52 protein-coding genes and 2 rRNA genes (2 of these 54 cut by a window edge) are annotated in these 57671 nt (G+C 70.9%); 14 read left to right on the top strand and 40 right to left on the bottom strand.

What is annotated here, in order from left to right:
• The 6 genes from FHU34_RS08130 to FHU34_RS08105 form a co-directional block, all read right to left on the bottom strand.
• Positions 1-756 carry the 5' portion of a carbohydrate ABC transporter permease gene (locus FHU34_RS08130; protein ID WP_145779403.1) on the bottom strand. The gene continues 231 nt to the left of window position 1, outside the view, so only the first 756 of its 987 coding nucleotides appear in the window; it begins with the start codon at positions 754-756; its stop codon lies beyond the left edge, outside the window.
• Positions 753-2039, bottom strand: coding sequence for a sugar ABC transporter substrate-binding protein (locus FHU34_RS08125; protein ID WP_145779402.1), 1287 nt, complete (start codon positions 2037-2039; stop codon positions 753-755). Before FHU34_RS08125 ends, FHU34_RS08130 begins: the two co-directional genes overlap by 4 nt.
• Before the next feature lie 247 nt (positions 2040-2286).
• The gene (locus FHU34_RS08120; RefSeq protein WP_145779401.1) at positions 2287-2571 is read right to left on the bottom strand and encodes a GlsB/YeaQ/YmgE family stress response membrane protein; all 285 of its coding nucleotides are present in this window, start codon (positions 2569-2571) and stop codon (positions 2287-2289) included.
• Positions 2572-3127: 556 nt separating this feature from the next.
• On the bottom strand, positions 3128-3412 hold the full coding sequence (locus FHU34_RS08115; protein WP_145779401.1) for a GlsB/YeaQ/YmgE family stress response membrane protein: 285 nt from the start codon (positions 3410-3412) through the stop codon (positions 3128-3130).
• Positions 3413-3768: 356 nt separating this feature from the next.
• Positions 3769-5643, bottom strand: a complete 1875-nt coding sequence (gene lepA, locus FHU34_RS08110; protein ID WP_145779400.1) for a translation elongation factor 4 — start codon at positions 5641-5643, stop codon at positions 3769-3771.
• Positions 5644-5759: 116 nt separating this feature from the next.
• Entirely contained in the window at positions 5760-6296 is a 537-nt protein-coding gene (locus FHU34_RS08105; protein ID WP_145779399.1) for a DUF4240 domain-containing protein, read from the bottom strand.
• 61 nt (positions 6297-6357) lie between these two features.
• On the opposite strand from FHU34_RS08105, the gene FHU34_RS08100 reads away from it, so the two are divergent.
• Both FHU34_RS08100 and rpsT read left to right on the top strand, forming a co-directional pair.
• A complete protein-coding gene (locus FHU34_RS08100) occupies positions 6358-7344 on the top strand; it encodes an aminoglycoside phosphotransferase family protein (RefSeq protein ID WP_145779398.1) in 987 nt (328 codons plus the stop codon).
• A 335-nt stretch (positions 7345-7679) separates the two neighbouring features.
• On the top strand, positions 7680-7946 hold the full coding sequence (gene rpsT, locus FHU34_RS08095; protein ID WP_030491765.1) for a 30S ribosomal protein S20: 267 nt from the start codon (positions 7680-7682) through the stop codon (positions 7944-7946).
• Between the two features lie 114 nt (positions 7947-8060).
• Here the strand turns inward: rpsT and FHU34_RS08090 are convergent, their stop codons facing one another.
• The 9 genes from FHU34_RS08090 to nadD form a co-directional block, all read right to left on the bottom strand.
• Positions 8061-8483, bottom strand: a complete 423-nt coding sequence (locus tag FHU34_RS08090) for a hypothetical protein (protein WP_145779397.1) — start codon at positions 8481-8483, stop codon at positions 8061-8063.
• Positions 8480-9460 carry a DNA polymerase III subunit delta gene (gene holA / locus FHU34_RS08085; RefSeq protein WP_145785486.1) on the bottom strand — a complete coding sequence of 327 codons (981 nt, stop codon included), beginning with the start codon at positions 9458-9460 and terminating at the stop codon, positions 8480-8482. Before holA ends, FHU34_RS08090 begins: the two co-directional genes overlap by 4 nt.
• Positions 9461-9607: 147 nt before the next feature.
• Positions 9608-12016 carry a ComEC/Rec2 family competence protein gene (locus tag FHU34_RS08080; protein WP_425280567.1) on the bottom strand — a complete coding sequence of 803 codons (2409 nt, stop codon included), beginning with the start codon at positions 12014-12016 and terminating at the stop codon, positions 9608-9610.
• 26 nt (positions 12017-12042) lie between these two features.
• Complete coding sequence (locus tag FHU34_RS08075; RefSeq protein WP_145779396.1) at positions 12043-12849, bottom strand: ComEA family DNA-binding protein; 807 nt, start codon at positions 12847-12849, stop codon at positions 12043-12045.
• A 206-nt stretch (positions 12850-13055) separates the two neighbouring features.
• Complete coding sequence (locus FHU34_RS08070) at positions 13056-13430, bottom strand: VOC family protein (protein ID WP_145779395.1); 375 nt, start codon at positions 13428-13430, stop codon at positions 13056-13058.
• A 223-nt stretch (positions 13431-13653) separates the two neighbouring features.
• Complete coding sequence (locus FHU34_RS08065) at positions 13654-14508, bottom strand: DegV family protein (protein ID WP_145779394.1); 855 nt, start codon at positions 14506-14508, stop codon at positions 13654-13656.
• A 72-nt stretch (positions 14509-14580) separates the two neighbouring features.
• On the bottom strand, positions 14581-15210 hold the full coding sequence (locus tag FHU34_RS08060; protein ID WP_145779393.1) for a histidine phosphatase family protein: 630 nt from the start codon (positions 15208-15210) through the stop codon (positions 14581-14583).
• Positions 15207-15614, bottom strand: a complete 408-nt coding sequence (gene rsfS / locus FHU34_RS08055; RefSeq protein WP_145779392.1) for a ribosome silencing factor — start codon at positions 15612-15614, stop codon at positions 15207-15209. The genes FHU34_RS08060 and rsfS overlap by 4 nt, the downstream gene beginning before the upstream one ends.
• Before the next feature lie 110 nt (positions 15615-15724).
• A complete protein-coding gene (gene nadD / locus FHU34_RS08050) occupies positions 15725-16321 on the bottom strand; it encodes a nicotinate-nucleotide adenylyltransferase (RefSeq protein WP_145779391.1) in 597 nt (198 codons plus the stop codon).
• Positions 16322-16433: 112 nt separating this feature from the next.
• On the opposite strand from nadD, the gene FHU34_RS08045 reads away from it, so the two are divergent.
• Both FHU34_RS08045 and FHU34_RS08040 read left to right on the top strand, forming a co-directional pair.
• Positions 16434-17123 carry a PadR family transcriptional regulator gene (locus tag FHU34_RS08045; RefSeq protein WP_145779390.1) on the top strand — a complete coding sequence of 230 codons (690 nt, stop codon included), beginning with the start codon at positions 16434-16436 and terminating at the stop codon, positions 17121-17123.
• 158 nt (positions 17124-17281) lie between these two features.
• A complete protein-coding gene (locus FHU34_RS08040; protein ID WP_145779389.1) occupies positions 17282-18496 on the top strand; it encodes an FAD-dependent monooxygenase in 1215 nt (404 codons plus the stop codon).
• 47 nt (positions 18497-18543) lie between these two features.
• On the opposite strand, the gene pepN is transcribed toward FHU34_RS08040, so the two are convergent.
• Positions 18544-21066 (bottom strand): aminopeptidase N, encoded by a 2523-nt coding sequence (gene pepN, locus FHU34_RS08035; protein WP_145779388.1) that lies wholly within the window; start codon positions 21064-21066, stop codon positions 18544-18546.
• A 69-nt stretch (positions 21067-21135) separates the two neighbouring features.
• On the opposite strand from pepN, the gene FHU34_RS08030 reads away from it, so the two are divergent.
• On the top strand, positions 21136-21354 hold the full coding sequence (locus tag FHU34_RS08030) for a DUF397 domain-containing protein (RefSeq protein ID WP_030491749.1): 219 nt from the start codon (positions 21136-21138) through the stop codon (positions 21352-21354).
• A 96-nt stretch (positions 21355-21450) separates the two neighbouring features.
• Here FHU34_RS08030 and FHU34_RS08025 read toward each other — a convergent pair whose 3' ends face one another.
• The gene (locus FHU34_RS08025) at positions 21451-21858 is read right to left on the bottom strand and encodes a hypothetical protein (RefSeq protein WP_145779387.1); all 408 of its coding nucleotides are present in this window, start codon (positions 21856-21858) and stop codon (positions 21451-21453) included.
• Positions 21859-22002: 144 nt separating this feature from the next.
• Here FHU34_RS08025 and FHU34_RS08020 point away from each other — a divergent pair, with 144 nt between their 5' ends.
• Positions 22003-23250 (top strand): cytochrome P450, encoded by a 1248-nt coding sequence (locus FHU34_RS08020; RefSeq protein ID WP_145779386.1) that lies wholly within the window; start codon positions 22003-22005, stop codon positions 23248-23250.
• 76 nt (positions 23251-23326) lie between these two features.
• Positions 23327-24292 (top strand): glycosyltransferase family 2 protein, encoded by a 966-nt coding sequence (locus FHU34_RS08015; RefSeq protein ID WP_244311581.1) that lies wholly within the window; start codon positions 23327-23329, stop codon positions 24290-24292.
• A gap of 62 nt (positions 24293-24354) precedes the next feature.
• Here FHU34_RS08015 and FHU34_RS08010 read toward each other — a convergent pair whose 3' ends face one another.
• From FHU34_RS08010 to FHU34_RS08000, 3 genes are read right to left on the bottom strand one after another with little or no spacing between them, the layout of a single operon-like run.
• A complete protein-coding gene (locus tag FHU34_RS08010; protein ID WP_145779384.1) occupies positions 24355-25005 on the bottom strand; it encodes a DUF3618 domain-containing protein in 651 nt (216 codons plus the stop codon).
• On the bottom strand, positions 25002-25469 hold the full coding sequence (locus FHU34_RS08005; protein ID WP_145779383.1) for a phage holin family protein: 468 nt from the start codon (positions 25467-25469) through the stop codon (positions 25002-25004). Before FHU34_RS08005 ends, FHU34_RS08010 begins: the two co-directional genes overlap by 4 nt.
• A 31-nt stretch (positions 25470-25500) precedes the next feature.
• Entirely contained in the window at positions 25501-26322 is an 822-nt protein-coding gene (locus FHU34_RS08000; protein WP_145779382.1) for a hypothetical protein, read from the bottom strand.
• A gap of 231 nt (positions 26323-26553) precedes the next feature.
• On the opposite strand from FHU34_RS08000, the gene FHU34_RS07995 reads away from it, so the two are divergent.
• Complete coding sequence (locus FHU34_RS07995; RefSeq protein ID WP_145779381.1) at positions 26554-27045, top strand: DUF4383 domain-containing protein; 492 nt, start codon at positions 26554-26556, stop codon at positions 27043-27045.
• Positions 27046-27114: 69 nt separating this feature from the next.
• On the opposite strand, the gene FHU34_RS07990 is transcribed toward FHU34_RS07995, so the two are convergent.
• The 11 genes from FHU34_RS07990 to FHU34_RS07940 all read right to left on the bottom strand — a co-directional run bounded on the left by FHU34_RS07990 (position 27115) and on the right by FHU34_RS07940 (position 40245).
• Positions 27115-27564 carry a GNAT family N-acetyltransferase gene (locus tag FHU34_RS07990; RefSeq protein ID WP_145779380.1) on the bottom strand — a complete coding sequence of 150 codons (450 nt, stop codon included), beginning with the start codon at positions 27562-27564 and terminating at the stop codon, positions 27115-27117.
• Between the two features lie 70 nt (positions 27565-27634).
• Positions 27635-29095, bottom strand: coding sequence for a GTPase ObgE (gene obgE, locus FHU34_RS07985; protein WP_145779379.1), 1461 nt, complete (start codon positions 29093-29095; stop codon positions 27635-27637).
• Between the two features lie 93 nt (positions 29096-29188).
• Positions 29189-29443, bottom strand: coding sequence for a 50S ribosomal protein L27 (gene rpmA / locus FHU34_RS07980; RefSeq protein ID WP_007464062.1), 255 nt, complete (start codon positions 29441-29443; stop codon positions 29189-29191).
• An 11-nt stretch (positions 29444-29454) separates the two neighbouring features.
• Positions 29455-29769: a 50S ribosomal protein L21 gene (rplU, locus tag FHU34_RS07975; protein WP_007464063.1), complete on the bottom strand. Its 315-nt coding sequence runs from the start codon at positions 29767-29769 to the stop codon at positions 29455-29457.
• A 166-nt stretch (positions 29770-29935) separates the two neighbouring features.
• Complete coding sequence (locus FHU34_RS07970; protein WP_145779378.1) at positions 29936-30415, bottom strand: hypothetical protein; 480 nt, start codon at positions 30413-30415, stop codon at positions 29936-29938.
• A gap of 117 nt (positions 30416-30532) precedes the next feature.
• Positions 30533-33601, bottom strand: coding sequence for an Rne/Rng family ribonuclease (locus FHU34_RS07965; protein ID WP_145779377.1), 3069 nt, complete (start codon positions 33599-33601; stop codon positions 30533-30535).
• A gap of 131 nt (positions 33602-33732) precedes the next feature.
• The gene (locus tag FHU34_RS07960; protein ID WP_145779376.1) at positions 33733-34545 is read right to left on the bottom strand and encodes a TIGR03936 family radical SAM-associated protein; all 813 of its coding nucleotides are present in this window, start codon (positions 34543-34545) and stop codon (positions 33733-33735) included.
• Between the two features lie 156 nt (positions 34546-34701).
• The gene (mycP, locus tag FHU34_RS07955) at positions 34702-36072 is read right to left on the bottom strand and encodes a type VII secretion-associated serine protease mycosin (RefSeq protein ID WP_145779375.1); all 1371 of its coding nucleotides are present in this window, start codon (positions 36070-36072) and stop codon (positions 34702-34704) included.
• A gap of 10 nt (positions 36073-36082) precedes the next feature.
• Positions 36083-37552, bottom strand: a complete 1470-nt coding sequence (locus FHU34_RS07950) for a hypothetical protein (RefSeq protein ID WP_145779374.1) — start codon at positions 37550-37552, stop codon at positions 36083-36085.
• Positions 37553-37563: 11 nt separating this feature from the next.
• On the bottom strand, positions 37564-38004 hold the full coding sequence (locus FHU34_RS07945) for a hypothetical protein (RefSeq protein ID WP_145779373.1): 441 nt from the start codon (positions 38002-38004) through the stop codon (positions 37564-37566).
• A gap of 246 nt (positions 38005-38250) precedes the next feature.
• A complete protein-coding gene (locus FHU34_RS07940) occupies positions 38251-40245 on the bottom strand; it encodes a TIGR03960 family B12-binding radical SAM protein (RefSeq protein ID WP_145779372.1) in 1995 nt (664 codons plus the stop codon).
• Between the two features lie 78 nt (positions 40246-40323).
• Here FHU34_RS07940 and FHU34_RS33560 point away from each other — a divergent pair, with 78 nt between their 5' ends.
• The gene (locus FHU34_RS33560; protein ID WP_280116474.1) at positions 40324-41562 is read left to right on the top strand and encodes a hypothetical protein; all 1239 of its coding nucleotides are present in this window, start codon (positions 40324-40326) and stop codon (positions 41560-41562) included.
• 23 nt (positions 41563-41585) lie between these two features.
• Here the strand turns inward: FHU34_RS33560 and FHU34_RS07930 are convergent, their stop codons facing one another.
• Together FHU34_RS07930 and ileS are read right to left on the bottom strand one after the other, a co-directional pair.
• Positions 41586-42275, bottom strand: a complete 690-nt coding sequence (locus FHU34_RS07930) for a lysophospholipid acyltransferase family protein (RefSeq protein ID WP_145779371.1) — start codon at positions 42273-42275, stop codon at positions 41586-41588.
• Between the two features lie 97 nt (positions 42276-42372).
• On the bottom strand, positions 42373-45519 hold the full coding sequence (gene ileS, locus FHU34_RS07925) for an isoleucine--tRNA ligase (RefSeq protein ID WP_145779370.1): 3147 nt from the start codon (positions 45517-45519) through the stop codon (positions 42373-42375).
• A 341-nt stretch (positions 45520-45860) separates the two neighbouring features.
• Between ileS and FHU34_RS07915 the strand changes: the two genes are divergently transcribed.
• From FHU34_RS07915 to sigJ, 3 genes are all read left to right on the top strand, one after another.
• A complete protein-coding gene (locus FHU34_RS07915; protein ID WP_167524770.1) occupies positions 45861-47024 on the top strand; it encodes an acyltransferase family protein in 1164 nt (387 codons plus the stop codon).
• Between the two features lie 104 nt (positions 47025-47128).
• A complete protein-coding gene (locus FHU34_RS07910) occupies positions 47129-47569 on the top strand; it encodes a carboxymuconolactone decarboxylase family protein (protein ID WP_145779368.1) in 441 nt (146 codons plus the stop codon).
• Positions 47518-48441 (top strand): RNA polymerase sigma factor SigJ, encoded by a 924-nt coding sequence (gene sigJ, locus FHU34_RS07905; protein ID WP_244311580.1) that lies wholly within the window; start codon positions 47518-47520, stop codon positions 48439-48441. The genes FHU34_RS07910 and sigJ overlap by 52 nt, the downstream gene beginning before the upstream one ends.
• A 35-nt stretch (positions 48442-48476) precedes the next feature.
• On the opposite strand, the gene ndk is transcribed toward sigJ, so the two are convergent.
• On the bottom strand, positions 48477-48902 hold the full coding sequence (gene ndk / locus FHU34_RS07900; RefSeq protein WP_088949743.1) for a nucleoside-diphosphate kinase: 426 nt from the start codon (positions 48900-48902) through the stop codon (positions 48477-48479).
• Positions 48903-49044: 142 nt separating this feature from the next.
• Here ndk and FHU34_RS07895 point away from each other — a divergent pair, with 142 nt between their 5' ends.
• Positions 49045-50523: a VOC family protein gene (locus FHU34_RS07895; RefSeq protein ID WP_145779367.1), complete on the top strand. Its 1479-nt coding sequence runs from the start codon at positions 49045-49047 to the stop codon at positions 50521-50523.
• A 10-nt stretch (positions 50524-50533) separates the two neighbouring features.
• On the opposite strand, the gene FHU34_RS07890 is transcribed toward FHU34_RS07895, so the two are convergent.
• Genes FHU34_RS07890 through FHU34_RS07880 form a run of 3 tightly spaced genes read right to left on the bottom strand, consistent with a single transcriptional unit; the run spans position 50534 to position 54926 of the window.
• A complete protein-coding gene (locus tag FHU34_RS07890; RefSeq protein ID WP_145779366.1) occupies positions 50534-50980 on the bottom strand; it encodes a DUF4233 domain-containing protein in 447 nt (148 codons plus the stop codon).
• On the bottom strand, positions 50977-52311 hold the full coding sequence (locus tag FHU34_RS07885) for a bifunctional folylpolyglutamate synthase/dihydrofolate synthase (protein ID WP_145779365.1): 1335 nt from the start codon (positions 52309-52311) through the stop codon (positions 50977-50979). Before FHU34_RS07885 ends, FHU34_RS07890 begins: the two co-directional genes overlap by 4 nt.
• Positions 52308-54926 (bottom strand): valine--tRNA ligase, encoded by a 2619-nt coding sequence (locus FHU34_RS07880; protein ID WP_145779364.1) that lies wholly within the window; start codon positions 54924-54926, stop codon positions 52308-52310. Before FHU34_RS07880 ends, FHU34_RS07885 begins: the two co-directional genes overlap by 4 nt.
• Before the next feature lie 69 nt (positions 54927-54995).
• On the opposite strand from FHU34_RS07880, the gene FHU34_RS07875 reads away from it, so the two are divergent.
• A complete protein-coding gene (locus tag FHU34_RS07875; protein WP_145779363.1) occupies positions 54996-55682 on the top strand; it encodes a hypothetical protein in 687 nt (228 codons plus the stop codon).
• Positions 55683-55705: 23 nt separating this feature from the next.
• Here FHU34_RS07875 and FHU34_RS07870 read toward each other — a convergent pair whose 3' ends face one another.
• The 3 genes from FHU34_RS07870 to FHU34_RS07860 all read right to left on the bottom strand — a co-directional run.
• A complete protein-coding gene (locus FHU34_RS07870) occupies positions 55706-55945 on the bottom strand; it encodes a hypothetical protein (RefSeq protein ID WP_145779362.1) in 240 nt (79 codons plus the stop codon).
• Positions 55946-56085: 140 nt separating this feature from the next.
• A 5S ribosomal RNA gene (rrf, locus tag FHU34_RS07865) occupies positions 56086-56202 on the bottom strand.
• A gap of 86 nt (positions 56203-56288) precedes the next feature.
• Positions 56289-57671, bottom strand: a 23S ribosomal RNA gene (locus FHU34_RS07860) (it continues 1726 nt past the right edge of the window).

Genomic DNA, 57671 nt, shown 5'->3' with positions numbered 1-57671 from the left:
GATCAGGATCCCGAAGACCGGGCGCAGCAACGGGAAGGTGATCTTCCAGAAGACCCGCCACGGGCTCGCGCCGTCCACCCGGGCCGCCTCGTGCAGCTCGCTCGGCACGCTCTTCAGACCGGCCAGCACACTCACCGCGATGAACGGGAACGAGTGCCAGACCACCACCAGGGTGAGGATGGCGAAGAAGAGCAGCGGCGAGTTGAACCAGCCGTAGCCGGTCCAGTCGCTCCGACCGAACAGAGCGTTCGAGAGCCCGTCCGGCAGGGCGTTGAACAGCCACGTGGCGAGGCCGCTCGTGTCGTCGAAGATCCACTTCCAGACGATGGTGCCGGTCAGCGCCGGGGTGGCCCAGGCAAGCATCACGCAACTGGCCACGAAGGTCGCCATCTTGCGACCGAGCCGGTTGAGCAGGAGGCCGACCAGGGTGCCGAGGACCATGGTGAGCAGCACGTTGGCCGCGGCAAACAGGACCGTGTTGCGCAGCACGGTCAGAAAGAACGGGTCGGTGAGGATGTCGGCGTAGTTGCCCAGCCCCACCCAGGGCCACTCGCGGTCGCCGCGCAGCTGCCGGACGTTGTTCAGCCGGTAGAAGGACATCACCACCACCTGGCCGAGCGGCCAGAGCAGCAACACCCCGATGATCACCAGCGCGGGCAGGAGCAGCAGGTAGGGCAGGCGGTCCACCCGGCGACGCCGCCGCGCGGGGGTCTCCCGCGCGGCGGCCGTCTCCGGGTTTTTTGTCTGTGAGCTCACTTGCTGTTCAAAATGCCTTCCATCTCGGCGGCCGCATCGGCGGTGGCCTTCTCGACCGTCTTCTGACCCTTCATGACCGAGCTGTTCATCGCCTGGGTCACCGTCTTGGTCCGGCTGACCTCCACCCACTTCGGGGTGAGCGGCGTGAGCTTGGTGTTCTGCATGGTGGTGGCGAACGCCGCCATGACCTTGTCATTGGCGTAGGTGTCACCCGCGACCAGATCCTGGTAGACCGGGAAGAACCCGAGGCTGCTCGCGAAGCTCTGCGCGTTCTTCTTGTTCAGCAGCACGGTCAGGTAGTCCCAGGCCAGGTCCTGCCGCTCGCTGTCCTTCCAGATCGCCACGTCCGAGCCACCGGCGAAACCGGGTGCCGCCTTGCCGTCCGGGCCGGGGATCGGGAACGTACCCCAGACCTTCTCGATCTCGGGGTTGTCCTTCTTGATGGCGCCCTGCTGCCAGCTTCCGGCGAAGGCCATCGCCGCCTTGCCGGTGGCGAACTGGGTCCGCGCGTCGATCTCGTTCCAGCCGGCCGCTGCGGGCGGGGCGACCTTGTGCACGGTGACCAGGTCGGTCCAGTACTTGACGGCCTTCTGCGCCTCCGGCGTGGTGTAGCCGGACTTCCAGGTGCCGCCCTGGTTGTTGGCGATCTCGCCGCCGGCACCCCAGAGGAAGGAGTAGAAGGGCAGCTCGGAGTTGCCGGGAAGGGCGATGCCGTAGGTGCCCTTCTTCTTCGCCTGCACGGTCTTGGCCACGGTGACCAGGTCGTCCCAGGTCTTCGGGGGCTGCACGCCGGCCTCGGCGAACCAGTCGGTGCGGTAGTAGATCGCGCGCACCCCGGCGTACCAGGGGACGCCGTACTGCTTGCCGTCGAGCTGCGCGTTACGGACCAGGTCGGGCAGCAGGTCCTTGCCGTCGGCCCAGCCGCCCATCCGACCACTCACGTCGGCGAGCGCCTCCTGGGCCGCCCAGCCCTGGGTCTCGGTGTTGCCCAGCTCGGTGATGTCCGGGCCCTCACCGCCGGCGAGCGCCGCCTGGAACTTCTTGGGCGCCTCCAGCCAGGGGATGTACTGCACCACCACGTCGGTGTCGGGGTGCTTCTGGCGGAACTCCGTCTCGACGGAGTCGAGGAAGGTGTTCTGCGCCTCGCCGCCCTCGCCCATCATCCAGACCGTGAGCTTGCTGTCGTCGGCAGCGTCCTCGCCGGAGCCCCCACAGCCGGTCAGCACCATCGCGGCCGAGGCCACCATGGCGGTGACCGGGGCCAGCCGCTTCCACCTGTTCACGCCACTTCTCCCCTCGCGCCGCTTGGAACTAACCTTCTCCGCCGCACCCTAGTACGGAGAATTCCTTTACGACAGTGGGCGGGACTGGCCGAAGCGTGGCGACCGTACCGCAGCGGCCCGACCAACGCCCCTGCGGCACCGGGTCGAAGTCGGGCACATCCGCACGAAAGAGCGCCCGGCCGAGGCCGGGCGCTCTTTCGATTGGTGCTGTCTTGTCAGTGCTGTCCTGCCAGGTGATGCAGGGTCGTTATCGCGTGACGCGGCGACGCCCACCGACACCGGCCACCAGCGCGACCGCGATCGCCGCGACGACCACCTGAACCAGCAGCTCCGTCCAGTCCACACCAGCGGTCTCCGTCGCGATACCCATCGCCCGCGCCAGCACCGTACCCAGCAGCGCCGCACCCACACCGATCAACAGGTGCAGCCAGATCGGCATGTTCTGCCGACCCGGAACCACCAGGCGGCCGAGCGCGCCGACGATGAGACCAACAACGATCGCAGTGATGATGCCCCACACGGTGAGCTCCACGGCCACCCTCCCTCAAAGAATGTCTGACACACGATGTGTGTGCTTTCTGTCGTGACCCCTAAGTTCCCGACCCGCCGAAAATCCAAACCGACTTCGCCCACCAAACGATCACGAGGTGGCCGAGCAGGACACGTTCCACCAAGCTGGCTGGACGGTTAGGACCCCACTGCCACCACGACCAACCCGGCCGGGCCGCGCTGGGCCGGCCGGGCCGCGCTGGGCCGCGCTCCGTGCGCGCGATTGATCGACTCCACCTCGGCGATGTTGCGGTATCCGGTCAGCCAGAGGCCGCCAGATCGGCGATACGGAGTCGATCACCACCTCGGGATCGGCATCGGCACGCATGATCGACACGAGGTCACTGAAACGGGGGTATCCGCAGCACCGGGACAACCCGACTTCACTGAACCCGAGTCGATCACGGCTGCTGTCGGCGGATCGGGCCGACGAACTGGGCCCGAGCGCCACCACGCCCAGGAGGAGAAACGCCGAGGGGCGCCCAGCCTGTCGGCTGGGCGCCCCTCGGAAGTATCGCGGTGTTACAGCAGTGCTGGTGTCATCGGGTGACGCGGCGACGCCCACCGACACCGGCCACCAGCGCGACCGCGATCGCCGCGACGACCACCTGAACCAGCAGCTCCGTCCAGTCCACACCAGCGGTCTCCGTCGCGATACCCATCGCCCGCGCCAGCACCGTACCCAGCAGCGCCGCACCCACACCGATCAACAGGTGCAGCCAGATCGGCATGTTCTGCCGACCCGGAACCACCAGGCGGCCGAGCGCGCCGACGATGAGACCAACAACGATCGCAGTGATGATGCCCCACACGGTGAGCTCCACGGCCACCCTCCCTCAAAGAATGTCTGACACACGATCTGTGTGCTTCCTGTCGTGACGGTTAGATGCCCGAGCCAACGAAAATCCAAACCGACTCAGTCACAAACAAGTTGCCAGCATCGATGCCGAGAGGCTGCGTCGATTGGGTCGGGCTCGCGTCCACACAGGTCAGGCATCATGTTGCCCAGGGCGACTACCGGACACAGAGCAGCAAAAAAACCTGCCCACACCCCCACGCCCGCACCCCGATGATCAAGAGGTTTGCGTCAGAATCCGGGGCTCGGATGACGCAAACCTCTTGATCACCGCGAACAGCGGCGGGCAGCGGCGGGCAGCGGCGGGCAGACAGCGGCCGGGGGTTACTTCTTGGGGGCCTTGTTGTCGCCGGAGTCGGAGGAGAGGGCGGCGATGAAGGCCTCCTGCGGCACCTCGACCCGGCCGACCATCTTCATCCGCTTCTTGCCTTCCTTCTGCTTCTCCAGCAGCTTGCGCTTACGGCTGATATCACCGCCGTAGCACTTGGCGAGCACGTCCTTGCGGATGGCACGGATGGTCTCCCGGGCGATGACCCGGCTGCCGATGGCCGCCTGGATCGGCACCTCGAACTGCTGGCGCGGGATCAGCGTACGAAGCTTGGCGGCGATGGTGACGCCGTAGTTGTACGCCTTGTCCTTGTGCACGATCGCGCTGAACGCGTCCACCGGCTCGCCGTGCAGCAGGATGTCCACCTTCACCAGGTCGGACGCCTGCTCGCCGGAGGGCTCGTAGTCGAGCGACGCGTAGCCCTTAGTGCGGCTCTTCAACTGGTCGAAGAAGTCGTAGATGATCTCCGCGAGGGGCAGCGTGTAGCGCAGCTCCACCCGGTCGGCGGAGAGGTAGTCCATGCCGAGCAGGGTGCCGCGCCGGCCCTGGCAGAGCTCCATCACCGCGCCCACGTAGTCGTTCGGCGTCAGCACGGTGGCCCGGACCACTGGCTCGTACACCTCGGCGATCTTGCCGGTGGGGTACTCGCTCGGGTTGGTCACGACGATCTCCGCGCCATCGTCCGTGATCGCCCGGTAGACGACGTTCGGGGCGGTGGAGATCAGGTCGAGGTTGTACTCGCGCTCCAACCGCTCCCGGATGATCTCCAGGTGGAGCAGGCCGAGGAAGCCGCAGCGGAAGCCGAACCCGAGGGCACCGGACGTCTCCGGCTCGTAGTCCAGGGCGGCGTCGTTGAGCTTGAGCTTGTCCAGGGCCTCGCGCAGGTTCGGGTAGTCGGACCCGTCGATCGGGTAGAGGCCGGAGTAGACCATCGGCTTCGGGTCCTTGTAGCCACCGAGCGGCTCGGCCGCCGGCCGGCTGTTGATGGTGACAGTGTCACCGACCCGGGACTGCCGGACGTCCTTCACGCCGGTGATCAGGTAGCCGACCTCGCCGACGCCGAGCGCCTCGGCCTTGACCATCTCGGGCGAGATGACGCCGATCTCCAGCAGCTCGTGCACGGCGCCGGTGGACATCATCTTGATCCGGTCGCGTGCGCTGATCCGGCCGTCGATGACCCGGACGTACGTGACGACACCGCGGTACACGTCGTACACCGAATCGAAGATCATCGCGCGGGCGGGCGACTCGGCCTCACCGACCGGCGGAACGAACTGCCTGACGATCTCGTCGAGCAGGTGCGGGACGCCCTCGCCGGTCTTGCCGGAGACCCGGATGCAGTCGGCGGGATCACCGCCGATGAGGTGGGCCAACTCCTCGGCGTACTTCTCCGGCTGGGCGGCCGGCAGGTCGATCTTGTTGAGCACCGGGATGATGCGCAGGTCGTTCTCGAGCGCCAGGTAGAGGTTCGCCAGGGTCTGCGCCTCGATGCCCTGCGCGGCGTCGACCAGCAGCACGGCGCCTTCGCAGGCGGCCAGCGACCGGGACACCTCGTAGGTGAAGTCGACGTGCCCCGGGGTGTCGATCATGTTGAGCACCGCGTGCTCGCCGGCCCGCTCACCCTCACGGATGGTCCAGGGCATGCGGACGGCCTGGCTCTTGATGGTGATGCCGCGCTCGCGCTCGATGTCCATCCGGTCCAGGTACTGCGCGCGCATCTGCCGGGGATCGACCACGCCGGTGAGCTGCAGCATCCGGTCGGCCAGGGTCGACTTCCCGTGGTCGATGTGGGCGATGATGCCGAAGTTCCGGATGCGACCGGGGTCGGTGGAACCAGGGGCGTTCGCGCCGGGATCGAGCTTCGGTGGCACAGCGGTCCGTTCTGGTCGGCTGACGTGAACAGGCCGGCGCGCCGCCGACCCCCTCTATGTTCCCACGCCGCCGGGGTGCGCCCACTGCGCGGGCGATGCATCGGTCCGCGGACACCTCACTCCAGGGGCGGCTCGACGAAGAGCGCGGCCAACCGGGGCAACCGCCGACGCGCCTCTTCTTCGTCGTCGAAGTCCCAGAAGTCGTTCAGGTCCGGCGTCCGCACCGGGTCACGGTCCGCGGGTAGTTCGGTGGCGGTGGCCTTGCGGTACGCGTCCCAGGGCACCGACAGCATCCGCTCGGCGGAGAACTCCTCACCACTGAGCGAGGCCGCCCGCACCTGCGGCAGTTCGGCCAGCGAGTCCGGTTCGGTGACCGCGCGGGCGAAGACCGCCCGCCCCTGGGTCATCAGCCAGCCCCGGAAGTGCTCGAAGCCGTCGGCCGAGGCGCCACCGTTGATCAGGTACGCCGCGCCCCACAGGTCCGCCTTGTGCGAGGCCGCCAGCACCCGCGTCTGGTGCCGGGCGTACCCGACGATGTCCTCCGGATCGCGCTCGGCGAGCAGGGCGACGGCCCGCGCGGCGACCGGCCCGGGCTCTCCCCCGCCGCCGGCCCGAGCCTCGTCGATCAGCTGCCAGAAGTCCTCGGTCCTCATGGCTTGGCAGTCTGGCAGTGTCGCCGCGCGTCGCGCACGCACCCCGGGGCAGCATGGTGCGGTGTCCTCTCCCTCGTTGCCGCCGGTGCCCTACCACGCGAGCGCCCAGCGGCCGTCGTGGTCGACGTTGCCGGCGACGCTGCGGGCCGCAGTCGCCGACCGGCTCGGCACGCCGGTGGTCACCGCCCGGGTCGCGGGCGCGGGCTTCACCCGCGGCTTCGCCGCGGTGCTCCACACCGCCGCCGGCGGCCGGGCCTTCGTGAAGGCGGCACCCGCCGCCGAGCAACCGCACCTGGTCGAGTGGTACGCCCGGGAAGCAGCGATCCTGGACCGGCTGCCGGCCGACCTACCGGCGCCCCGGCCCCGGTGGACGCTGTACGAGGCCGGCTGGTTCGTGCTCTGCACCGACGCCGTCGACGGCCACACCCCACGCCTGCCGTGGGTGCCCGCCGAGCTGGACGCCACCCTCGCCGGGTACGCGGAGGTCGCCGCCGCCCTGGCCGAGCCACCGGCCGAGCTGACCGCCCTCGGCCTGCCACACCTGGCCGACCTGGCCCGCTCGGACATCCTCTGGTGGGAGGAGGTCGCCGCCGGTCGGGAACCCCCGCCCCCGCTGCCCTCGTCGACCCTGGATCGGGTGCCCGACCTGGTCGCGTTGGAGTCCCTCCTCCCCCGGTACGCCGCCGAGGCGACCGGGCTGATCCACGGCGACCTGCGAGTCGACAACGTGCTGATCGGCGCGGACGGCCGAGCCTGGTTCTGCGACTGGACCTGGGTATGTTCCGGGCCGGCCTGGTTCGACCTGGCCGGTCTGCTCCTCACCGCGTACGCCAGTGGACTCGACGCCGACCGGCTTTTCGCCACCCACCCGGCGACCGCCGGCGCACCGCCCGACGCGTTGGACGCGACCCTGGCCGCGTTGGCCGGCTATTACCTCACGGGCGCGGCGGCGGCACCGGCGACGGCTTCGCCGCACCTGCCCGCCCACCAGCGGTGGAGCGGGGAACAATCGCTCGACTGGCTGGCCCGCCGTCAGGGCTGGCGCTGACAGCGGCCCGCCTGCGACTCCGGTGGCCCGGCGGCCCCGACACCCGGCGGGCCCGGCGGCCTCGGCACCCCCGGCGGCCCCGGCCCGTGATCGACTCGGGTTCCTTGAAGTCGGTCTGTCAGCCACGGTCGGATGGCGCGGTTTCCAGGAAGCCGAGTGAATCAAGCGTTCGAGCGTTCGGATAGGCTCTCGACCCAGGACGGGCCCCGTTCGGGCCGAGCCGTTTTGGCTCGTCCCGGGCGACCTGGTAACCTGGCTCTTCGCGCGGCGGTGACGCATGTTCGTCATCCAGCGCACAAGCTGACCAACCCGAGCTATCAAGACGAGGCTGTCGCGTGGCGAACATCAAGTCCCAGATCAAGCGCAACCGGCAGAACGAAAAGGCCCGGCTGCGCAACAAGTCGGTCAAGTCGTCGCTGAAGACCGCCGTCCGGAAGTTCCACGAGGCTGCCGAGGCCGGTGACGTCGAGAAGGCGACCGCGCTCATGCTGGACGCCTCGCGCAAGCTGGACAAGGCCGTCAGCAAGGGCGTGATCCACTCCAACCAGGCCGCGAACCGCAAGTCCGCGATCGCGAAGCGCGTGGTGTCGCTCTCCGCCTGACGACTTCACCGTCAGACTGATTCGGAAAGCCCCGGGCCCAGGCCCGGGGCTTCCGTGTGTCCGCAGTCGGGCTAGCCAGGCTGGGCCTGATTGGTCGTTTCCCGGCGGCCGGGCTCAGTCTGACGGGTGGGCGCGGCGAGGGGGTGGCACCGAATCTGCGGTGATCACCACGCCGGTCACACTCTGCGAGATCCACTCCACCTGGGCTCGCCCGACCGCCGGTTCCATCTGGCGGCGGAATCGGTCCCGTTCCTGCTCGGGCACGAGCGCTGCGGAGCGGACCACGATCGCGGCCACCATGTCGTTGAGCTTGACCATCGCCGCCACCACGACGGGCAGCACCAGCACCGCCCACCAGGTGACAAGTTCGGCGAGGGCGAGCAGCACCGCCAGGGCGATGGTGCCCTCGAAGAAGAGGAAGCACAGCACGCCGCCGGGGTTGACGAACCGCAGGCCGAGGATCCGGGCGTAGAGCGGCCGGTACCGCTCCTCGTCCACTCCGATGGTGGCCCACGCCGGGCGGTTCGCCCCCGTCACCTGGTGCTGCCCTGCCGGGCCGCCGCGACGGAGAAGACCGCCCGTTCCAGTGCGTACGCCCGGTCGTCTGAGCCGCCCTTGACGGCCGCGTTGCACTCGGCGGCGACCTGCATGGCCCGGACCAGGCCCTCCGGGGTCCAACCGCGCCCCTGTCGCTGCGCCCGTTCGATCTTCCACGCGGGCATGCCGAGGCTGCTGGCCAGCTGGTACGGGTTGCCCCGCCCGGCCGACGCCACCCTGGCAACCGTGCGCACTCCGTCGGCCAGGGCGTCGGCGATGGGCACCGGGTCGACCCCGACGTGCAGGGCCCAGCGCAGCGCCTCCAACGCCGCCGGCACGTCGCCGACCATGGTGGCGTCCGCCACCGTGAAGCCGGTCACCTCGACCCGACCCCGGTAGTAGCGGGCGACAGTTTCGGCGCTGATCCGCCCGTCGGTGTCGGCGATCAGCTGGGAGCACGCGGCGGCCAGTTCGCGGAGGTCGTTGCCAACGGCCGCGATGAGCGCCTCCGCGGCGTCGTCGGTGCACTTGCCTCCGGCTCGGCGGATCTCGTCCCGGACGAAGGCCACCCGGTCGCGGTGCCCCTTGAGCTTGACCGCCGGCACGACGGTCGCGCCGGCTGCCCGCAGCCCGTCGGCGAACGCCTTGCCCTTGGCGGCACCCAGGTGCAGCACCAGCAGTTGGACGTCCGGGTCGGGATTCTTCGCGTACGCCAGCAGCGCGGCGACCAGGTCCTTGCGCGCGTCCTGACCGGAACGCAGGATCAGCAGCCGCCGCCCACCGAACAGCGACGGGCTGAGCATCTCGGCGATCTCGCCGACGGTGAGCGCTCCGGCCTGGTACTCGCGGACGTCCACCTCGGGGTCGACGCTGCGAACCTTCGCGACAGCTTCGGTGACCGCGCGCGTGGCGAGCAGCTCCTCGTCACCGAGGACGAGCAGAATGGGGGCGAGGCTGGCGGGGGTCACGCCGCCCATATTCGCACGCCCCAGCGTGGGATCGTGCCTGCTCATCAGCTGCTCGGTCGGCGCAGCCCGCACACAACGCAAATCCCGACATCTATCTCAATTGCCAATTAATGCGCAATTCGGGCGCGGTCCGTCCACTCCTAAACCCGCCCGGTCTCAGGGCTGCCGGCCCGGTGGCACCCCTCGGCGGGCCACCGCCAGGCCGTTCCTCGTCCGAACCGCTGCCAGGTCGCCGTCGGTGTCGGTGCGCAGCACCCGGGCACCACCCCTGCCCAACCGACTGAGCAGCCCGGGGCTCGGATGCCCGTAGGTGTTGCCGGTGCCGACCGGCACGAGCGCGACGGCAGGCCGCACCGCGTCGAGGAACCCGAGATCCTGGTACGCCGAACCGTGGTGGGCGACTTTCAGCACGTCCGCCCGCAACTGGCCGGGCGTCGCCCTCGCCAGCATCGCGTGCTGCTCCTCGGTCTCTGCGTCGCCGGGCAGCAGGATCCGCACCCCGGCCACCGTGGCGCGCAGCACCACCGAGTTGTTGTTCGGGTCGGACCTGGTGCCGGCCAGCGGGTACGGCGGGCCGAGCACCAGCAGGTCCACCCCGCCCACGGGGTGTCGAGCGCCCGCCACGGTGGTCAGCAACGCGGCCCGCCCGCCGATCGCCGCCGCCCGGACGAGGTCCCGGCCGCTCTCCGGGTCAGTCGACGAGGGCGTCAGCACGGCACCGACCCGCCGTCCCCGGAACACCCCGGCCACCCCACCCACGTGGTCGGCGTGGAAGTGACTGATCACCAGCAGTGGCACCTCCCGTACGCCGAGCCGTCGCAGGCAGCCGTCCACCGCACCCGGCTCCGGCCCGGCGTCCACCACGACCGCCCGGCCGGGTGCGACCGGCAGCACCACGGCGTCGCCCTGACCCACGGCGCAGACCACCACCACCCAACCCGGCGGCGGCCAGCCGGCGAAGACCAGCCGCACCGGAAGCGCACCCAGCACCGTGGCCACGCCGACGACCGCCACCAGCCGCCGTACGAGTGGTCGGCGCACCGCGACCAGCAGCGCGACGGTCAGTGCGGACAACAGCAGAGCGCCGGGCAGCCCGCCCAGCCACGGCACGGTGCCGCCCGGCAGCCGGGCGCCCTGCCGGGCGATGACCACCAACCACCAGGCCGGCCAGCTCGCCAGCCAGGCGAGGAACTCGGCGCCACCCGGCCAGACCGGCGACACCATGGCCGCCAACACGCCCAGCACTGTCGCCGGCGCGATGGCCGGCACCGCCAGCAGGTTGGCCGGCACGGCCACCAGGCTGACCGTGCCGGAGATTCCGGCGACGACCGGGCCACAGGCCAATTGCGCCGCCGCCGGCACGGCCAGCGCCTCCGCCAGCCCGGGCGGTACTCCCCGCCGTCGTAGCCCGTCCCGCCAGCGTGGCGCGAGCAGCAACAGGCCGCCGGTGGCCAGCACCGAGAGCGCGAACCCGGGATCACCGGCCAACTCGGGGTCGACCAGCACCAGCACGGTGACGGCGGCGGCAAGCGCGGGCAGCGCGGCTCGGGGCCGGCCGGCCGCCAGCGCGGCGAGACCGATCGCTCCCATCGTCGCCGCCCGTACGACGCTCGGTGACGGACGGACCAGGATGACGAAGCCCACCAGTGCGACCCCGCAGAGCCCGACGGCGAGCCACGGCCCGGCCCGTGACCATCGGGCCAGCAGCAACACGGCGCCTACGACAATCGCGACGTTGCTCCCCGAAACAGCGTTGAGGTGTGTCATTCCGGTTGCTTGGAAGTCCGCCTCGACGGCGGGCGGCAGCCGGCTGGTGTCCCCCACCACCAGCCCGGGGAGCAGCCCACCCGGATCGTCGGGCAGCGGGGCGCAGGCTCGTTGCAGGCCGGCTCGCAGCGACCCGGCAGCGCGCTGCGCCCAGGACGACACACCGTGCCGCTCCGGCGGGCCGTCGGCGCTGAGCACGGCTGCGGTGAGGTCGCCACCACGCGGAACGCCGAGCCGGCCGTCGGCGCTGAGGCGCTGCCCAGGCAGCAGGCCCCGCCAGGTGGGGTCGGTCGTCAGGACGAGCAGCCGCACCGACGCGTGGATCCGCCGGCCATCCGGGCCGGTGAGCCGGACCGACTCCGTCGACACCAGCAGCATGCCCGGCCGCCCGGCGCTGCGGATCGGACGCGGATCGTCCCTCACCACCAGATCAACTGTGACCAGAGCACGCTGCTCGGCCAGGGCACGGATCGCCGGTGCGTCGCGAACTGCCAGGCGCGCTCCGGTGGCAGCACCACCGGCAACCACGCCGAGACCGACCGCCACGGCGATCCACCCGTAGCGCCGCGCCACGGCCCGGGGACGGCCGAGGCGGCCGAGCAGATGCAGAGCACCGGCCGCTGTCACACCGGCCGCCGCGCTGGCGCCCAGCAGGACGGCCAGGCCGCCCAGGTGCAGGCCAGCGAGCGCGGTGAGCCAGGCCGCCACGGCGAGCCCAGCCAGTCGCAGATCCGGCGGTTGGGCGGGGGCTTGATCGGCCGGCGGCGATTGCGGCGCGCCACCGGCCACGGGGGTCAGCCGCAGACCAGCGGCGGTGGACTCCCTCACACCGTCACCAGATCCTTGAGCTGCTCGTACCGTGCGTCGCCGATCCCGTCGACCTGACGCAGGTCGCCGACAGCCTTGAACCCGCCGTGCTGGTCCCGGTGGCTGAGGATCCGCTGGGCGAGCACCGGCCCGACCCCGGGCAGCGCGTCGAGTTGGGCCAGGGTGGCTGTGTTGAGGTTCAGCGGGCCGGCGGCCGTTGCCGCCCCACCTCCCGCCGGGCCGACCGGTGCCGGCGGAGGCGTCACACCGACCACGATCAGCTCCCCGTCGGTGACCTTGCGGGCGGGGTTGAGCAGCGCCAGGTCGACACCGGGCAGTGGACCACCGGCCGCCTGGACCGCATCGGCGAGCCGGGAGCCGGCAGGCAGCCGTACCAAACCGGGCTTGCGGACCTTGCCCGCGACCGCCACCACCAGCTCGCCGGGGCCGGGCCCGCTGGGGTCACCCGTCGAGGCGGCCGACGGGGCCTCGCTGACCAGCGGTGCGACCGCCTCCGACTGGGGCCGGGACCGCCAGGCCCAGGCTGCCGCCCCCAACACCACCACCACGGCGACGACAGCCAAGGCCCGCACCCCGCGTCGCCCTGGATCGAACGCCCCCGGACCGGCCAGTCGCGACTCGGGCTCGCTCGCGAGGCCGCCGGGGGCCGGCTCCGCGAGCGGCGCGGCAACCCGGGACGGCAGCACGCCACCCACGGTTACGCCCACGGGCGCCCCCGCTGGCCGGGGTGGCACCGGTGCGGCGACCGCCTCCGTCAGCCGCCGCAGGCGCTGGCGTACCTCTGTCTCCTCGTCGTGCGACACAGGGCGACGCTATGGCGGCGGACGCTGCGGCGGGACTCCTCGGCATCGGCCTGTGGACAGGCGACACCATTGTGGACAACGCCCTGATCATGCCCGCGATCTGCTATGGCCGCACGGGCCAGGCCGTCGTCGAGTGTTCCTCGACAGGCGTCGCCGGAACCGATGCCCGTCCTCGCCCGACGGCCCGACCGCCGTCGAATCGACAGCTACAGGTACGGCCGGGTGATGATCTCGATCATGTGGCCCGACGGGTCCATGAAGTAGAAGCCCCGCCCACCGTGCTCGGTGTTGGTCTCCCCCTCCCGTTCCAGCTTCGGGTCGGCCCAGTACGTGATGCCACGCCCCTCGATGAACCTCAGGCACCTGACGAACAACTCGTCGTCGACGAGGAACGCGTAGTGCTGTATCTGGATGTCCACCGGCGGCTCGGCGAACTGGAGCAGCACGCCCTCGTCCAGCTGGACGTTGGTGAACGGCCCCCACGACGGCGCTTCCGGCAACTCGAACAGCTCCCGGTAGAACGCCGCCGAGGCGTTCCTGTCCTTGCTGACGACGATGGTGTGGTTGAACGTGACTGTCATCGGTACCGTCTTCTTCCCGGTAGATCCGTAGACCCGACCGGAAGCCCACAGCCCCCACCCAGCCACACCGATGACAAAACCCCGAGGGCGCCGACGCCCCGGATCCCGCACGAGAGACGCGTGCATGGCGTCAATCTCGGCGTGGTGGCTGAAGTAGCCAGAACCTCCGGGGGGTAGGCCCATCTGGGGCGCGCACGGAGGCTAACACAGCGGGGCGAGGCGGTCAGTCGGCCGGACGGCGGTGGACGACCACACAGGCCAGACCCGGGCCGGCGTGGGCGGCGACGACCGCGCCGGCCTCGGAGACGTACGTGTCGTGCAGCCGGTCACCGAACCGCCCGGTCAGCGCGACGAGCAACGCCTCGGCTCGCTGCGGCGCGGCCAGGTGGTGCACCCCGAGATCGACGTCGTCGTCCCCGGCCGCCTCGACGGCCAGGTCGACGAGCCGGGCCACTCCGCGGCTGGCGGTGCGGACCTTCTCCCGCAGCACGATCGTCCCGTTCGGCATGTGCATGATCGGCTTGACGGAGAGGGCGGTCCCGAGCAGCGCCTCGGCGGCGTTGATCCGACCGCCTCGGCGGAGGAACTCGAGCGTGTCGACGTAGAACCAGACGGTGGTGCGGGCGACGGCGGCGAGCGCGGCGTCGCGTACACCGGCGAGGTCGACGCCGGCCTCGGCGGCGGTGGCGGCCGCGATGGCCGGAAAGCCGAGACCCATGCCGGTCGAGCGACTGTCCACGACCTCGACGCGCCCGTCGAAGTCGGCGGCGGCCAGGCGGGCGGCCTCGACGGTGCCGGACAGGGCGGCGGAGATGTGCACCGAGACGATCCCGTCGGCGCCGTCGTCCAACAGTCGGCGGTACGTGCGGGCGAACTGTTCCGGTGCCGGCCGGGAGGTGGTCGCGGTGACCCGGCGGGCGCTCAGCGCCAGTGTGGCGTCGGCCGGCTGGGTCTCCACCCCCTCCAACCCCTCCGCGCCGTTGAGGACGACTGTCAACGGCACGACGGTCAGCCGGTGCGCGTGCACCAGCTCGGGCGGGAGGTAGGCGGTGGAGTCGATGACGACCGCGACGGGCATGCCCGGCACGCTAGCCGATCGGGACGCCGAACGACGAAGCGCGATGACGCCCAGCCGGGGCGAGGATCGTGCTCAGACCGCGTCGACGGCGACCGGGGCGGTGATCAGGCCGACGTTGTGCGCCCGCAACTGCCAACCCCGGACGTCGTCATGGCGCAGCTCGGTCCAGTGGCAGTTGGCGAGCGAACCGACGGCGCGCAGCACCGACGCGTCCCAGCCGAGCAGGTGACCGACGCCCTGCCGGGAGGCGCCGCCGTGGGTGGCGATCACCACGGTGCCGCCCGGTGCCGCGTGGGCGGCCTCCAGCAGCGCGGCGGCGACCCGCTCACCGAGGTCGTGCAACGGTTCCACGTCGACCCCGGGAGCGGGGTCGCCGGCCTGCCAGCGGGCGTACTCCTCGGGGAAGCGCTCGGCGACCTCGGTGAGGTGCAGGCCCTGCCACTGGCCGAAGTGCCGCTCGCGCAGCCGTGCGTCGGTGCGGACCGGCAGGCCGGTCAACGCGACCAGTGCGGCGGCGGTCTCCGCGGCGCGGCCCAGGTCACTGGACACGATGGCGTCGGGCCGCAGCGCCGCGAGCAGCGGCGCGGCGGCGCGGGCCTGGTCGCGGCCAAGCTCGTTCAGGGGTACGTCGGTCTGCCCCTGGACCCGGTTGGCGGCGTTCCAGTCGGTGTTGCCGTGCCGCCAGACGATCAGCTTGGTCATTCGGCTGCGGCGGACCCGCTGGCTTCGGCCTCGACCAGGTCGCGGTCGACGAACGGGATGGTGGGGCAGTCCTTCCAGAGCCGGTCGAGGGCGTAGAACTCGCGCTCCTCGGTGTGCTGGACGTGCACCACGATGTCGACGTAGTCGAGCAGCACCCAACGGCCACCGCGCTCGCCCTCGCGCCGCAACGGCTTCGCCTTCTCCGGGAGCTCCAGCAGGCTCTCCTCGATGGCGTCGACGATGGCCAGCACCTGACGCTCGTTGGGAGCGGCGGCGAGTACGAACGCGTCGGTGATGGCGAGCTGGTCGCCGACGTCGATGATCGTGATGTCCTGCGCCTTCTTGTCGGCGGCGGCCTGGGCGGCCGCGATAGCCAGCTCGTGAGCGCGTTCGGAAACTGTCACCGTTCTCCTTCGATCAGGCGTGCGATCCTCCAAGCGTCTCACACCCGCCGACGCACCGACCGGGCAGTTCTGGTCGGTGCAAGGTGGAAACAGGGGCATATCGGGCGGGTTCAGTGCTGATAGAGGCTCCGCTTGGCGATGTACTGCACCACACCGTCGGGGACCAGGTACCAGACCGGTTCACCCCGGGCGACCCGGGCGCGGCAGTCGGTCGACGAAATGGACATCGCCGGCACCTGGATCAGACTGACGGTGTCCGCCGGAAGGTGCTTGTCGGTCAGCGCGAACCCGGGCCGGGTCACACCGACGAAGTGGGCCAGCTCGAAGATCTCGTCCAGGTCCTTCCAGGACAGGATGCGTTGCAGAGCGTCCGCTCCGGTGATGAAGAACAGCTGCACCTTGGGGCCGTACTCGGCCTGAAGGTCGCGCAGGGTGTCGACCGTGTACGTCGGCCCACTGCGATCGATGTCGACCCGGCTGACCTGGAAGCGGGGGTTGGAGGCGGTCGCGATGACGGTCATCAGGTACCGGTCCTCGGCAGGGCTCACCGGTTCGTCGGCCTTCTGCCACGGCTGCCCGGTCGGGACGAAGACCACCTCGTCCAGGCCGAACCGGTCGGCCACCTCGCTGGCCGCGACGAGGTGCCCGTGGTGGATCGGGTCGAAGGTGCCACCCATGATCCCGATCCGCCGGATATCTTCCTCCACCCCGTGATCGTAGGCCGAAGGCGTGAGCGGGCTGTTGCGGCCCGGTACCGGCTCGGCCACCGAAGACCTATACTCGTATGCGAGTAATCGTTGACGAGTGAACGGGGGCGTCGTGGCGAAACGTCGCAAGGTCGGCAACCTGCTGGCGCTGGCCGTGCTGTCCGCGCTCGTTCAGCGGCCGATGCACCCGTACGAGATGGCCACCACACTCCGCGCCTGGGGCAAGGAACAGGACATGGAGATCAAGTGGGGCTCCTTCTACACGGTGATCCGCAACCTCGACAAACATCAGTTGATCGAGGCGGTGGAGAGCCTCCGCGAGGGCCGCCGCCCGGAACGCACCGTCTACCGCATCACCGACTCGGGCCGGGCGGAACTGGTCGACTGGGCCCGTGAGCTGGTCTCCACGCCGATGCCGGAGCATCCCCGGTTCCGGGCCGGCCTGTCCGTCCTCGCCGCCCTGCATCCCGACGAGGCCACCGACCTGCTCCGGCAGCGGCTCGATCGCCTGGACGGCGCGCTGCGTCGGGACCGCGAGACACTCGCCGCCCATCTGCGGGAGATCCCGCGGCTGTTCCTGGTGGAGACCGAGTACGACCTGGCCATGCGGGACGCGGAGGCCGCCTGGCTACGGGCGCTGCTCGTGGAGCTGACCTCGGGGAGCTACCCGGGGCTCGACACCTGGCGCGCCTTCCACGAGACCGGCGAGATGCCGGCCGAGCTGACCGGGCTGGCGGAGAGGACCAGCACCCCGACCACCGGTGCCCAGAGCACCGGCCAGCACCTCGACACGACCGACTGACGGACGGCTCCGGCGGGGTGCGCCAACACCCCGCCGGAGCCCTTACCCCGAACCGACACCTGGGAAGGTGCCCGGCCCGAAGCGGCAAACACGAGGATAACCGGGCTCCCTCCCAGGTCCGTGCGCCTGCGCGGACCACGACACCCCAGGGAGAGAGCATGACCACGGTACGAACCGCGATCGTCATCGGCGGCGGCATCGCCGGCCCGGTGACGGCGCTGGCGCTGCGCCGCGCCGGCATCACCGCCACCGTCCACGAGGCGTACCCGGCCACCGCCAGTGAGGCCGGCGGCATCGGCGGCACCCTCGCCCTCGCGCCGAACGGGGTGGCGGCCCTGCGCGTGGTGGGCGCGGACGAGGCGGTGACGGCGCTCGCCACCCCCATCGAGCGCACCATGATGGCGGTCGGCCGCCGCCGCATCGCTCTGCCCACGCTGGCCGGGGTGCCACCGCTGCGCGTGGTGCACCGGGCCGAGCTGCATCGGGTGCTCCACGATCGGGCTATCGCCGAGGGCGTCACGTTCGCGTACGGCAAGCGGTTGGTCGACGCCGAACAGACCGGTGACGGGGTGACCGCCCACTTCGACGACGGGACCGCCGCGACCGCCGACGTGCTGGTCGGCGCGGACGGCGTCCGGTCCACGGTCCGGGGGCTCATCGACAGGGCGGCGCCCGGCCCCCGGTTCACCGGTCTGCTCGGCTTCGAGGCGGTCGCCCGGCACGAGGTGGACGCAGCGCCGGGCACGATGACGTTCGCCTTCGGACGACGGGGCTACTACCTGTACTGGCCGGAGCCCGGCGGCGGCACTCGGTGGGGCGTCAACCTGCCGCAGCAGCGACCGATGAGCCTCGTCGAGGCCCGCGCGGTGCCTGCCGAACGGTGGCTGGACACGCTGCGCAGCAGCTACGGCGACGACGACCCGGGCCGGGAGTTGATGGCGACCAGCATCGCCGACGAACTCCAGGTGGTCGGCGCTCTCCAGATCATGCCGCCGGTGCCGCACTGGCACCGGGGGCGGATGGTGCTGGTCGGCGACGCCGCCCACGCGCCGTCGAACAGTTCCGGGCAGGGCGCGTCGCTGGCCATCGAGAGCGCTGTGCAGCTCGCCCGCTGCCTGCGGGACCTGCCGGACGTCGCGTCGGCGTTCGACGCGTACGTGCGGCTGCGTCGCTCCCGGGTGGAGAAGGTCGCCGCCCGTGCGGCCCGGATCAACCACGCCAAGGCGCCCGGGCCGGTCGCCCGGACGCTGATGCCGCTGCTGATGCCGCTGCTGGTGCGCACGGCGATGGACCCGGAGAAGACCGTCGCCGACGAGCAGCGCTACGTCATCGACTGGGACGCCCCGGTCACAGCGGAGCCCGCGCTGCGCTGAGTGGTGGGCGTGGGGTGGCTCGTCGGCCACCCCACGCCCGACTGCTCTCATGCCGACGCGGCCGCCACCGCCGTTCGGGCGACGAGTGCGCGGCGCAGGTCGTCGTCGGCGTCGGTCACCACCCGGCGCAGGCCGGGGGTCAGGTCGTCGCGGGCCAGCAACGCCGCGGCCGCCTCCCGGGTCGGCTGCGCCACGGCGTAGCGGGGGAACGCCAGAGCCGCCACCCGGTCGGCCGTCCAGGGGGTACGCCGACTCGCGGCGGCCGGCATCTCCGCGAAGTACCTGTCGACGTACGCGGCGGTCAGCTCGGCCTGTTCGGGTTGCCAAAACCCCTCGGCTGTCGCTTCCAACAGCCGGTTGGACAGGTCGGTGTCCCGCACGATGATCTCCCAGGCGGCCTGCTTCGCCGCCGGGTCGGGCAGGGCGGCCCGGCAGTGGGCGGCCCGTTCCGCGCCCGTGGAGCTGACGTCGGCGGCCGCCTCGATGGCGATCTCCGCCTCGCCGGCGGCGCCCAGCACCACCAGCCGGCGCAGCACCGCCCAGCGCAGCTCCGCGTCGACCTTCAGGCCGGCCGGCACGTCCCGCCCGGCGAGCCAGCCGACGAGCAGGTCGTCATCGGTGGTCGTGGCGATCCAGCCTCGTGCGGCGGCGAGCTGCAACGATTCTCCGGCCGGTGCGCCGTCGAGCAGGCGCTGGCACGCCTCGGTGACCCGGGCCAGCGCCGCCGACCGGGTCAGCGGGTCGAGGTAGCGGTCGACGAGCGACCGGCTGAGCGTCAGCACGTCCTCCGCGATGATCACCTCGGTCTCGGTGGGCAGCGCGGCGACCATCAGGTCGACCAGGCCGGCGACCGGCCGCTCCCCGTCGGTAGCGGCGTCCAGTGCCTCGCCCCACAGCACAGCCCTGGCCAGCGGGTCGGTCAGACCGGGCAGCACCAGCGGAACGGCCTCCGCCGACGCCGGGTCGAGACGCACCTTGGCGAAGGTGAGGTCACCGTCGTTGAGCAGCAGCAGCCGGGCCGCCGGCAGGCCCTCCAGCTGACTGACCACGGTCCGATCACCGTCGACGGCCGGGTCGATGTCCACCTCGTCGCGGAGGACGCTGCCGTCCGCCGAGTAGCGGCCCACGCCGAGCCGGTGCGGGCGCCGCACCGGGTGCGACTCGGGCGCGGTCTGCACCACCGCCACCTCGGTGTAGCGGCCGTCGGCGTCCACGGCGACCTCGGCGCGCAACGTGTTGACCTGCGGCCGACGCAACCACAGCTCGGCCCAGCCGGAGAGGTCCCGCCCGCTGGCGCTGGAGAGGCTGGCCAGCAGGTCGTCGAGGGTGGCGTTGCCGAAGCGGTGAGCGGCGAAGTGCGCGTTGAGGCCGGCCAGGAACGCCTCGTCGCCGAGCCACGCGACCAGCTGCCGCAGCACGCTGGCCCCCTTGGCGTACGAGATGCCGTCGAAGTTGAGCAGGCCCTCGTCGGCGTCGGCGACCTCCTCCGGGGCGATCGGGTGGGTGGAGGGGCGCTGGTCGGCGGCGTAACCCCAGGCCTTGCGGCGCATGGCGAAGGTGGTCCACGCCTGGTCGAAACGGGTCGCCTCGGCGGTGACCCGGGTGCCCAGGTACTCCGCGAAGGACTCGTTCAACCACAGGTCGTCCCACCAGCGCATAGTGACCAGGTCACCGAACCACATGTGGGCCATCTCGTGGGCGATGGTGCTAGCCCGCTGCTCGCGCTGCGTGTCGGTGACCGCCGAGCGGAAGATGTAGTCGTCGCGGAAGGTGACGATGCCCGGATTTTCCATCGCGCCGGCGTTGAACTCGGGCACGAACGCCTGGTCGTACTTGCCGAACGGGTAGCGCTCGGTGAAGAGCTCGTGGAACCGGTCCAGGCACTGCCGGGTGACGGTGAAGATCTCGTCGGCGTCGGCGTCGGCGTCCAGGTGCTCGGCCTGCGACCGGCGGCAGTAAATGCCCAGTGGCACACCGTCGTGCTCGGCCCGCCGGACGTGCCACGGCCCGGCGATGAGCGAGAAGAAGTACGTCGCCAACGGCGCGCTCGGGGCGAACTCCCACCGGCCGGGAGCCGGGTTGGCGACCACCTCGGCATTGCCGGAGACCGTCCACTCCGGTGGCGCGGTCACCGAGAGGGTGAACGGGGCCTTGAGGTCGGGTTGGTCGAAGGCGGCGAAGATGCGCTGCGCGTTGTCGAGGAACGACATCGCGTAGAGGTAGGTCTCGCCGTCGGCCGGGTCGACGAAGCGGTGCATCCCCTCGCCCGCGTTGGAATACGCCATCTCCGCCTCGACGACGAGCGTGTTCTCCGCGTCGAGGTCGTCGAGCGGCAGCCGGTTGTCGGCGAGCAGGCCGGGGTCCAGGTCGCGGTCGTTGAGGCGTACCCCGAGTAGTTTCGCGGGCTTGACCTCGGCGAAGGTCGCGGTGCCGGGGGTCGCCCGGAACCGGATCTCCACGCGGGAGCGGAACAGCTCCGCGCCGCCGGTCAGGTCGAGGTCCACCTGATAGGACTCGACAGTAATCGCCGCGCCACGCGCGGTCGCCTCTACACGGGTCAGGCTCGGCATCCGCTTATCCTGCCCGATGGGGATCGGCACCCGGTCACCACACGACCCTCGGCACTGGAGGAAAGAACCATGGCGCAGCACCCCAAGGGCGACTTCGACCTCTCTCGGGCGGTCTGGCAGCGGGCCGAGGGGGACACCTCCGACAGCGCCGTGGAGGTCGCCTTCGTCGACGATCTGATCGGGATGCGCAACTCGGCCGAGCCGGAGGGACCGGTGCTGGTCTTCACCCAGGCCGAGTGGGACGCGTTCGTGGCCGGCGCGCAGGACGGCGAGTTCGACCTGGACTGAACGCGCTGGCCGGTGTGCGGTTGCCGTGCCGGTGCCCGCAGTCGGGGCGCCGGCACGCAGCCCTCCCCTACCGGAACGACCGGCCCGGGCCGGTGGTCAACCATCGGCCCGGCCGGGGCCGTCGCCGTCGCCCCAGCCGAGGCCGCCCGGACCGGGGGCGTGGTGGAAACCAGGATGGCCGGCGACGTCGACGCAGCGCTCGCCGTCCGGGCCGACAGCACCGCAGAACAGCCGCTCGGCCCGCTGCCAGGCGTCCGCCGGTGACAGGGCCGCCGCACCGAGGGCGACCTCCACGCGGAGCAGGCTCAGCGCCTCCGCGTACGCCACCGCCAGCTCACGGGCCTCGGCCACGTCGGGCGCGGTGAAGCCCAGGTGCACGGTGAAGAACCGGCGCGGCCGGGTGGGCCGCCGGGGCGGCCCGATCAGTGACCGCCCGTCACGGCTCCCGCCCAGCGCCCCGAGCGCCCGCCGCTGCCGCCAGTGCGGTGATGTGTTGTCGCGCATCCGCCCTCCCCGTGGTTGCCCCACCAGCAGCAAACCAGGTTCCGCTGCCCCTGGGAGGGGCCAGCCGGTGTGCCGTCCGCGCAGGGATTCAGCTGCGGCGACCGGGGTAGACAGCCGGCCGGACCCCGCGCGTGAGGAGACCCGATGGCGAGTATGCCGGCCGACCGCAGCCCGGACAGCACCCTCGCGCTGCTCCGCGCCGGCTACCGCTTCATCGGCGAACGCTGTGAGCGCTACGACAGCGACGTGTTCCGGACCCGGATCCTGCTCGCCCCGACCATCTGCCTGCGCGGCCGGCCGGCGACCGAGTTGTTCTACGACACCGAACGCTTCCAACGCGCCACCGCGATGCCGCTGCGGGTGCAGCGGACCCTCACCGGTCGGGGTGGTGTGCAGGGACTCGACGGGACGGAACACGCCGACCGCAAGGCGATGTTCATGTCGATCATGACGCCGGCCGCCATCCGGCAGCTCGGCCAGCTCTTCGACGACGAGTGGCTCGCCCGGATCCCCGCCTGGGAGGCTGCCGGGCCGGTGTCGCTCTACGACGAGCTGGGCCGACTGCTGACCCGGGTGGTGTACGCCTGGGTCGGGGTGCCGCTGCCCGCCTCACAGGTCGCGGACCGCGCCGTCGAGCTGCACGCCATGATCGAGGCGCCGGCGCTGGCCGGACCCCGGCACTGGCGGGGACGGCTCGCCCGTCGCCGCGCCGAACGCCGGCTCGCCGACCTGGTCGAACGGACCCGGACCGGTCTCGCTCCGGCACCGGCCGGCAGCGCCCTGGCAGTGATCGCCGAACACCGGGACGGGCGGGGCAACCTGCTCCCCCGCCGGACCGCGGCGGTGGAGCTCCTGAACCTGCTGCGCCCGGTGGTCGCCGTCGACCAGTACCTGACCTTCGCCGCGCTCGCCCTGCACGACCATCCGGGCTGGCGGGACCGGGTCCGCGACGACGACGAGGCCACCGAGCAGTTCGTCCAGGAGGTACGCCGCTACTACCCGTTCTTCCCGATGGCGGCGGCCCGGGTCCGGCGCTCCTTCGAATGGCAGGGCCACCACTTCCCCGCCGGCCGTCGGGTGCTGCTCGACCTGTACGGCACCAACCACCACCCGACGCTCTGGCCGGAACCGGAGTTGTTCCGTCCGGAACGGTTCGCCGGGCGACGGGTGGACCCGTTCGCGCTGATCCCGCAGGGCGGCGGCGACCACTGGGCCGGACACCGGTGCGCCGGTGAGTGGATCACCATCGACCTGATGAAACGGGCGGTCGCCAACCTGACCACCACCATGCGCTACGACGTACCGGTCCAGGACCTGACCCTGGACCTGCGCCGGATGCCGGCGCTGCCGCCCCTCGGCCTGACCATCACCAACATCCGCCGCACCGACTGATCGGACGACGCCCGTGCGCGATCAACCACGGCGTGCAGAGGTACGACGGGCGCCGGCTCGGCCGGTCCGCCTGCCGATGACGTACGTGCTGCCGCTGCGCTGGCACTCCGACAGCGGCCTCGCCGAGTTGACCGACTACCTGCGCTGGCTGGCCGACCGGGTCGACGTGCTCGTGGTCGACGGCTCAACACCGGACCTCTTCGCCCGGCACGCCGACGCCTGGGCGGGGCTGGTCCGGCACCTCCCACCCGACACCACAGGCGCGGGGCTCAACGGGAAGGTGCTCGGCGTCCGCACCGGCGTACGCGCGGCGGAGCACGAACACGTGGTGATCGCCGACGACGACGTCCGGTACGACGAGGCCGGGCTGACCGCCGTACACCTCCTGCTCGACCAGGTCGACCTGGTCCGCCCGCAGAACTACTTCGACCCGCTGCCCTGGCACGCCTGGTGGGACACCGGCCGGACGCTGCTCAACAGGGCCCTCGGCGCGGACTACCCGGGGACCCTCGCCGTGCGTCGCAGCGCGTTCCTCGCCATCGGCGGGTACGACCCGGACGTGCTCTTCGAGAACCTGGAACTGATCCGCACCATGCGCGCGTACGACCGCTCCGAGGCGACGCCGGCCTGGCTGTACGTACGCCGGTTGCCTCCGGACGCCGCGCACTTCCGGAGCCAACGGGTCCGTCAGGCGTACGACGACCTGGCCCAGCCGGCGCGTCTGCTGACCGCGCTCGCGGTCCTGCCGGCACTGGCCGCGGCGGTCGCGGCCCGGCGGCCCGCGCTGGTGCTCGGCGCGGCGGCCGGCACCGTCGCCCTCGCCGAGGCGGGTCGCCGCCGAGCGGGCGGCACCGCGGTCTTCCCTCCGACGACGGCGCTGGCGGCACCGGTCTGGCTGCTGGAGCGCGGAGTGTGCGGCTGGCTCGCTGTCGCCCAGCGGTTCCTGCTCGGGGGCGTCCGGTACGGCGACGGCCGGATCCGCCTGGCCGCCCACCGGACACGTTCCCTGCGCACCCACCAGGGGCGGCGTCAAAGCCCCTGACAGCGCGACAGCTCGCGGTCACCGGGGTGGCCGCGAGCTGTCGCAACGGTGATCGGCCCGGTTCAGGGGCTGACCTGGTGCCGGGCCTGCTGGGCCTGGTCCTTGACGTCGTGCGCGGCGGACTTCGTGTCGTCCCTGACCGCGTGCACCGCGTCCTGAGCGGTGGACTTCACCGACTCGGCGGCCTGCTGGGCCGGCTCGCGCAGCTCTTCCTTGAGCTCGTTCGCCACCGTGCTCAGCTTCTCCGTCACCGCGCCGCTGTGCTCGCTGACCCGCTCCTTGAGCTGGGTCGCGGCCTGCTGCTCACGGCGGGAGGCCGGGATCAGCGACGAGGCCAGCCAGCCGACGCCGAACGCGATCAGACCGGCGGCGAGAGGGTTGCCCTGGGACTTCTGCCGGATCACCCGCGGCGCGCTGTGGGCGGCGTCGCTGACGGTGGCAGCCGCCGACTGCGCGGCGTCACTGACGCTGGAGGCCGCCGACGAGGCACGGTCGCCCACCGAGTGGGCGGCGTGGCCAGTGCCGTGGCCGAGGTCAGACGCGGTTCCCATGACCTTGTCCCTCACATTCTGCAGAGCGGAGCGGGCCCGCTGCTTGCGGTCGTCGACGATGCGGCTCGGGCTGACCTTGTACGCCAACGCGTCCACATCGGAGCTGAGGCTGTTACGGGTGGCTTCGATCTCCCGGCGGATCTGATCGGGATCGGTGCTCATCGGGTGACTCCCTCCGGGTGCGGCTTGAGCGCGTCGGGGATCCGCTGCACGCTGTCGTTGGTCTTCTTGAGCCCGCGTACGTGCTGGGCGTTCTTCTTGGCCATGGAGTAGAGGACGGCGGCGACCGTGGCCCAGATCACGGCCACGATCAGCGCGGCCAGGCCGGAGTCCATGACGTTGTCGAGGAACTGCCACACGGCGATGGACACGAAGAGCGCCACCATGTAGCCGCCGAAGCCGGCGCCGCCGAAGAGCCCGGCGGCCTTGCCGGCCTTCTTGCCCTCCTGGCGGATCTCCGCCTTGGCCAGTTCGACCTCCTGACGCATCAGCGTCGACAGGTCGGTGGTGACCTGACGCATCAAGTCACCCAACGAGCTGTTCCGCACCTCGTCGGCGGTGTGCGGGGCACCCGCGTCGGGGTGGTAGCCGGAGCCCGGTCCGGGCCCCTGCGTCGGCATGGTCATGCCGTCGCCTCCCTTCGGATAACTCGCGGGCTCACGGACGGGGGCTGCCGGTGGACGGCACGCCGGGCAGCGGGTCGGTCTGGGTCACCGGCGGCAGCGGCTGGCCGGTGCCGGAGTGCTGCGGGTAGTCGCCCCGGGTGGGCTCGGCGTAGCTGCCCGGCGTCGGGTCGGTGTAGCCACCCGGAGTCGGGTCGGCGTAGCTGCCCGGAGTCGGGTCGGCGTATCCGCTCTGCGGGACAGCGTCCGGCGTGGTGCGCGGCGCCGGGGGCGGCGTCGGGATCACGGCGGTCTGCTCCGGGTCGTACGCCCCGGCGCCCCGGTAGGTCGAGGATCCGTTGCCGGAGTCGTCGCCAGCGGCGGAGATGCTGCGGGTCAGCCGACCGGCGAGCACACCAAGGACCGCCGCGCCGACCAGGAAGGTGCCCGGGTTGCGCCGTGCGTAGTCGCGGACCTCGGTGATCAGGTCACCGGGCTCGCGCTCCTCCAGCCAGCCGGCCACACCGTGCACCCGGTCCGCGGCCTGGCGGGCCAGCTCGGTCACCGGGCCGGCCTGGCCACCCTGCTCGGCCATCGAGCGCATCTCGTCGGCCAGCGAACGCAGCCCGCCGGCAGCCTTGCGCTGCTGCTCACCGGTCTGGCTGGCGAGCTGGGTGCGGGCCTCGCCGTACAGGTTGCGGGCCTGCCGGGCCGCCTCACGGCCGACCTCGGCGCCCTGCTCCTTGGCGGTCTGTGCGACAGCGCCGCCGGCGTGCGCGGCCTCGGAACCAACCTGGCGCGCCTGTTCGCGGACGCCACCGCCGTTGGCCGACTGCTGCCCGTACGTGGAAGACGTAGGTGAAACTTCGTAAGTCATGATGTCCCTTCCGCTCGGAAAGTCGTCGCGGTTGTGCTGGGGGGATGCGGTCGCGTCGCCACGACCGCTGACCATTCACCTACCCTGCGTTTCGGCTTCCATACCTCTTCGTGCATTCCTCTGCGCGGCCGGCCGGATCAACTTCAAAATGGAGGATCGTCGGGCTGCGTCACCACGCCGCTGCGGACAGCGAGGTTCGCGAGGGCTGGCAGATCCACGGAGGGGGCAGCGATGGCACGAGACGCGCGAGGTGGCCGACCGGCCGCCCCCCGGCCCCGGGTCCAGGTGGCCGCGCTGGCCGTCGCCGGCGTCTTCCTGCTGATCGGCGTCCTCGGCTTCATCCCCGGCATCACCACCGACTACGGCGACCTGCGGTTCGGCGGACACCACTCGGAGGCCAAGCTCCTCGGGCTGTTCCAGGTGTCGATCCTGCACAACGCGGTGCACCTGATCTTCGGGCTGGCCGGCCTGGCGCTGGCCCGCAGCGTCGCCGGCGCCCGCGTCTTCCTGGCCGCCGGCGGTGCGATCTACCTGGCACTCTGGCTCTACGGGCTGGTGATCGAGGCCATCAACCCGGAGGGCGGGGCGAACATCCTGCCGGTCAACGACGCCGACAACTGGCTGCACCTCGCGCTCGGCTTCGGGATGCTCGCGCTCGGGCTGCTGCTGTCGAACCAGGCCGGCACCGGCGGACGCCTCGACAGCCCCGCCGACCGCCACTGACCTGGCGCTACGGGTTTCGCAGTCACGCTCGCGGTCGCGAAGGTAGTCGACCGGCGAAGGAGTCCCTCGTCAGGCCGCGACCGGCAGCCGCTTGGCGAAACAGACGCTGTACGGGTTGTCCACGTACTCGCCGTACACCGGGATCGGGTCGTAGCCGCACGAGGTGTACAACCCGATCGCGGCCGGCAGGTAGGTGCCGGTCTCCAGGCAGACCACCGAATGCCCCTGCCGGAACGCACACTCCTCCAGCGCGGCCAGCAACTGGCGGGCGACGCCCCGCCCCCGGTACGCGGGCCGGACGTACATCCGCTTGACCTCGCCGGTCTCGGCGTCGAGCGCCTGGAGCCCTCCGCAGGCGACCGCCCGACCGTTGACCACCACCGCCAGGTAGCGGACGTCGTCGTGCGGCATGAAGATTTGCCCGTCCAACCCGCCGTCGGCCTCGCGCAGCTCACGCTGCTGTGCGACGACGAGGGCGGCGATCTCCGGATCGGTGGCAGGCCGGGACTCGATCAGCATCACCCCACGCTAGGACCGGTGGATTTCGCGGAGGTTTCCGGAAATCAACCCGATCACGGAGCGCAACGGACTACTCGGCGTCGTCCTCGTCGATGTCGTCGGACGCGTCCGCGCCCACCTCGTCCTCGGACCGCACCCGGCGGGCCTTCCGAGCGGCGAGCCGGTCCGCCGCGGAGGCCCGGTTCGACTTTTCCTCCAGGCGGACGTCGGTGCCCCGGTTACCGGGTACGAACTCCACACCGGCGAAGAGCGTCGGCTGCCAGTCGAACTCGCGCTCACCGATCCGGACCAGGTCACCGGGCTGCGCGCCGGCCTTGGCCAGCTTGTCCTCCACCCCGAGCCGGGCCAGCCGGTCGGCCAGGTAGCCGACCGCCTCGTCGTTGTCGAAGTTGGTCTGCTTGACCCAGCGCTCCGGCCGGACGCCGTGAACGGTGAACGAGCCGTCCGCCTCGGCGGTGATGGTGAACCCGGCGTCGTCCACTGCCATCGGGCGGATCACGACCCGGGTCGGCTCGGCGGGCGGCGCGGCCTTGCGCTCCGCCTCGACCAGCTCGGCCATCGCGTAGGTCAGCTCCTTGAGCCCTTCCCGGGTGGCCGCGGAGACCTCGAACACCCGGTAACCGCGCTCCTCCAGGTCCGGGCGCACGATCTCGGCGAGATCCCGCCCGTCCGGCACGTCGACCTTGTTCACGGCCACCAGTCGGGGGCGCTCGGTCAGGCCGCCGTACTGGCTCAGCTCGGCCTCGATGGCGTCGATGTCGGCGACCGGGTCGCGTCCGGGCTCCAGGGTCGCCGAGTCGATGACGTGCACCAGCACCGCGCAGCGCTCGATGTGCCGGAGGAACTCCAGACCCAGCCCCTTGCCGGTGGCCGCGCCGGGGATCAGACCCGGCACGTCGGCGACGGTGAAGGTGTGGTTGTCCAGCCGGACCACGCCGAGGTTCGGCACGAGGGTGGTGAACGGGTAGTCGGCAATCTTCGGCTTGGCCGCGGAGATCACCGAGATCAGCGACGACTTGCCGGCTGACGGGAAGCCCACCAGACCGACGTCGGCGACGCTCTTGAGCTCCAGCACGATGTCCAACTGGTCGCCGGGCTCGCCCAGCTCGGCGAAGCCGGGAGCCTTGCGCTTGGCGTTGGCCAGCGAGGCGTTGCCCCGCCCGCCGCGCCCACCGCGCGCGATCTCGAAGGTGGTGCCGGCACCCACCATGTCGGCGAGCACGGTGCCGTCCGTGCTCTGCACGACAGTGCCGTTGGGCACCTTCAGCACCAGGTTGTGGCCGTTGGCCCCGTCCCGGTTCGAGCCGGCACCGCCCTTGCCGTTGTCGGCCTTGACGTGCGGGTGGAAGTGGAAGTCGAGCAGCGTGGTCACCTGCGGGTCGACCACCAGCGAGACGCTGCCGCCGTGCCCGCCGTTGCCGCCGTCCGGCCCACCGAAGGGCTTGAACTTCTCGCGGTGGATCGAGACACAACCGTGCCCACCATCGCCGGCCTGCAGATGCAGAACGACCCGGTCAACGAACGTTGCCACGGTGTCAATCCTTCCAGCGAGGTCCGACCCCGCACTTCGAAAAAAGCTAAGCGGGCCGGGACCCGTAGGTCCGCGGCCCGCTTAGCCCGAGAACTACTGCTGCGGAACGATGCTGACGGTCTTGCGACCGCGCTTGGTGCCGAACAGGACCGCACCGGCGGACAGCGCGAACAGCGTGTCGTCGCCGCCACGGCCGACCAGGTCACCGGGGTGGAACTTGGTGCCACGCTGCCGGATGATGATCTCACCGGCGCTGACGACCTGACCACCGAAGCGCTTCACGCCGAGTCGCTGGGCCGCGGAGTCACGACCGTTACGCGAGCTGGACGCACCCTTTTTGTGAGCCATTGGAGGACGACCTACTTCCCGCTGGAGATGCCGGTCACCTTGACCTGGGTCAACGGCTGACGGTGACCCTGGCGCTTGTGGTAGCCAGTCTTGTTCTTGAACTTGTGGATCCGAATCTTCGGGCCCTTGGTGTGCGCGGCAATTTCGCCGGACACCGCGACCTCGGCAAGCTTTGCCGCGTCGGTCACCAGGTCGTCACCGTCGACGAGGAGCACCGCGGTGAGCTTCACCGCGTCACCGGGAGCACCGGTGAGCTTCTCGACCTCGATCACGTCGCCCTCGGCGACCTTGTACTGCTTGCCGCCGGTCTTGACGATCGCGTACATCGGAGGCGGACTCCCTGTCGTTGAGGCTGCTGGCGGTCGTCCCCGCGGCGGCTCGCCGGGTAGCAGTGCACGGCGGCGCGGGCACACGGGAACTCGGCACACCAAAAGTGCGCCGCAGGCAAGAGTACGCCATTGCCGGCCCGGACCCCAAACCGGCCCGCCCTGGTCAGCGCGCGCAGAGCTGGTCGAGACGCTGCTGGAGCCGGTCCAGCTCGGTCTCGTCGATCGACTCCACGTCGGCGCGGAGCGCGGCCACCTCGGTGCCGAGGTCGGTGAGCATGGTCTTGAGCTGCGGATCGGTGGCCCGCTCCGACTGCTCCCGTAGCTCGGTCCGCCAGCCGTCCAGAGCCGCCTCGGCCCGCCCCCGGGCAACCTCGGCCGCGGTGCTGTCGCCGGCGCCCACCGCCGCGACCATCCGACCCAGCTCCGCCACGTACGTCCGGACGGCGGTGGTGCTGGCCCGTTGGGCGGCGGCGCAGACCTGTTCGGCGTCGCCCGCCGCCGCGCTACTGGCCGGTCCGGAAGCCGGGCTCTGGGTGGCCACCCTGGTCACATCCGGCCCAACGTTCCCAGACCGGTCGGTGGAGCACCCCACCGCGCCGGAGAGCACGGTGACCACCGCGGTGACGGCGAGCAGACGACGCATCTTCTTCTCCTGACGCGGGTCGACCGATCCTGGGCCGGGGTGGCCGGAACGGCGAGGTCCCTCCCCCGTCACTTTGCCGGGGAAGGGACCTCGTCAAACACTTGGCCGGTCAGGCGGTCAGGGGCGCGTCCGGCGACGGGTGCCACCCCGGCGTGAACGACGTCGTCCGCCGGCACCCTCGCTGGTCTCCTCGTCGCCATCACCGTCGGCGAGCGCGTCCGGGTCGTCCGCCGCGGCCAGCCGAGCCGACTCACCCTGCTGGCTGTCGGAGACCGCCGGAGCGGCAGCGGCGTCCGACTCGTACCGGGACAGGTCGTAGCCCATGGTGTCCTGGTAGTCGGCGTCCGCTTCGGCGCTGGTGTCGGTGTCGACGACCTCGACGACGGTCCGCTCGGCCGGGGCGTTCTTGCGCGCCCGACGGCGGGACGAGGTCGTGCCCTTCTCGGCGGCCGGAGCGGCCGGCGCCGACGAGGCGACAGCCTTGACCTTCTCCCCCGCACCAGCGGCGCGCGGCTTCTCCGGCACCGGCTCGGTGTGAATGATCACGCCCCGGCCCTTGCAGCACTCGCAGGTCTCGCTGAACGCCTCCAGCAGGCCCGCCCCGATCCGCTTACGGGTCATCTGCACCAGGCCGAGCGAGGTGATCTCGGTGACCTGGTGCTTGGTGCGGTCCCGGCCGAGGCACTCGGTGAGTCGGCGCAACACCAGCTCCCGATTCGACTCCAACACCATGTCGATGAAGTCGATCACCACGATGCCGCCGATGTCGCGGAGCCGGAGCTGACGGACGATCTCCTCCGCCGCCTCCAGGTTGTTACGGGTGACGGTCTCCTCCAGGTTGCCCCCGGAGCCGGTGTACTTACCGGTGTTGACGTCGACGACAGTCATCGCCTCGGTGCGGTCGATCACCAACGAGCCACCGGAGGGCAGGAAGACCTTGCGGTCCAGACCCTTGATGATCTGCTCGTCGATCCGGTACTCGGCGAAGACGTCGCTCGTACCGACGTGTCGACGCACCCGGTCCACCAGGTCCGGAGAGACGTGCGACAGGTACGACTCGACCATCTCGTACGACTGCTCGCCCTCGATGACCAGCTCGCGGAAGTCCTCGTTGAACAGGTCGCGGACCACCCGGATGACCAGGTCGGGCTCTCCGTAGAGCAGCACCGGAGCGCCACCCTCGGCGGCCTTGGCCTGGATGTCCTCCCACTGCGCCTGCAGACGCTTGACGTCACGGGCCAGCTCATCCTCGGTGGCGCCCTCGGCGGCCGTACGGACGATCACGCCCGCGCCGTCCGGGACCAACTTCTTGAGCACGTCCCGCAGCCGCTTGCGCTCGTTGTCCGGCAGCTTGCGGCTGATCCCCGACGCGTTGCCGTTGGGCACGTAGACCAGGTGTCGGCCGGAGAGCGCGATGTGGCTGGTCAACCGGGCACCCTTGTGCCCGATCGGGTCCTTGGTGACCTGGACCAGCACCGAGTCGCCGGAGCGCAGCGCCTGCTCGATCGAGCGGGCCCGCCCTTCCAGGCCGGACGTGTCCCAGTTGACCTCGCCGGCGTACAGCACCGCGTTGCGGCCCCGGCCGACGTCGACGAACGCCGCCTCCATGCTCGGCAGCACGTTCTGCACCTTGCCCAGGTACACGTTGCCGGCCATCGTGCCGGAGGAGTTCCGGGTGACGTAGTGCTCGACCAGGACGCCGTCCTCCAGGACCGCGATCTGGGTACGGTCACCGCGCTGGCGGACCGCCATCACCCGGTCGACGGCCTCCCGGCGCGCCAGGAACTCCGACTCGCTCAGGATCGGCGGCCGGGTACGCCGCTGCTCGCGGCCGTCCCGGCGGCGCTGACGCTTGGCCTCCAGGCGGGTCGAGCCGGAGACGCCCTGCACCTCGTCGACCGTACGACGCGGCTCGCGGATCTTCACCACGGTCGGGACACCGTCGTCGGCGGTGCCCTCCGTGTCGCCCGCGCCCCGACGACGACGACGCCGGCGGCGACGGGTCAGGCCATCGCCGCCCTCAGCCTCCTCATCCTCGTCGCCCTCGCCCTCGGCCTCGGCCTCGGCGGTCTCTTCCTCGTCGGCCTGCGCCGCCTCCTCGGACTCCTCGTCCTCGGCGTCGTCGGCCCCGCCCTTGCCCCGGCCACGGCCGCGGCGACCACGCCGGCGGCGACGGCGCGCGGCGGCGCTGTCCTCGTCGTCCTCATCCGCCTCGGTGGCCTCCTCGGCCTCCTCGACCGGCGCCTCCTCGGCCTCGACCGCCTCAATCGGCTCAACCGGCTCGGCGTCCCGACGACCGCGTCGGCGGCGGCGGGACGGCTCTGCGGCCTCCTCGACGGCCGGCTCCTCGGCCACCGGGGCGGGCTCCACCGGCCGGGTCACCGGCACGGCATCCGGCTGGGGCGCCATGAACAGTACGGTGGGCGCGGAGAGGGCAGCCCTCCGACGACGGGTACGCGGCTGCTCCGGCTCGACCTCGGCGGGCTCGTTCGGCTCGTCGCCGACACCGGGAACCGCCACACCCGGCGGCACCTCGCCCGAACGGTCCTGAGCGCCGCTGGTCCAGGCCAGCTCGGCGGCGGTCGCACTCGGCAGGGTTTCCGTGTCGTCCAGTTCCGCCTCGGCCTCGCGCAGGTCGGACTCGGCGGGCTCCTCGGCGACGACCGGCTCCTCGGTCGCCAGCGGCTCCTCGGCCGCGGGCGGCTGCTCGGTCGCCGGCGGCTCCTCGACGGCGGCCGGTGTGGCCTTCTTACGCCGGGTCCGGGTCACCTTGACCGGCGGAACCACCTCGGCCGACGCCGCCTCCGCCGAGGCGGCGACCAGCGGCTCGTCGGCGGTGGTCTCGACGGGAGTGGCCTTGCGGCGGCGTCGGGGAGTCTTCGGGGCGACATCCAGGTCACCGGAGACCGGGGCGAAGACCTCCGCCTGCGGGGACTCGACACTGCCGGCCCCACCGGTGGTCGCCTCGACCGGCGCGTCGGTCTGCTCCGGCTGGTTGAGCGGGGCGGCCCGCCGGCGGGTCGTCCGTGTGCGCCGCACGGGGGCGGCGGGCTCGACGCTCTCCGCGCCGGCAGCGTCCTGCGGCCCCACCGGAGCCGAACCGACTGCCGTGGTGCTGTCATCGGCGGTCTCGCCGGCCGGCTGTGAACCGGTCCGTTCGCCGCCCTCGGGCTCGTTCTCGAGCATGGACGTTCTCCAGTTCTGGCTACCCCGGGCGCGGGTGAGCGCTGCCACGCAGGGTCGCCGCAAAAGTGTTTCCGCCGGGCGCGCGAGGTGCGCGACCGCCGAAGTCTGCCTGCCAGAGCACCGACCGTCGGTCAGTGCCCAACGATGGCTGCCCCGTCGCGGTCCGCATCCAACGGATCCACGATCGCACCCTGCGCGGTCAACGTGCCCTGAGCCAGCCGGGTCACCCTCGGCGAAACCGGCGGCTCCAGGTCGGCCACCACGCGGAGGCCGGAAAGGACGTCATCGGGCCGTACGGACGGGGTGACCTGCCGCACGACCAGTTCGAGTATCGCACACGGGACGTCCGGTGCCCCGGAAGGCGTCGGCGTCGGTGCTGAGGCATTGATCGATATCACAGCCGCGCGGGCGTCGAACGTCCGTCTGCCCTGCTTGGTCATCCGCTCCACCAACACCTCGTCGGCGGCGACGAAGGCATCCACAGCGGCGCGCAGCACCGCCGGGTCCACCTCGGGCATCTCGATGTGCCAGAGCGACGCCTCGATCCGGTCGGGGAGATTGCCGCCCTCGGCGATCACGGCGTCCAGGACGTCCAGCCCCGGCGAGAGGGCGGCGTCCAGCGCGGCCCGCAACGCCTCCGGGTCGACCGGCGCCTGGAGGCCGATCTCCAGGTACTCCGCCTCGCTCGCCACCCCGGTGGGCGCGGCGCTGGCGTAGGAGATCTTCGGGTGCGGAGTGAAACCCTGGGAGAAGGCAATCGGCACGGCGGCCCGACGGAGCGCGCGCTCGAACGCCCGGGCGAAGTCCCGGTGCGACGTGAACCGCAGCGGCCCGCGCTTGGCGTAGCGGATGCGGACGCGCTGGACGACCGGCGCCTGGCCGCCCTCGGGTTGAGGCTTTCTGGCGATCGTGTGCTCCTCGGGGGTACCTGCGTGTCCACCCATCCTGGCGCAGGCGTCGTGACGGTACGCGACCGGGGCGGTCGGTTGGCGTCGACAGACGGCGGCAAACCGGTCGCCAGGGATGTTACCGCCACCACGAAGGCCGGTGGCCGGCCAGTGACCCGGTGGTCACCAGCCGGCCATCACGATCGACATCGGTTACCGCTGTATCGGCGGTGGGGGCGGCGGACCGCCCGGCGGGCCGTAGTTCGAGGGCGGGGCGTACCCCGGCGGAGGGGCGTAACCGGAGGGCGGAGGGGCGTAACCGGGCGGCGGGGCGTAACCCGCCTCGGGCGACGGGTACGCGCCGGGACCCGCCTGGTCGAGAAGGTGGTCCGGGATGTCGGCAGCCTGTGCGGCCTCCCGGCGGTAGCGACGGCGGTTCCAGATCAGGAAGACCGCCAGCCCCAGCAACAACACCAGCACCACGGCGATGCCGATGCCCACCACCATGACCTGCTGGTCGGTGGGGCCACCGCGGTCGCCGTGCTGGGTGACGTCGAACTCCTCGTCCGCGCCCCCGGTGCGGGCCGGACCCGGGTCGGTCGCGGCGGCCGAGCCCAGCAGTGGGTTGGCGGTGACCGGCGGCACGTTCGCGGTCAGCGCCTTCACCGGGTCGATCACCCCGAAGCCGTACTGCGGGTCCCGTCCGGACGGGCCGACGTCCCGCGCGGTCCGGATGATCCGGTTGATCACGCTCGGAGCGTTCAGGTCCGGGTACTTCGCCCGGATCAACGCGGCCAGACCGGAGACGATGGCGGCCGAGTCGGACGTCCCGTCGCCCCAGCCGTACCCGCCCTCGTTGGCGGCGTTGTAGATGCCGTCACCTGGCGCGGCGACCACCGCCTCCGGCCCCTGAACCGAGCCGGACCAGAATCTGCCGCCCCGGGTCGTTCCGGTCACCGCGATCACACCGGGAGTGTTGGCCGGGTTGATGACCGAGGTGTCGCCCTCGGACGTGTTGCCGGCGGAGGCGATCACGACGACATCGCGGTCCAGCGCGTACTTGATCGCGCTCACCTCGTCGGGGCTGGCGAAGCCCGGGCCACCGAAGGACATGTTGATCACTTTGGCGCCGCCATCGACAGCCATCCGGATGCCGAGGGTCACCGAGGCGGCGGTGTTGGTCTCGCCGTCCTTGCGGAGTTTGATGGGCAGGATCTTCGCACCGGGGGCGATGCCGTCCACCCCATCACGGCCACCGCTGTTCGCCGCGATGATGCCGGCCATGTGCGTGCCGTGCCCCTCCTCGTCGGTCCGGCCGTCGCCGGAGCCGCCGTAGCTGCGACCGCCGGCCAGCACCTGACCGCGCAGGTCCGGGTGGTTGGCCTCGACGCCGGTGTCGAGCACGGCCACGACCACGCCCCGCCCGGTCGAGATCTTCTGCGCCTGGTCGATGCGGAGCTCGTCCAGATACCACTGCTCGGCCCGCCGGGGTGCGGCGGCCGCCGGTTGGGCGGCCCCTACCACCAGGAGACCGACCAGCAGGCTGGCGATCACCGGCCGGAGCGCTCCGACGTTCACAGTCATCCGTCCGTCCTCATCGAAGGACACCGGGGGACGCCCCGTCACCAGGGCCCCACGGATCGTCGTCCTCAGTCAACCACGACGAGTGCTCCGAGCCGCTGCCGCCGCCGTGCCCGGCCCCGCCCGCGCCGCCCATCATGCCGCCGCCCATCATCCCGGCTCCGGCGATCCCGGCACCGCCGCGCGCGCCGCCCGCCAGCCCGGCGCCGCCCGCGCCGGCGGCGGTACGCAGCGCGTTCGCCGCGCTGGTCATCGGCGGCAGCTTGCCGTTGCCGCCACCCACCATGCCGGGGATGCCGCCGACGCCGATCCCGCCCGCACCCAGCCCGCCGCCGGCGCCGATCCCGCCGGCCGAGCCCACGCCGGGCCCGCCCCCGAAACCACCGCCGGCGCCACCGAGACCGGCGCTACCGACCCCGGAGCCACCGAGGCCGCCGCCGAGGCCGCCGATGCTGCTCGGGCTCGCTCCGGCCAGGCCGCTGCTGTAGCCGTCGTCGCCATCCGGATAGCCGGAGCCGGTCGACGGGGGCGTGAACTGACCGGTGCCGGAGGGCGAGCCGTCCCCGATCCCACCCGGCCCGGTCGGCGAGAACGGGCCGACGCCGGACGTCGGACCGCCTACCTCACCGATGCCCGGTGGCCTGCTGCCGATGGTGGGCCCGCCACCACCGACGTCCGGCTTTCCGCCGAACTCGCCACCACCGACGTCGGGCCGGCCCGTCGGCGGAACCCGGGTGTCGCGACGGAGGTCGTCTTCCCTCATGTCCGTGTTGGGCGCGACCACGGTGAGCTTCGGACGCTCCGCGTACACGGCTGCGGGCAGCGGCGACATGGCCGCGTGGGCCGCCTGCTGATTGTCCCGGTACCAGTTGTCCAGGTGGGACTTGGTGTCCCACCAGCCGCCCCGCTTCTGGTCGCCGGCCTGCCCGTCGACCTTCATCGTCGCTTCCAGGTCGTCGGCCTTGTCGCGGAACGCGCCGTCGGCGTACGACGCCGGGTTGTTCTGGTAGTCCTGCCGCAGGGCGGCGAGGAACCCCGACGAACTCTCGCCGTCGCGGGCGTCGTCGAGTTCGGTGCCGTTGGGCAGGCTCCACTCGTTGAAGCCGAAGTCGTCCATCAGCGGGATCGGGATCGTGGAGACCGACTTGCGGATGTCGCTCTCGATCCGGATCAAGGCGCCACTGACGTTCGTCGCGTCGGTGATCAGATCCTCGATCTGCTTGCCGATCGTGCCCAGGTGCTCGCGGTACGCGTCACCGCCGCTGCCCTTCCAACCGGCGAGCATCCCGGGCAGGCCGCCGACGTGCGGGCGTTCCTGACCGGTGGCGATCGGCCCGACGAACGATCGGCCGACCAGCGCGTCGCGCAGGTGTTGCAGGCCGGTGGAGAGGTTGTTCCACCCCGCTCCGACCGAACCGACGGTTTCCGGGTCCGCGGACAGCGTCACCTCACGGACGCACCGCTCCCAGGTTCCTCCAGCCATGACCGTCCCCCTCAGGCCGTGTACGGGTAGGTGGGCGTGCCGCCGGCAGTGGGCGGCGGCGCGGCGGACTCCAGCAGTCGCTCGATCTCCTTGCCGTTGGCGGCGTTACGCGCCTCGGTGTCGCGGAAGGCCTTGGCGATCTCCTCGGTGCCCTGCTTCAACGCGGCGAGCTTCTGGGCGAGCGTCGTGAGGTGCGCCTCCATGTTGCCGGTGGAGGTGGTCAGGGCCGCCCACTGCATGCGGGCGTCCTCGTACGCGCCGAACGGGGTGCCGTTCGGAACGGTCTGGGCGTTGTTGCTGTCGCCCTTCATCCGTTCCTTGATGCGCTCCATCTCGTATTTGAGGGTGTCCTCGACGTACTGCTTCAGCCGTTCGACGTACTCGGCCGCGGCGTCCAGGTCCTCCACGCTGACGTGCAGATCGCCGGTGCTCGGCGGCGGGATGCTCCCCATGCGATTCCTCCCCCGTTCCCGACCCGCCGGGTCGGTCCATGTCAGACGCAGCGTATCGAAGTCTGACCACGTCGGGGCAGCCCCCGTTCGCCGTCGGCGCACAACGATAGACGTCGATGCAGCGGAACGGCGACGTGGCGTGGAACCCGACCAACGCCAACGGGCCCGCGAGACGCGGACCCGTTGGATGACATCGGAAGTGGAGAGTAGTGGGCAGCGCCACCCGGCGCTGCCCCGATGGCGAGGTCAGGCGGAGTGGTCGCTCGCCGGCACCTTCATGCCGTTGCCACCCAGCGGGGTGAGCGGCAGCAGCTTCTTACCGGTGGGGCCGATCTGGATCTCGGTGTCCATCGACGGGCAGACGCCGCAGTCGAAGCAGGGCGTCCACCGGCAGTCGTCCTGCTCGAACTCGCTGACCGAGTCCTGCCAGTCCTGCCAGAGCCAGTCCTTGTCCAGCCCGGAGTCGAGGTGGTCCCAGGGCAGGACCTCCAGCTCCTCGCGCTGCCGGGTGGTGTACCAGTCGAGGTCCACCCCGAACGCGGGCAGCGTCTCGGCCGCCGCGTCCACCCAGCGCTGGTAGGAGAAGTGCTCGCTCCACCCGTCGAACCGGCCGCCGTTCTCCCACACCTTGCGGATGACCGAGCCGACCCGTCGGTCACCCCGGGACAGCAGTCCCTCGATCAGCGACGGCTCGCCGTCGTGGTAGCGGTAGCCGATGGCGCGGCCCAACGAACGATCCGAGTTGATCGCCTGCTTGAGGATCTTGAGCCGGTGGTCGATGACCTCCGGACGCTCCATGGCGGCCCACTGGAACGGGGTGTGCGGCTTCGGTACGAACCCGCCGATCGAGACGGTGCAGCGGATGTCCTTGGAACCGGTGGCGGCCCGACCGGCCCTGATCACCTCGTGCGCCATCTCCGCGATCTCGAGGACGTCCTCGTCGGTCTCGGTGGGCAGGCCGCACATGAAGTAGAGCTTCACCTGCCGCCAGCCGTTGCTGTAGGCGGTGACGACGGTGCGGATCAGGTCTTCCTTCGACACCATCTTGTTGATGACCTTGCGGATCCGCTCGGACCCGCCCTCCGGGGCGAAGGTCAGACCGGTACGCCGCCCGTTGCGGGACAGCTCCTGCGCGAGGTCGATGTTGAAGGCGTCCACCCGGGTCGACGGCAGCGACAGCGAGACGTTGGTGCCCTCGTACTGCTGGGCGAGGCCCGAGCACATGTCGCCGATCTCCGAGTGGTCCGCCGAGGAGAGCGACAGCAGGCCCACCTCGGAGAAGCCGGAAAACTCCAGACCCTCGCGGACCATCTGCCCGACCGTGGTGATCGACCGCTCCCGCACCGGACGGGTGATCATGCCCGCCTGGCAGAACCGGCAGCCCCGGGTGCAGCCCCGGAAGATCTCCACCGCGTACCGCTCGTGCACCGTCTCGGCCAGCGGCACGAGGGGCTTCTTCGGGTACGGCCAGGCGTCCAGGTCCATCGTCGTGCGCTTGTGCACCCGGAACGGCACGTCCGCCCGGTTCGGCACGACCCGCTGGATTCGCCCGTCCGGCAGGTAGTCGACGTCGTAGAAGCGCGGCACGTAGACGCTCTCGGTGCGGGCGAGCCGCAGCAACAGTTCGTCACGCCCACCCGGGGAGCCCTCGGCCTTCCACTCCCGGACGATAGCGGTGATCTCCAGAACCGCTTCCTCGCCGTCACCGAGCACCGCGGCGTCGATGAAGTCGGCGATCGGCTCCGGGTTGAACGCCGCGTGCCCACCGGCCACGATCACCGGGTCGGCGTCGGTGCGGTCGGCGGCCAGCAGCGGAATGCCGGCCAGGTCGATCGCGGTGAGCATGTTGGTGTAGCCCAGCTCGGTCGAGAAGGAGAGACCGAACACGTCGAAGTTCCGTACCGACCGGTGCGCGTCGACGGTGAACTGGGGGACCCCGTGCGTACGCATCAGGTTCTCCAGGTCCGGCCAGACCGCGTACGTCCGCTCGGCAAGGGTGTCGGGCAGTTCGTTGAGCACCTCGTAGAGGATCTGCACGCCCTGGTTGGGCAGGCCCACCTCGTACGCGTCGGGATACATCAACGCCCAGCGCACGGCTGCCGCATCCCAGTCCTTGGTGACCGCGCCCAACTCGCCCCCCACGTACTGGATGGGCTTGGAGACCTGGGGCAGCAGCGGCTCGAGCTGGGGCCAGACCGAGTTGGTCGCGGCCGCGCGCGGCGTCAAGGACGGGGCACTCATGATGCCCAAGGGTACGCGCCCGTCCGGCGGTGGCGACGCGGTACTAACCTCGGACCGGCGCGAGAGGAGATTGCCGCGATGCCCGAGCCTCAGCCGGGAGCACGGCCGGCCGACGGGAGCACCCCGGGCACACCGCCGGACCGCGATCCGGCGGCCGCCGACAAGCCGACCTCCCCACCCGTACCGTCGGACCAGCCTGAACCCTCGACGCAGCCCACCGCTGCCGACCAACCGGAGCCGTCGGACCAGCCCGAGGCCACCGCCACCGAGGACGTCCCCGCGCCCAGGTGGAGCGGCTCGGCCTCGGTGCCGCCCCCGTTGCCGCGTCGACCCGCCTGGGGTGAGTCGGCCGAGCCGACGCCGCCGCAAGCAGTGCCCGTCGGGCTGCCGGAGCACCAGACCCCGGTCGACCCGTGGGCCGGCGTGGACACCGGGGGCTGGGACCTGCCCTCCGCCGAGTTGCCTCCGCTGCCCCCGACGACGCCCTACCCGGTGCCGCCGGCGACTCGGCAGTGGTCCGGTCCGCCGGCTCCCCCGGTCGGGTCGCACCCGGTGCCGCCGCCGGTCGCCCCGTTGCCGCCACCGGTCACCCCGGTGTCGCCGCCGGCCGTCAGGCCCACGATGCCGAGCCGGCCGATGTCACCGCCCCCACCGCCGCCCGCACCGGTCAGACCCCCGAAGCAGCGCCGCGGCGGCCGGCCCAGCGCCCCGCCGGCGGCACCCCCGCCGGGGCTGCAGACCCCCAAGGGGTACGTGCCGGCCCGTCGGCGCCGCCGCTGGCCGTGGCTGCTGCTGCTCACGCTGGCGTGCTGCTGTGGTTGCCCCGCCTACTACGGCTTCCCGATCTCGGCCCAGTACCCGGCCCGCGCCGCGCTGCCGGAGCAGATCGAGGACCTCACCCTGCGTCAGGACAACCGGAGCGCGGAGACCGCGAAGCAACTGGAGAACGAGGTACGCAACGAGCACCTGCTGGCCGAGGACACGTTCGCCGGCGTCTACTCAACGACGAACGGCAAGCGGGTGACCGTCTTCGGCGGCACCGGTTTCCGCCTGACCCCGGAGGCGGACGCGGAGGCCGAGATCAGCCGACTCGCCGACCGTTACGCGCTGGCGACGGCCGAGACCGTCGACACCGGTGTCCGTGGCCGGCACGAACGCTGCGCCGTCGGCCGGGCCGATGGCAGCGACGTGGTGGTCTGCACCTCAGTCGACCACGGCAGCATCGCCACCGGGGTGTTCACCCGGCTCTCCGTCACCGACAGCGCCACGCTGCTGAACACTCTGCGTATCCAGATCGTCCAACCCGAGCGAGGCTGAGCCACACCACGGCGGCCGACGAGTCACGCGTCGCGGGTCGGGTCCGGGTGGGCGCGGGGCGGGGCGTAGCGGGGCACGTACTCCTGGCCGGTGAGCTTCTGGATCTCGCTCATCATCTCGTCGGTCATCTGCCGCAGCGAGGTGCGGTCGTCCGGCCGGCCCGTGAAGTCCAACGGCTTGCCGAACCGCACGGTGATCTTGGCAATGCCGGGCCGGGGCACCCGGGCGCCGATCGGCTGCGCCTTGTCCGTGCCGATCATGCCGACCGGGATGATCGGCACACCGGCGGCGATCGCCAGCCGGGCCGCGCCGGTGCGTCCCCGATAGAGCTTGCCGTCCGGTGAACGGGTGCCCTCCGGGTAGACCACCACCAGGTCGCCGCCCTTGAGCGCCGGGATCGCCGCGTCGAACGCGGACAGCGCGGCCCGGCCGCCGGCCCGCTCGACGGGAATGGCACCCAGGCCGGTGAGGACGAACTTGGAGATGGCGCCCTTCACCCCGGTGCCCTTGAAATACTCCGACTTGGCCCAGAACGCCAGGTGTCGGGGCACGACCGTGCCGAGGAACAGCTCGTCGGCCACCGAGAGGTGGTTGCCGGCGAAGATCGCGCCGCCGGTCTCCGGCACGTGTTCCAGACCCTCCACGGTCGGGCGGAACGCCACCCGCAGCGTGGGCGCCACGGTCAGCTTGCCGATGGTGTAGAGCAGGGGCACTGGTCCTCCGGCAGATGAGGTGCGAGCAGGCGGTGTCACGGTAGCGGACGCCTCCACACCCCGCAGACGGAGGTGTGGAGGCGTCCGCGTCCGCGCGCTACGACCGGCGGACGGTGACCGTGATCTGCTCGCCCTCGCCGACCTCACCGGCGAAGCCGTCGAGGCCCTCGGCGAAGTCCACCGAGTCGGCCAGCACCTCGCCGGAGACGAAGTCGACGTACGCCGACACCGCCGCGCGCACCTCCTCGGAGGCCGACACCGACACCACGATCCGGTCCGACACGTCCAGGTCGGCGTCCCGACGGGCCTGCTGCACCACCCGCACCACGTCGCGAGCCAACCCCTCGGCGGCCAGCTCCGGCGTCACCTCGGTGTCCAGCACCACCACACCCTCGCCGCCCGGCAGGGGCGCGGAGTGCTCGGCGTCGGCGGCGACCAGCCGCAGCTCGTACTCGCCCTCGGCGAGGGTGACGCCGGCGGCCACCGGGGTGCCGTCGACCAGCTCCCAGTCGCCCGCCTTGACCGCCTTGATCACCTGCTGCACCTGCTTGCCGACCCGCGGGCCGAGCGCCCGGGGCACCACAGTCAGCACCTGCTCGCAGTACGCGGACAGCTCCGCGCTGAACTCCACCGCCTTCACGTTGACCTCGTCGGCGACCAGGTCGGCGAACGGTCGCAGCTGCTCCGCCGCCGGCGAGGCCACTGTCAACGTCGACAGCGGCAGCCGCACCCGCAGCCCCTTGGCCTTGCGCAACGACAGCGCCGCCGACGCGACCGCCCGTACGTTGTCCATCGCTGCCACGAGATCGTGGTCGGCGGGGAACTCCTCCGCCGAAGGCCAGTCGGTCAGGTGCACCGACCGCTCTCCGGTCAGCCCGCGCCAGATCTCCTCCGCGGTCAGCGGCGCGAGCGGCGCCACCACCCGGCAGAGCGTCTCCAGCACGGTCCAGAGCGTGTCGAACGCGTTGACGTCACCGGACCAGAACCGGTCCCGGGAGCGGCGCACGTACCAGTTGGTCAGCGCGTCCAGGTAGGACCGGATGGTCGCGCAGGCGCCGGAGATGTCGTACGCGTCCATCTGCGCGCTGACGGTCGACACCAGCTCGTTCGTCTTGGCCAGCACGTACCTGTCGAGCAGGTGCGTCGAGTCCGTCCGACGCAGCGCCTGGTGCCCGTCGGCGTTGGCGTAGAGCGTGAAGAAGTACCAGACGTTCCACAGCGGCAGCAGCACCTGCCGGACCGCGTCGCGGATGAGCGTCTCGGTCACCGCCATGTCGCCGCCGCGCAGCACCGGTGAGGACATCAGCATCCACCGCATCGCGTCCGACCCGTACGAGTCGAAGACGTGGTAGACGTCCGGGTAGTTGCGCAGGCTCTTGGACATCTTGCGCCCGTCCGAGCCGAGCAGGATGCCGTGGCTCAGGCAGTTGCGGAACGCCGGCCTGTCGAACAGCGCGGTGGCCAGCACGTGCATCGTGTAGAACCAGCCACGGGTCTGCCCGATGTACTCGACGATGAAGTCACCCGGGTAGTGGTGCTCGAACCAGTCCGCGTTCTCGAACGGGTAGTGCACCTGGGCGAACGGCATCGACCCGGACTCGAACCAGCAGTCCAGCACCTCCGGCACCCGACGCATCATCGACTGACCGGTGGGGTCGTCCGGGTTGGGGCGGACCAGGTCGTCCACCGCCGGCCGGTGCAGGTCGCTCAGGCGTACCCCGAAGTCCCGCTCGATGTCGGCGAGCGAGCCGTAGACGTCCAGGCGCGGGTAGTTCGGGTCGTCGGACTTCCACACCGGGATGGGCGAGCCCCAGAACCGGTTGCGGCTGATCGACCAGTCCCGGGCGTTGGCCAGCCACTTGCCGAACGAGCCGTCCTTGATGTGCCCGGGCGTCCAGTTGATCTCCTTGTTCAACTCGACCATCCGGTCGCGGAACTGGGTCACCGCGACGAACCACGACGACACCGCCTTGTAGACCAGCGGGGTGTCGCAGCGCCAGCAGTGCGGGTACGAGTGGGTGTAGGTGTCCTGCTTGAGCACCACCCCCCGCTCCTTCAGCTCCCGGATCACCGGCTTGTTGACGTCGAAGACCTGCTCACCCTGGTACGGCGGCACCAGCGCGGTGAACCGGGTGTGGTCGTCGACGGTGACGATGGTGGGGATGCCGGCGGCGTTGCAGACGTTCTGGTCGTCCTCGCCGAACGCCGGGGCCAGGTGCACGATCCCGGTGCCGTCCTCGGTGGTGACGAACTCCGCGCCGAGCACCTGGTAGGCGTTGTCGCCGGCCTGCTCGACGAGGAAGTCGAACAGCGGCGTGTAGCGGCGTCCGACCAGGTCCCGGCCGTACACCGTGCCGACCTGCTCGTAGCCCTCCAGTTCCTTGGCGTACGCGGTCAGCCGCGCCGCGCCGACGACGAAGCGGTCCCCGTCGCGTTCCAGCACCGCGTACTCGATGTCGGGCCCGACGGCGAGCGCCAGGTTCGACGGCAGGGTCCACGGCGTGGTGGTCCAGACACCCAGCTTGACCGGCCCACGCACCAGCTCCGGGGCGGACTCGTCGGCGGTCAGCCCGAACCACACCGACAGGGTGGGGTCGTGCCGGTCCCGGTAGACGTCGTCCATCCGGGTCTCGGTGTTCGACAGCGGCGTCTCGCACCGCCAGCAGTACGCCAGCACCCGGAAGCCCTCGTAGATCAGACCCTTGTCGTGCAGGGTCTTGAAGGCCCACATGACGCTTTCCATGTAGTCCAGGTCGAGGGTCTTGTAGTCGTTGGCGAAGTCGACCCAGCGGGCCTGCCGGTTGATGTACCGCTCCCAGTCCTGGGTGAACTCCAGCACCGAGGTGCGGCAGGCCTCGTTGAACCGGGCCACGCCCAGGTCGATGATCTCCGCCTTGCTGGTGATGCCGAGCTGCTTCTCCGCCACCACCTCGGCGGGCAGGCCGTGGCAGTCCCAGCCGAAGCGCCGCTCGACGTGCCGCCCACGCATGGTCTGGTATCGCGGCACCACGTCCTTGACGTACCCGGTGAAGAGGTGCCCGTAGTGCGGCAGGCCGTTGGCGAACGGCGGGCCGTCGTAGAAGACGTACTCGTTCTTGCCGTCGTCGCCGGCCGGGCGGGCCTCCACCGACGCTTCGAAGGTCTTGTCGGCCGTCCAGTGCTCCAGCACCCGGCGCTCGACCGCGGGCAGGTCCGGGCTCGCCGGGACACCGGCGGCGGTCGGGTCGTGCAACGGATAGGCCATCGGGGGTCGCTCTCCTCGCAGCTCACTCTTCGTGGGTCTGCGAGGACGAACCTTCCGGGGTACGCCTCGAACGACGCTCCCCGGGTGGCCCGCGGTACCACCCCGCTTGGCGGTCAGGATCGACCGCCCGCTCATTGCCGGCTGTGACGGGCCGCACCCGTCCGGTTCTACTGAGCCGGTCGCCCGGCCGTTCTTCCGGAGGCTCACCGGTGATGGCCGGGTCATCGCCTTACGGTGCTCAACGATACAAGACCCACCCGCCGGCCCGCCGCCGACTAATCCCCCCACCGGCCCGGGTCCGCTGGCTTGACCCGAATGGCGCGCTCGCGCAAACTTCGCCGGTGCGTTCGCTTCGGTACGACGAATTCCAGGCCATGCGTCGATTCCCCGCCCTGGACGGGCTGCGGGCGCTGGCCGCTGTCATGGTCATCGCCTTCCACTACGGTGGCCCGTCCTGGAAATGGCTGACCGGCTGGATCGGCGTACACCTGTTCTTCGTGCTCTCCGGCTTCCTGATCACGACGCTGCTGCTGCGCGAGGAGCACCGCTACGGCAGGGTCTCGCTGCGCGCCTTCTATCTGCGGCGGTTCTTCCGGATTCTGCCGGTCTACTTCCTGGTGCTGTTCCTGTACTGGGGGCTGGCCCGGATCAACGGCACCGCCGAGTCGATCGAGCGGGGCATGAAGTACTACCTGCTGTTCCTCAACGAGCTGCTGGAGCCGAGCGCGCCGTTCCTGCACTCCTGGACGATCGGCATCGAGCAGAAGTTCTACCTGTTCTGGCCGGCCATCGCCTTCGTGGCGGTCGCCGGCGTGTTCCGTCGCCGCCTGCTGGCGACGCTCTGCCTGCTGGTGCTCTTCATCGCGATGATCCCGCCGGACATCGCCTGGTTGAGTTGGCCGATCCACTACGTGGCGATCCTGCTCGGCTGCCTGACCGCGATCGTCATGCACAACCCCCGGGGCTTCGCCCTGGTCCGGCCACTGACCCACCCGGTGGTCGCCACCGGCGTCATCCTGGCGTTCGTCGTGGTCCAGGTGTGTGTGCAGTTCTGGCCCACCCGCTTCGGCCAGGAGGCGCTGATCGGCAGCTACGCCGCCGCGACCGCGGTGCTGCTGCCGGCCCTGCTCTCCCGCAGCCCGCTCGCCCGCGGCCTGGGAGTACGACCGCTGGTCTTCGTCGGCGAACGCTCGTACTCGCTGTATCTCGTCCAGGCCATCGCGGCGCGGGCGGCGGCCGGGCTGGTGCCCGCGATCGCGGGCAAAAGCACCGCGTTCTTCCTGGCGGTGACGGTGGTGGGGCTGGTCATCGCGGACGTGCTCTACCGCTGGGTCGAGCTGCCCATGATCGAGGTCGGCCGCCGGCTGGCCGCCCGGGTGAGCCGCCCCGGCCCGCGCGACGGCGACGGAACGGCACCGGCCCCGGCGCAGGCGCCCGTCGAGACCGTCCAGATCCCCCGCCCTCGCGAGGTGCTGCCCGACACCGTGCCGGCCGCCCGCGGCTGACCCTCCCCCGCTCCGCCCAGCATGAGCGGGGTCACACCCGCGACTGTCACGGCGCGCCCCGGCCGAACCGTCGTGATGGTGTCGGACCGATCAGGGAGGTAGTCATGCAGCGGATGAACGCGGCCGAGGTCGCGCCACAGGGATACCAGGCCGTCCTGGGGCTGGAGAAGTACGTCCGGGCGAACGTCGACCACACCGTGCTGGAGCTGGTCAAGCTGCGGGCGTCGATGATCAACGGGTGTGCGTTCTGCGTCGACATGCACAGCCGGGACGCGCTCGCCGCCGGCGAGTCGAGCCGACGGCTCTTCGCGGTGGCCGCCTGGCGGGAGGCGCCGTTCTTCGACGAGCGGGAGCGGGCCGCGTTGGCGCTCACCGACGCGGTCACCAAGCTCGGTGAGCACGGCGTGCCGGACGACGTGTGGGACACCGCCGCGAAGGTCTGGTCGGAGAAGGAACTTGCCGACCTGATCCTGGCCATTGCCACAATCAACGTGTGGAACCGAATCGCCGTGACGACGCGCTCGGAGCCTCCGGCACAGGTGTGACGACCGAAGCGGGGCAGGCGGCCGGTGCGCTCCAGGCGCACCGGCCGATGCTGCTCGGGCTCGCGTACCGCCTCCTCGGCAGCCGTCACGACGCCGAGGACGTGCTCCAGGAGGCGTACCTGCGCTGGTTGGGCGTGGACCGCTCGACGGTGGCCGAGCCACGCCGATACCTGTCCCGGGTCGTCACCCGGCTGGCCCTGGACCGACTGCGGGCGCGGCAGGCGAGCCGCGAGACGTACGTCGGGCCGTGGCTGCCCGAGCCGGTGCCGACCGAACCCTCGCCGTTCGGGCCGCTGGACCGCGCCGAGCTGCGCGACTCGCTCTCCACCGCGCTGCTGCACGTCCTGGAACGGCTCACCCCGCCGGAGCGTGCCGTGTACGTCCTGCACACCGCCTTCGACCTGCCGTATGCGGAGATCGCGGAGATCCTGGACCGAACCCCGGAGGACTGCCGGCAGCTGCACCACCGGGCGGTTTCCCGGGTACGCCAGGAGCAGCGTCGGTTCACCGCCAGCCGCTCCGAACGGGAGCGCCTGCTGGACGCGTTCCTCGCCGCCGCCCGCGACGGTGACCTGGCGACGTTGACCAGCCTGGTCGCCGCGGACGCCACCGCGTGGAACGACGGCGGTGGCCGGGCACGGGCCGCCCGCAACCCGGTCAACGGGGCGGACCGGGTCGCCCGCTTCTTCGCCGGGATCTACGGCCCCGCCCGGGAATGGTCGTTCCAGCGGCTGGAGCTGAACGGCGAACCCGCCGCCCTGCTCACCCGCGCCGACGGCAGCCGTTACGCGCTGACCGTCGCCGCGGCCGACGGCCGGATCACCGGTATCTACGTGATGGGCAACCCGGCGAAGCTGCCGCCGACCGGCTGAACCCCGCCGCCGTCAGCCCGCGTTGACAGCCCGGGTCAGCCCAGCTCGGGGAACCAGAGCGCGATCTCACGCTTGGCGCTGTCCGTCGAGTCGGAGGCGTGCACGAGGTTCTCCCGGTTGGACAGGGACAGGTCACCCCGGATGGTGCCGGCGGCGGCCTTCCGGCCGTCGGTCGCACCGACCAGCCCGCGAACCACGTCGATGACCTGGTCGCCGGAGAGCACCAGGGCGACCAGCGGGCCGCCGGTCATGAAGTCCTTCAACGGCGGGTAGAACGCCTTGTCGACGTGCTCGGCGTAGTGCTCGTCGGCGAGCGCCGCGTCCATCGTCCGGTGCGCCATCGCGTCGATCCGCAGCCCCTTGCGCTCGAAGCGGGAGAGGACCTCGCCGACCAGGCCGCGGCGTACCGCGTCGGGCTTGATCAGAACGAGGCTGCGCTCATCCGGGCTGTTGCTGGACACGCTGGGTTCCTCCTGTACGCGTTGAACGCTCGAGATCGGTACGGTCAGCCTAGCGACCCGGCCCCGGCGCCGGCGCGGCGGCCGGTCTTTCCCCCGGTGGCCGATCCGGCCTAGCCTGGCCCTGACCCCCGGGAGGTCCACTGTGGCGAATGGCGGGAACCGGCCCATCGCGCCGGTACGCAAACTGATCGGCACGGTGCTGGGCACCGTGGCCACCTTCGTCGTCCTCTTCGGGCTGGGCATGACCAGCTGGGCCATCGTGGCTCTCGGGGTCGCCCTGCTGGTGCTGGCCATCGCCCTGGCGACCGTACGCGGCGGCGGGCGCACCTGGGTGGTCGGCGTCGGGCACGTGCACAGCGCCTCCGAACCGCCAACCCAGTACGCGTTCGGCCGCTGTGAACTCCAACTGGTCATCGACGCGCCCGGCCTGCCACCGCGATCCAAGAAGATCATCGAGCCTCGGGTGCCGGTCTCCAAGTGGCCGTCGCTGGGCCAGACCCTGCCGATCCGGGTCGCGTTGGACGACCAGCGGCACGTCAAGGTCCTCTGGGACGAGGTGCCGACCCACGCCGAGACCGCCGCCGCCGTCGCCGACCTCCCGCCGGAGTTCGCCGACATCGACGCGGTGGACGAGGTGTTGATCCAGCAGGATGCCCCGCCGTGGGCCGACCGCGCTCCGGACGACGACTTCCGGGACGACTTCCGCGACCCGCACGGCGACCCTTTCCGAGACCCGCACGGCGATCCGGTACGCACCGATCCCCTGCGCACCGATCCCCTGCGCTCCGATCCCCTGCGCACCGATCCCCTGCGCTCCGATCCCCTGCGGGACGACCCGGGTGTCGCGTCCGAGGAGCGCGAGCCGGTGGTGGTGCACCAGACCCCGGGCGGCCCGGTGTTGGAGGGCGTCCTCGTCGAACCCCAGGCCAGCGGTCTACCCCGGAGGGCCACCCCGGCGCCACGCACCGCCCCCGAGGAGCGCTTCGACAAGCCCGACGCCGACCGTTACGACCCCCCGCGGGACGACCTGTCGACCGCAGATCCCGTGGACCCGCCGCCCGCGCAGCGGTCCGGAACGGGCGCGACCGACCCGCTGGATCCACTCGATCTACCGCTGGACGACCCGTCCCCGGGCCGGGCGGGCCGCGAAACCGTGAGCGACGAGGACCTGGATCGGGCGATCTTCGGGTTCGACACGGCGTCGGCCACGGATCCGACCGCGCCGATCAGCGGGGTCGGGCTCACCCTGCTGGTGACCGACCTGTCCCGGTCGCTCGGCTTCTACCGCGACGTGCTCGGCTTCAGTGAGGTCGACCAGGGCGCCCACAACGCCGTACTCGCCTCCGGCACGACCCGGCTCGTCCTCCGCGAGGTGACCGGGGCGGCGCCGATCAGCCGCCGCCTGGTGCACGTCAACCTTGAGGTGAACGACATCGAAGCGGCGTACGAGCGACTCCGTGAATCGGGCGTCCGCTTCACCTACGCGCCCCGGGTGGTCAACCGGGGCACCAAACTGGAGGTGTGGGCGGCGGCGTTCCGTGACCCCGACGGCCACGGCATCGCCCTCACCCAGTGGCGCGAACGCGCCGACGCCTGCCCCTGCCGACCTCACCTCGGCTGACGCGGCCGCGTCAGCCGAGGATGACCCGACGAACGTGCAGCGCGTACGCCCAGACCAGGGCGAAGATGATGCCCAGCCCGAACAGCGACCAGTGCAGCAGACCTCCCAGGATCAGCAGACCCTGGAGCACGGTGCCGGCGTTCCAGGCCCACGGTCGCCGCATCATGCCGGCGAGCACGACGGCGGCCACCGCCAGTGCCACCACCACACCGATCGCGGCGCCGCTCAGGTCACCGCCGACCACTCGTACCGGCTGGATCGCCAGCAACAGCACCAGCGCCTCCAGGGCGAGGGTCCCCGCGCCCAGACCGCGTACCGCCGCCTCCGGGTTGCGCAACCCGGAGCGGCGCGGCTGCCCCGCGACGGGCTCCTCCACCGGCTGGTCAGCCGGCGCGCCTGCCCCGGCCTGCCCGGTCGGGTCGTCGGTGGCGTGCGGGTCCCGCTCCGGACCGCTCATCGCTTCAGCAGCCGGCGGGCGTCCGCGACCGTGACCACCGACCCGGTGACGAGGACCCCGACCCCGCTGAGTTCACCAGGGACGTCCTCCTCGGCCAGCGCCACCGCGAGCTCGATCGCGTCCGGTATCTCCTCGGCCGACTCCACCCGCTCCTCGCCGAACACCTCGGCCGCCAGCGCGGCGAGTTCCGCCACCGGCATCGCCCGTGGCGAGCTGTTGCGGGTGACCACCACCAGGTCGGCCACCGGCTCCAGCAGCTCGAGCAGGGCCTCCGCGTCCTTGTCGGCGAGGACGCCGACCACCGCCACCAGCTTGCTGAACGCGAACTCCTCCTGCAGGGCGTTGACGGTCGCGGCCATGCCGTGCGGGTTGTGCGCGCCGTCCAGCAGGACGGTCGGGGCGCTACGAACCCGCTCCAGCCGCCCCGGGGAGCTGGCCGAGGCGAAGCCCTCCCGGACCGCCTCGATGTCGAGCTGCCGGCGAGCCCCGGCACCCAGGAACGCCTCCACCGCCGCGAGCGCCACCGCTGCGTTCTGCGCCTGGTGGGCGCCGTGCAGCGGAATGAACACGTCGTCGTACACACCGCCGAGGCCCTGGATGCTGAGCACCTGGCCGCCGACCGCGACCGCCCGACGCATTACGCCGAACTCGCCGCCCTCCCGAGCGATGGTGGCCCCGACCTCGGCGCAGCGATCCAGAAGTGGCCGCGCCGCCTCCTCCTCCTGGGCGGCCGCGATCACGGTGGCGCCCGGGTGGATGATGCCGGCCTTGGCCAACGCGATGTCCTGGAGTGTGTCGCCGAGCCACTCGGTGTGGTCCAGCCCGATCGGGGTGATCACGCAGACGCCGGCCTGGATCACGTTGGTGGCGTCCTCGGCGCCGCCGAGCCCCACCTCGACCACGGCGATGTCGACAGGCGCGTCGGCGAAGGTGGCGAACGCCAGCGCGGTGGTCATGTCGAAGTACGTCAGCGGCTCGTCCGACCGCGCGTCGACCAACTCGGCCAGCGGCTTGATCTCCCGGTAGATCGACGCGAATCGTTCCTCGCTGACCGGCTCCCCGTCCAGGCTGATCCGCTCCCGCACGGTCTCCAGGTGCGGGCTGGTGTAGCGGCCGGTGTGCAGCCCGAACGCCCGCAGCAGCGAGTCGATCATCCGCGCGGTGGAGGTCTTGCCGTTGGTGCCGGTCAGGTGGATCGCCGGGTACGCCCGCTGTGGGCTGCCGAGCAGGTCCAGCAGCGACTCGATCCGGTCCAGCTCGAAGACCATGCGGGTGAAACCACGGGCGTTCAGCTCCGCCTCGACGGCGGCGAAATCGGTACGGTCGGTCACGAGGACAGTGTCTCCAGAGCAGCGTCGATCCGGACCAGGTCGGCCTCGGCGGTGGCGAGCCGGTCGCGGATCTTCGCGACCACCGGCTCGGGGGCCTTGCCGATGAAGGCAGGGTTGTCGAGCTTCGCGCGGGCCTGCGCGACCTCCTTCTCGGCAGCCGCACGGTCCTTCGTGAGCCGGGCCCGCTCGGCGGCCAGGTCGATCGACCCCCGGGTGTCCAACGCGACACCGACCGCGCCGGGCATGGCCAGGGTGGCGCTGGCCTGGAAGTCGTCCCCGGCCGGGTCCAACCGGACCAGTGAACGGATCAGGGGCTCGTGGGCGGCGATGCCCGCTCCGGTCAACCCGTCGAGGCGGGCAGCTACCCGCTGCGTCGGGCGCAGCCCCTGGTCCGAGCGGAACCGACGGATCTCGGTGACCACCCGCTGCACGCTCGCCAGCTCGGCCTCCGCGGCGTCGTCGACCAGCGCGCGGTCGGCCACCGGCCAGGCGGCGGTCTGCACCGTCTCGCCGCCCGTCAACGCGAGCCACAGCTCCTCGGTGACGAACGGGATGATCGGGTGCAGCAGCCGCAGCAGCTGGTCGAGCACGTGCCCGAGCACACGACGGCTGACCTCCGCCCGCTCACCGCCCTCGGCGAGCACCGGCTTGCTCAGCTCCACGTACCAGTCGCAGACGTCGTCCCAGGCGAAGTGGTAGAGCAGGTCGCACACCTTGGCGAACTCGTACGCCTCGAACTGCTCGTCGACCTCGGCGGTGACGTGCGACAGCCGGGACAGGATCCACCGGTCGACGGTGGAGAGCTGCTCGACGGGCGGCAGGTCCCCCGTGGTGTGCGCGCCGTTCATCAGCGCGAACCGGGTGGCGTTCCAGAGCTTGTTGCAGAAGTTGCGCGAGCCCTGGCACCACTCCTCACTGACCGGGACGTCCTGACCGGGGTTGCCGCCCCGAGCGAGGGTGAATCGGGTGGCGTCGGCGCCGTACCTGTCGATCCAGTCCAGCGGGTCAACCACGTTGCCGAACGACTTCGACATCTTCTTGCCGTACTGGTCGCGCACCATGCCGTGCAACGCGACCACGTCGAACGGCGGTCGGCCGTCCATCGCGTACAGGCCGAACATCATCATCCGGGCGACCCAGAAGAACAGGATGTCGTACCCGGTGACCAGCACGCTGGTCGGGTAGAACTTCGCCAGTTCCGGGGTCTGCTCGGGCCAGCCGAGGGTGGAGAACGGCCACAGGCCGCTGGAGAACCAGGTGTCCAGGACGTCCTCGTCCTGGTGCCATCCGTCGCCGGTCGGCGGCTCCTCGTCGGGGCCGACGCAGATGACCTCGCCGGCCGGGCCGTACCAGACCGGGATGCGGTGCCCCCACCACAGCTGACGGGAGATGCACCAGTCGTGCATGTTGTCGACCCAGGCGAAGTAGCGCTTCGCCAACTCGGCCGGCTCGATGCGGACCCGACCGTCGCGCACCGCGTCACCGGCCGCCTGGGCCAGCGGCGTGGTGTTGACGAACCACTGCAACGACAGCCGGGGCTCGACAGTCGTCTTGCAGCGGGAACAGTGCCCGACCGCGTGCACGTACGGACGCTTCTCGGCGACGATCAGGCCCTGCTCGCGCAACGCCGCGACGATCGCGGGCCGCGCCTCGAACCGGTCCAGCCCTTCGAACGGGCCGGGAACGGTGATCACACCGCGCTCGTCCATCACTGTCAGCGCGGGCAGGTCGTGGCGCTGGCCGATCTCGAAGTCGTTCGGGTCGTGCGCGGGCGTCACCTTGACCATGCCGGTGCCGAAGGACGGGTCGACGTGCGCGTCGGCGACGATCGGGATCCGGCGGCCGGTGAGGGGCACCTCGACCTCGGTGCCGATCAGGTGCTGGTAGCGCTCGTCGTCCGGGTGCACCGCCACCGCGGTGTCACCCAGCATCGTCTCGGCCCGGGTGGTGGCCACCACGACCTCGTCGCTGTACCTGATCGAGATCAACTCACCGTCGTCGTCGGTGTGCTCGACCTCGATGTCGGAGAGCGCGGTGAGGCAGCGCGGGCACCAGTTGATGATCCGGTTGGCCCGGTAGATCAGGCCGTCGTCGTACAGCTTCTTAAAGATCGTCTGGACGGCCCGGGACAGGCCCTCGTCCATGGTGAAGCGCTCGCGGTCCCAGTCGACGGAGTCGCCGAGGCGACGCATCTGACCCAGGATGGCGCCGCCGGACTCGGCCTTCCACTGCCAGACCCGCTCGACGAACTTCTCCCGACCCAGGTCGTGTCGGGACAACCCCTGAGCGGCGAGCTGCCGCTCAACGACGTTCTGGGTGGCGATGCCGGCGTGGTCCATGCCCGGCAGCCACAGCGCCTCGAAGCCCTGCATGCGCTTCCGTCGCACCAGGGCGTCCTGCACCGTGTGGTCCAGGGCGTGGCCCATGTGCAGCGAGCCCGTGACGTTCGGCGGCGGGATGACGATGGTGAAGGGGGGCTTCTCGCTGTCCGCGGACGCCCGGAAGTGCCCGGCGGCTACCCACTGCTCGTACCGTCGCTGCTCTACCTCGCCCGGCTGGTACTGGCCGGCAAGGGTCGGGGCGTCGGGGCGGTGGGCATCCAGTCTCTCGGTCACCTGACAAGTCTACGGAGGGCTTCTCCGGACCTGACGTGCGCCACCTCTCGTTCGCGTACGGTGTCGGCTATGTCCGACGCACATCTCACCGACCGTTCGCTCGACGGCAGTCACGAGCCGGTCGAGCTGAGCGAGGAGCCGATCCAGCTCAGCACCCGGGACTCCGGGGGCGACCCCGACGAGCGGTCCGGCGGCTGGTCCCGACGCCGCAAGATCGGTTGGGCGATCGCGTTGGTGGTCGGCCTCGCGGGCGCCGGTGTGCTGGGCGTCGGCGGATGGCGGGTGGCGCAGCAGAAGGACACCCAACTGACTTCACCCGATCGGGTGGCGGGTCTGACCCGCGACGACAGCGAGCGGGCGAAGAGCACCGCCGACTACCTGCGCAGTGGCCTGGCCGCGAACATCGAGCTGGACCGCAGTTTCGGCACTGTCTACCGCGACCCGGCCGACGACAAGCGCTCGGTGCTCATCTTCGGGGGCACCACACTGCTGTGGCAGCCGGAACGGGACCTGGACAGCCTCTTCCGCCTCATGTCGGACGAGACCGGCTCGGTGAACGACCTGCGCGAGTCACCCGCCGGCGATCTGGGTGGCGTGATGAAGTGCGGCAGCACCAGTGGCGAGGGTGGCGACTTCGCGGTGTGCGGTTGGGCGGACCACGGCAGCGTCGTGATGGCCATGTTCCCGGGTCGGTCGGTCACCGACGCCGGCGGCCTGATGCGCAACCTCCGTAGCGAGATGCAGACCCGGGGCTGATCCGAGCCCAGTGCCCGTCAGTGTCACCGCCCTGGCCCGGGGCGCTTCCTGGCACCCTGCGGTGGCATTGGCACCGTACGCGCCTCCTGCACACGGATTTCGGCCCGGAACCGGTGCGCGGCGGGATGCCACATCTCCTCGAACGGACCCATGACCTCACCACCGATGCCACGACGACGTACCCGCGCTCCCAGCCACGTGAGGATCCCCAGGATCGCCGCCACGCAGGCTGCGACCACCAGGGGGATCAGGACGTCATCCACGCGTCCAGCCTAGAGGCGCCGCGCCGCGCACGCGTTGATCGACTCCGTTTCGCCGATGTGGCGGTATGGAGGGGATCAACCCGTGACACGGGAACGCAGAAAGGGCCACCCCCATCGGGGGTGGCCCTTTCTGAAAGATTGTCCGGCGGCGTCCTACTCTCCCACACCCTCACGAGTGCAGTACCATCGGCGCTGGAGGGCTTAGCTTCCGGGTTCGGAATGTAACCGGGCGTTTCCCCTCCGCCATGACCGCCGTAACTCTATGAACATATCAAACAACCCCGGGCAAAAGTTCACGGGTGTTCGCTTGTTCAGAGTTGCACAGTGGACGCGTAGCAGCTTAGTAGTCAAGTCCTCGGCCTATTAGTACCGGTCAACTGAACCCGTTACCGGGCTTACATTTCCGGCCTATCAACCCAGTCGTCTAGCTGGGGGCCTTACCCCACAAAGTGGGTGGGATACCTCATCTTGAAGCAGGCTTCCCGCTTAGATGCTTTCAGCGGTTATCCCTTCCGAACGTAGCTAACCAGCCGTGCCCTTGGCAGGACAACTGGCACACCAGAGGTTCGTCCGTCCCGGTCCTCTCGTACTAGGGACAGCCCTTCTCAAGTATCCTACGCGCACGGCGGATAGGGACCGAACTGTCTCACGACGTTCTAAACCCAGCTCGCGTACCGCTTTAATGGGCGAACAGCCCAACCCTTGGGACCTGCTACAGCCCCAGGATGCGACGAGCCGACATCGAGGTGCCAAACCATCCCGTCGATATGGACTCTTGGGGAAGATCAGCCTGTTATCCCCGGGGTACCTTTTATCCGTTGAGCGACACCGCTTCCACTCGCAAGTGCCGGATCACTAGTCCCGACTTTCGTCCCTGCTCGACCTGTCAGTCTCACAGTCAAGCTCCCTTGTGTACTTGCACTCAACACCTGATTGCCAACCAGGCTGAGGGAACCTTTGGGCGCCTCCGTTACCTTTTAGGAGGCAACCGCCCCAGTTAAACTACCCACCAGACACTGTCCCTGAACCGGATAACGGTCCGAAGTTAGATACCCAAATCAACCAGAGTGGTATTTCAAGATTGCCTCCACCCATACTGGCGTATGGACTTCACCGGCTCCCACCTATCCTACACAAGCTAATTCGAGTACCAATGTCAAGCTATAGTAAAGGTCCCGGGGTCTTTCCGTCCTGCCGCGCGTAACGAGCATCTTTACTCGTACTGCAATTTCGCCGGGCCTGTGGTTGAGACAGTGGGGAAGTCGTTACGCCATTCGTGCAGGTCGGAACTTACCCGACAAGGAATTTCGCTACCTTAGGATGGTTATAGTTACCACCGCCGTTTACTGGCGCTTAAGTTCTCCGCTTCGCCCCGAAGAGCTAACAGGTCCCCTTAACGTTCCAGCACCGGGCAGGCGTCAGTCCATATACATCGAATTACTTCTTCGCATGGACCTGTGTTTTTAGTAAACAGTCGCTTCCCCCTGCTCTCTGCGGCCATACAACGCTCCACCCGCGCGGGGCTTCACGTCTCCGGCCCCCCTTCTCCCTAAGTTACGGGGGCAATTTGCCGAGTTCCTTAACCACAGTTCGCCCGATCGCCTCGGTATTCTCTACCTGACCACCTGTGTCGGTTTGGGGTACGGGCCGCTAAGAACTCGCTAGAGGCTTTTCTCGGCAGCATAGGATCACTGACTTCACCTGAATCGGCTCGGCATCACGTCTC

The organism is Micromonospora taraxaci (genome assembly GCF_007830095.1).
Classification (GTDB): Bacteria; Actinomycetota; Actinomycetes; order Mycobacteriales; family Micromonosporaceae; genus Micromonospora; species Micromonospora taraxaci.
Note: the sequence above shows the minus strand (reverse complement) of the source record. Positions and strands in the feature narration are given on the sequence as shown.

Bases quoted from the DNA above. Each gene is read 5' to 3' on its own strand.
- rplU (WP_007464063.1), bottom strand. From the start codon at position 29,769: ATGTACGCGATCGTCAAGACCGGCGGCAAGCAGTACAAGGTCGCCGAG.
- FHU34_RS08025 (WP_145779387.1), bottom strand. From the start codon at position 21,858: ATGCGCGACAACACATCACCGCACTGGCGGCAGCGGCGGGCGCTCGGG.
- FHU34_RS08105 (WP_145779399.1), bottom strand. From the start codon at position 6,296: ATGAGGACCGAGGACTTCTGGCAGCTGATCGACGAGGCTCGGGCCGGC.
- holA (WP_145785486.1), bottom strand. From the start codon at position 9,460: ATGGGCGGCGTGACCCCCGCCAGCCTCGCCCCCATTCTGCTCGTCCTC.
- FHU34_RS08040 (WP_145779389.1), top strand. From the start codon at position 17,282: ATGACCACGGTACGAACCGCGATCGTCATCGGCGGCGGCATCGCCGGC.
- FHU34_RS07945 (WP_145779373.1), bottom strand. From the start codon at position 38,004: ATGGGGAGCATCCCGCCGCCGAGCACCGGCGATCTGCACGTCAGCGTG.
- FHU34_RS07990 (WP_145779380.1), bottom strand. From the start codon at position 27,564: ATGCTGATCGAGTCCCGGCCTGCCACCGATCCGGAGATCGCCGCCCTC.
- FHU34_RS08010 (WP_145779384.1), bottom strand. From the start codon at position 25,005: ATGAGCACCGATCCCGATCAGATCCGCCGGGAGATCGAAGCCACCCGT.
- FHU34_RS08060 (WP_145779393.1), bottom strand. From the start codon at position 15,210: ATGACCAAGCTGATCGTCTGGCGGCACGGCAACACCGACTGGAACGCC.
- FHU34_RS08005 (WP_145779383.1), bottom strand. From the start codon at position 25,469: ATGACCATGCCGACGCAGGGGCCCGGACCGGGCTCCGGCTACCACCCC.
- FHU34_RS08070 (WP_145779395.1), bottom strand. From the start codon at position 13,430: ATGACAGTCACGTTCAACCACACCATCGTCGTCAGCAAGGACAGGAAC.
- FHU34_RS07910 (WP_145779368.1), top strand. From the start codon at position 47,129: ATGCAGCGGATGAACGCGGCCGAGGTCGCGCCACAGGGATACCAGGCC.
- FHU34_RS07965 (WP_145779377.1), bottom strand. From the start codon at position 33,601: ATGCTCGAGAACGAGCCCGAGGGCGGCGAACGGACCGGTTCACAGCCG.
- mycP (WP_145779375.1), bottom strand. From the start codon at position 36,072: ATGACTGTGAACGTCGGAGCGCTCCGGCCGGTGATCGCCAGCCTGCTG.
- FHU34_RS08065 (WP_145779394.1), bottom strand. From the start codon at position 14,508: ATGCCCGTCGCGGTCGTCATCGACTCCACCGCCTACCTCCCGCCCGAG.
- FHU34_RS07875 (WP_145779363.1), top strand. From the start codon at position 54,996: ATGTCCGACGCACATCTCACCGACCGTTCGCTCGACGGCAGTCACGAG.
- ileS (WP_145779370.1), bottom strand. From the start codon at position 45,519: ATGGCCTATCCGTTGCACGACCCGACCGCCGCCGGTGTCCCGGCGAGC.
- FHU34_RS08030 (WP_030491749.1), top strand. From the start codon at position 21,136: ATGGCGCAGCACCCCAAGGGCGACTTCGACCTCTCTCGGGCGGTCTGG.
- FHU34_RS07995 (WP_145779381.1), top strand. From the start codon at position 26,554: ATGGCACGAGACGCGCGAGGTGGCCGACCGGCCGCCCCCCGGCCCCGG.
- FHU34_RS33560 (WP_280116474.1), top strand. From the start codon at position 40,324: ATGCCCGAGCCTCAGCCGGGAGCACGGCCGGCCGACGGGAGCACCCCG.
- FHU34_RS08015 (WP_244311581.1), top strand. From the start codon at position 23,327: ATGACGTACGTGCTGCCGCTGCGCTGGCACTCCGACAGCGGCCTCGCC.
- FHU34_RS07950 (WP_145779374.1), bottom strand. From the start codon at position 37,552: ATGGCTGGAGGAACCTGGGAGCGGTGCGTCCGTGAGGTGACGCTGTCC.
- pepN (WP_145779388.1), bottom strand. From the start codon at position 21,066: ATGCCGAGCCTGACCCGTGTAGAGGCGACCGCGCGTGGCGCGGCGATT.
- FHU34_RS08000 (WP_145779382.1), bottom strand. From the start codon at position 26,322: ATGACTTACGAAGTTTCACCTACGTCTTCCACGTACGGGCAGCAGTCG.
- rpmA (WP_007464062.1), bottom strand. From the start codon at position 29,443: ATGGCTCACAAAAAGGGTGCGTCCAGCTCGCGTAACGGTCGTGACTCC.
- FHU34_RS07940 (WP_145779372.1), bottom strand. From the start codon at position 40,245: ATGAGTGCCCCGTCCTTGACGCCGCGCGCGGCCGCGACCAACTCGGTC.
- FHU34_RS07890 (WP_145779366.1), bottom strand. From the start codon at position 50,980: ATGAGCGGTCCGGAGCGGGACCCGCACGCCACCGACGACCCGACCGGG.
- FHU34_RS07960 (WP_145779376.1), bottom strand. From the start codon at position 34,545: ATGGGTGGACACGCAGGTACCCCCGAGGAGCACACGATCGCCAGAAAG.
- FHU34_RS07970 (WP_145779378.1), bottom strand. From the start codon at position 30,415: ATGCGTCGTCTGCTCGCCGTCACCGCGGTGGTCACCGTGCTCTCCGGC.
- FHU34_RS08020 (WP_145779386.1), top strand. From the start codon at position 22,003: ATGGCGAGTATGCCGGCCGACCGCAGCCCGGACAGCACCCTCGCGCTG.